This window comes from Rhizobacter sp. (assembly GCF_032229685.1).
Taxonomy (GTDB): Bacteria; Pseudomonadota; Gammaproteobacteria; order Burkholderiales; family Burkholderiaceae_C; genus LMDS01.
Genome location: NZ_JAVTWP010000041.1, coordinates 1 through 55,813 on the forward strand (window position 1 = coordinate 1; position 55,813 = coordinate 55,813).

Sequence of the window (55,813 nt, forward strand, 5' to 3'; positions counted from 1 at the left end):
AGCAGTTTCCGGAGATCGTCGACTTCTACCTGCCGCCCGAAGGCTGCAGCTACCGCATGGCGATCGTCAGCATCAAGAAGAGCTACCCGGGCCACGCCAAGCGCCTGATGTTCGGCATCTGGAGCTTTCTGCGCCAGTTCATGTACACCAAGTTCATCGTCGTGACCGACGACGACGTGAACATCCGCGACTGGAAGGAAGTGGTCTGGGCGATCACGACCCGCATGGACCCGGTGCGCGACACCGCGCTCGTGGAAAACACGCCGATCGACTACCTCGACTTCGCCTCGCCGGTCAGCGGCCTGGGCGGCAAGATGGGGCTCGACGCCACCAACAAGTGGCCCGGCGAAACGGCACGCGAGTGGGGCCGACCGATCCGCATGGAAGCGGCCGTCGAAGCGAGGGTGCAAGGACTGCTCGAAAGCATCATGAAAGCCGCGCCCTGACAAGAGGGCATGTGCGCAGACGATCGTTCTTGAAGAGGCGCCTTCGGTCACCTAAGTTTGAAGAGCCTGCATGCAGGCAAACCAACCGGCGCAGTCACTGCGCTATAGGAGCCCCGGACCTCATTCCTCTGGATCTCCAAACGGTGGCGCAAGCCACCCGCCCCTTCGGACCGCAAGGCCGAAGGGGTTTGTCATTCTGGGCCACAGCCATTACGGTAGCGCTGTCATCTGCCTAGAATGGCGCATGACGCTCGATGCCACCCAGCCCCGTCGCGCCCGCCGCAGCAGCGGCGCCGTGACGCTGCACGACGTGGCCAAGCTGGCCGGCGTGGCGCCCATCACCGCGTCGCGCGCATTGAACCGCCCCGACCAGGTTTCGGCCGATGTGCTGAAGAAGGTCAGCGACGCCGTCGCCCGCACCGGCTACGTGCCGAACCTGCTGGCCGGCGGGCTGGCCTCGACCCGCAGCCGGCTCGTCGCTGCGGTGGTGCCCACGATCGCCGGGCCGGTGTTTCTGGAAACCGTGCAGTCGCTCACCGAGGCGCTGGCCGAGCGCGGGTACCAGTTGATGCTGGGGCAGTCGGGCTACTCGGGCTCGCGTGAAGACGCACTGCTCGAAGCGATCATCGGCCGGCGGCCCGACGGCATCGTGCTGACCGGCATCATGCATTCGGCCGAAGGCCGAAGGCGGCTTTTGGCCTCGGGCATCCCGGTTGTCGAAACCTGGGACCTGACGCCCACGCCGATCGACATGCTGGTCGGTTTCTCCCATGTGGAAGTGGGTCGCGCGGTCGCGGCTTTCCTGCAAACCAAAGGCCGGCGCCGCTTCGCCGTGGTGGCCGGTGACGACGAGCGCGCGACGCGCCGGCTCGGTGCCTTCGAGGCCGCGGCGCTCGCACTCGGCCTGCCCGAAGTGCGCCGTGTCGTCGTGCCCGCGCCGACCACGCTGCGCAGCGGGCGGGGCGCCCTGCGCGAGTTGCTCGGTGGTGGTGGCGAGGTCGACGCGGTCTTCTGCAGTTCCGACCTGCTGGCGCTCGGCGTGATGACCGAAGCCCTGGCGCGGGGCATCAAGGTGCCTTCGCAACTCGCGGTCGTCGGCTTCGGTGACCTGAACTTCGCCGCCGACCTGCACCCGGCCCTGACCACGGTGCACATCAACGGCGCGGCCATCGGCCGCCAGGCGGCGCAGTTCATCGTCGACCGCGCCGAAGGCCGCGGCGTGGCTCAGCGGGTCATCGACATCGGCTTTTCGGTCGTCGACCGGCAAAGCGCGTAACACCCCGAATACGCAGTTCCCCGGGCTTGAGTTTCTGGAAAGGTAGCGCTACCATTCGGGCGTGCCTTTTCAGGCGCCGCCCGCTGCTTTTTCAACGCTCGCCGAGTTCGCCATGCCCAGCCCTTCCACACCGTCGATCACCGCGTTGCGCGTGGTCCCCGTCGCCGGACGCGACAGCATGCTGCTCAACCTGAGCGGCGCGCACGGCCCGTTCTTCACGCGCAACCTCCTGATCCTGACCGACAGCGCCGGCCGCACCGGCGTGGGTGAAGTGCCGGGCGGCGAGAAGATCCGCCAGACGCTGGAAGACGCCCGCGAGTTGATCGTTGGCCAGCCGCTCGGCTCGCAGCAGCGCCTGCTGCAGCAGGTGCAGCAGAAGTTCGCCGACCGCGACAGCGGCGGTCGCGGGCTGCAGACCTTCGACCTGCGCACCACGATCCACGCCGTCACCGCCATCGAGTCGGCCTTGCTCGACCTGCTGGGCCAGCACCTCGGCGTGCCGGTGGCGGCGCTGCTCGGCGAAGGCCAGCAGCGCGATTCGGTCGAGATGCTGGGTTACCTGTTCTACGTCGGCGACAAGGCGAAGACCGACCTGCCGTATGCGAGCGAGCCCGAGGCCGACAACGCATGGTCGCGTCTGCGCCATGAAAAGGCGATGACACCCGAAGCCATCGTGCGCCTGGCCGAAGCGGCCTACGAGCGCTACGGTTTCAACGACTTCAAGCTGAAGGGCGGGGCGCTGCGTGGCGACGAAGAAGTCGAAGCGATCGTGGCCTTGCACGAACGTTTCCCGAAAGCGCGCGTCACGCTCGACCCGAACGGCGGCTGGCTGCTGAAAGACGCGATCCGCCTGATGCGCGACATGCGCGGCGTCGTCGCCTATGCCGAAGACCCGTGCGGCGCCGAAGACGGTTTCTCGGGCCGCGAAGTGATGGCCGAGTTCCGCCGCGCCACCGGCCTGCCCACGGCCACCAACATGATCGCGACCGACTGGCGCCAGTTGAGCCACGCGCTCGCCTTGCAGTCGGTCGACATTCCGCTCGCCGACCCGCACTTCTGGACCATGGCCGGCTCGGTGCGCGTGGCCCAGACCTGCCGCGACTGGGGCCTGACCTGGGGCTCGCACTCGAACAACCACTTCGACGTGTCGCTGGCGATGTTCACGCACGTCGGTGCCGCGGCGCCCGGCAAGGTGACCGCGATCGACACGCACTGGATCTGGCAAGACGGCCAGCGCCTCACCAAAGAACCTTTCCAGATCGAGGGCGGCTTGGTGCAGGTGCCGAAGAAACCCGGCCTCGGCATCGAGCTCGACATGGCCGAGGTCGAAAAGGCCCACCAGCTCTACAAACAACACGGCCTCGGCTCGCGCGACGACGCGGTGGCGATGCAGTACCTCATTCCGGGCTGGGCCTTCAACCCCAAGCGCCCCGCGCTCGACCGCTGAGCGGCCCGCCGGCACCCACTTCTTTCACACCAGGGAACCCTCATGAAAATCGGATTCATCGGCCTCGGCATCATGGGCGCGCCCATGGCCCTGAACCTGCTCAACGCTGGCCACCAGCTCTTCGTCAACACGCGTGGCAAGGTGCCCGACAGCGTGAAAGCGTCAAGCGCCGTGGCTTGCGCCAGCGCCGCCGACGTGGCGCGCCAGGCCGAGGTGATCTTCACGATGGTGCCCGACACGCCCGACGTGGAAGCGGTGCTGTTCGGCGAAAACGGCGTGGCTGCCGGCCTGCAGGCTTCGGCCGCCGGTGCCCGCAGAACAGTCGTCGACATGAGCTCGATCTCGCCGATCGCGACCAAGGCTTTCGCCTTGAAGATCAACGCGCTCGGTGCCGACTACGTCGATGCGCCGGTCTCGGGTGGCGAGGTCGGTGCCAAGGCGGCGTCGCTGACCATCATGTGCGGCGGCGACGAAGCCGTGTTCGAGAAGGTGCGCCCGCTGCTTGAGAAGATGGGCAAGAACATCACGCTCGTCGGCGGCAACGGCGACGGCCAGACCACGAAGGTGGCCAACCAGATCATCGTGGCGCTGAACATCGCCGCCGTCAGCGAAGCGCTGCTGTTCGCCAGCAAGGCCGGTGCCGACCCGGCCAAGGTGCGCCAGGCGCTGATGGGCGGCTTTGCGGCCAGCCGCATTCTCGAAGTGCACGGCGAACGCATGATCAAGCGCACCTTCAACCCGGGCTTCCGCATCCGCCTGCACCAGAAAGACCTGGGCCTCGCGATGCAGGGCGCGCGCGAACTCGGCGTCGCCTTGCCGCAAACGGCGAGCGCCGCGCAGCTGATGCAGGTGTGCGCTGCCAACGGCATGGGCGATCTCGACCACTCGGCACTGGTGAAAGCGCTCGAGCTGATGGCGGGCCACGACGTGGCCAAGGCTTGAGGCCGCCGGTTCCCGTGTGACCGCGCGGCCGGCTGCCGCAGACAAACCAAAAAAGTACGGAGACGAACCCATGCAGGAAGAGACCACGAACCCGCGCCGCGGCTTTCTGAAGGCCGCGGCCGGCACCGGCCTGGCCGCGCTCGGCGGCGCCGCCGCAGCGCAGTCGTTCGAGTTCAAGCCGAACCAGCGCTACCCCGATCCGTCGGTGCAGATCCTCGACCCGAGCTTCACGAAGTACCGCATCTACAGCAGCACCATCGAGCAGGTGGGCAGCGGCATGCGCTGGGCCGAGGGGCCGGTGTACTTTCCGGAAGGCGGCTACCTGCTGGTGAGCGACATTCCGAACAACCGCATCATGAAGTACAGCGAGAAAGACGGCAGCTTCACCGTCTTCCGCGGCCCGGCGAACTACGCCAATGGCAACACGCGCGACCGCCAGGGCCGGCTCGTGACCTGCGAGCACTCGGTGACGCGCCGCATCACGCGCACCGAGAAGGACGGCAAGCTCACCGTGCTGGCCGACAGCTTCGAAGGCAAGCGCCTGAACGCGCCGAACGACATCGTCGTCAAGTCCGACGACAGCGTCTGGTTCACCGACCCGGTGTTCGGCATCAACGGCGAATGGGAAGGCACGCGCGCCAAACCCGAGCAGGCCACGACCAACGTGTACCGCATCGGCAGCGACGGCAAGATCACCGCCGTGATCACCGAACTCGTCAACCCGAACGGGCTGGCGTTCTCGCCCGACGAGAAGAAGCTCTACGTGGTCGAATGGAAAGGCACGCCGAACCGCAGCATCTGGAGCTACGACGTCTCGGCCGACGGCCTGAGCGTCTCGAACAAGACCAAGCTGATCGACGCCGCCGACCAGGGCGCGCTCGACGGCTTCCGTGTCGACCGCGACGGCAACCTGTGGTGCGGCTGGGGCAGCAACGGCGCTTTGCAGGCCGAGCCCAGCGACGTGGGCGGGCGCAAGGTGTACCAGCTGAAGGGCAAGTCTGAAGACCTGGACGGTGTGATGGTGTTCAACCCGCAGGGCAAGGCCATCGCGCATATTCGGCTGCCCGAGCGTTGCGCGAATCTCTGCTTCGGCGGGCCGAAGAACAACCGCCTCTACATGGCGAGCTGCCACTCGGTGTACGCGCTCTACGTCGAAGCCCACGGCGCGACCTGAAGGAGATGAACGTGGACAGGCCGGCTCACCAGCTGACGATGACGGTGTTGATGACACCCGACATGGCCAACTTCGCCGGCAACGTGCATGGCGGCACGATCCTGAAGTTTCTCGACCAGGTGGCCTACGCGTGCGCGAGCCGTTATGCCGCGCGCTACGTGGTCACGCTGTCGGTCGACCAGGTCATGTTCCGCCAGCCGATCCACGTGGGTGAGCTGGTCACCTTCCTGGCGGCGGTGAACCACACGGGCACCTCGTCGATGGAAGTCGGCATCAAGGTGATCACCGAGAACATCCGCACCCAGGAAACCCGCCACGCCAACAGCTGCTTCTTCACGATGGTGGCGGTCGACGACCAGCGCAAGCCGGTGGCGGTGCGCCCGCTCGTGCCGGCCACACCCGACGAAAAGCGGCGCCACTCGGCGGCCGAGGTGCGCAAGCAGTTGCGCCAGGAATTCGGCCAGCGTTTCGAAGCCATCAAAGGAACACCCGCGCCATGAACACCGCGCCCACGAGCTCTGGCGACAGCATTGCCTGGGTGCGCCTGTCGTCGTGCTACCTGCCGCTGGCCACGCCGATCAGCGACGCCAAGGTGTTGACCGGCCGGCAGAAGCCGATGACCGAGATCGCGATGCTGTTCGCCGAGATCAGAACGGCGCAAGGCCATGAAGGGCTGGGCTTCAGCTACTCGAAGCGTGCCGGCGGCCCGGGCCAGTTCGTGCATGCGAAAGAGATCGCGCCTGCGCTGATCGGCGAAGACCCGAGCGATATCGCCAAGCTCTGGAACAAGCTCTGCTGGGCCGGTGCGTCGGTCGGCCGCAGCGGGTTGAGCACGCAGGCGATCGGCGCGTTCGACGTGGCGCTCTACGACCTGAAAGCCAAACGTGCCGGCTTGTCGCTGGCCAAGCTGCTGGGCTCGTACCGTGACTCGGTGCGCTGCTACAACACCTCGGGCGGCTTCTTGCACACGCCGCTCGATCAGTTGAAGGTGAACGCCGCGGCCTCGATCGAACGGGGCATCGGCGGCATCAAGCTCAAGGTGGGCCAGCCGAACGGCGCGCTCGACATCCAGCGCGTCGAGGCGGTGCGCAAGCACCTGGGCGACGCGGTGCCGATCATGGTCGACGCCAACCAGCAATGGGACCGGCCGACCGCGCAGCGTTTGTGCCGCATCTTCGAGCAATACAACCTGGTGTGGATCGAAGAGCCGCTCGATGCCTACGACCACGAAGGCCACGCCGCGCTTGCCGCGCAGTTCGACACACCCATCGCCACCGGCGAGATGCTGACCAGCGCCGCCGAACACGGTGAGCTGATCCGCCACCGCGCCGCCGACTACCTGATGCCCGATGCACCGCGCGTCGGTGGCATCACCCCGTTCTTGAAGATCGCGGCGCAGGCCGAACACGCCAACCTGATGCTCGCCCCGCATTTCGCGATGGAACTGCACGTGCACCTGGGCGCCGCCTACCCCACCGAGCCCTGGGTCGAACATTTCGACTGGCTCGAACCGCTGTTCAACGAGCGGCTCGAGATCAAGGGCGGCCGCATGATCGTGCCCACGCGCCCGGGCCTGGGTGTCAGCCTGAGCGAGCAGGCCCGTGCCTGGACGCGCGAACACGCCGAAGTGGGCGTCCAGCCGTGACGCACCGATTTCTCTGCCCCGCCGTCGGCGAGCCCGCCTCGACCGCGCTTTTCAAACCCCGGTGCCGTAGCGCCTCATTCCTCAGGAGACAACCCATGAGAAAGATTCTGACCACCCTGGCCTTCGGCCTCGCCACGATGGCGAGCGCGCAAGCCGCCTGGCCCGACAAGCCCGTGACACTGCTGGTGCCGTTCCCGCCCGGTGGCTCGACCGACATGATCGCCCGCACCGTGGGCCCCAAGCTGCAGGAAAAGTTCGGCGCGAACTTCATCGTCGACAACAAGGCCGGGGCCACCGGCACCCTGGGCGCCGGCATCGTCAAGCGTGCGGCACCCGACGGCTACACGATCTTCGTCTCGTCGCTCGGGCCGTTCGTGATCGCGCCGCACCTGATCAAGGGTGCGCCGTACGACGCGCTGAAAGACTTCGACTACATCACCGTGGCGGTGCAGGCGCCGAACATCCTGACCGTGCCGGCCAACTCGCCGCACAAGACGCTGGCCGACGTGATCGCCTTCCACAAGGCCAACCCCGGCAAGATGAGTTTCGCTTCCGCCGGCAACGGCTCGAGCGACCACCTCACGGCCGAGCTGTTCTGGCAGCAGACCAAGACGACCGGCCTGCACATCCCGTACAAGGGCGGCGCGCCGGCCATGTCGGACCTGCTCGGCGGCCAGGTCGACGCCACCTTCATGAACATCAACACCGGCATCACCAACATCCGCGCCGGCAAGCTGCGCGCGCTGGCCATCACCAGCAGCAAGCGCTCGCCGCTGCTGCCCGACGTGCCGACGATGGAAGAGTCGGGCCTGAAAGGCGTGACCGTGTACTCGTGGCAAGCCGTCGCCGCGCCCAAGGGCCTGCCGGCCGACATCAAGGCCAAGCTGCACGACGGCATCGTGGCGGCGCTGAACGACCCGACGGTGAAGCCCAAGCTGCTCGAGCTCGGCTTCGAGATCGTCGGCAACACGCCCGAGCAGTTCACCGCGTTCCAGGCTTCGGAGTTCGCACGCTGGAAGCAGGTGATCGAGGTCGGCAAGATCACCGCCGACTGACGCGCCGAAGAGTCATCAGGAGCTTTCGATGCCCGAGACCACCTCCGCCGCGGCGCCGTTGACGATCCGCATGCACGAGCGCGACAACGTCGCGATCGTCGCCAACGACGGCGGCCTGCCGGCCGGCGCACCGCTGCCGTCGGGGCTGGTGCTGTGCGACCGCGTGCCGCAAGGCCACAAGGTGGCGCTGGTGGGCATCGAAGCCGGCGCGCCGGTATTGCGCTACGGCATCGCGATCGGCTATGCGCTGAAAGACATCGCAGCCGGCAGCTGGGTGCACGAGCGCCTGCTGCAGATGCCCGATGCGCGCGAGCTCGACGACCAACTGCCCATCGCCACCGTGAAGCCGGCCGCGCAGCCGCCCCTCGAGGGCTACACCTTCGAGGGTTACCGCAACGCCGACGGTTCGGTGGGCACACGCAACATCCTGGCCATTACCACCACCGTGCAATGCGTGGCCGGCGTGCTTGACTTCGCGGTGCAGCGCATCAAGGCCGAATTGCTGCCGCGCTTTCCGAACGTGGACGATGTGGTCGGGCTGGAGCACACCTACGGGTGCGGCGTGGCGATCGACGCGCCGGGCGCCGAGATACCGATCCGCACGCTGCGCAACATCAGCCTGAACCCGAACTTCGGCGGCGAGGTGATGGTGGTGAGCCTGGGCTGCGAGAAGCTGCAGCCCGAACGTTTGCTGCCGCCCGGCTCGTTCGCGATCGTCGACGAACGCAGCGTGGCCGACGTGGGCGCCAGCGCCGAAGCCGCGCTCGACGTGGTGTGCCTGCAAGACGACGCGCACGTGGGTTTCATGTCGATGGTCGATTCGATCATGTCGACCGCGCAGCTGCACCTCGAACGCCTGAACGCCCGCGTGCGCGAAACCGTGCCGGCGAGCGAGCTCGTGGTCGGCGTGCAGTGCGGCGGCAGCGACGCTTTTTCGGGCGTCACCGCCAACCCCGCTGTGGGCTACTGCACCGACCTGCTGGTGCGCGCCGGCGCGAGCGTGATGTTCTCTGAAACCACCGAAGTGCGCGACGGCATCGACCAGCTCACCTCGCGCGCCACCACGCCCGAAGTGGCACAACGCATGATCGAGGAAATGGCCTGGTACGACGCTTACCTGCAGCGTGGCAAGGTCGACCGCAGCGCCAACACCACGCCGGGCAACAAGAAGGGCGGCTTGTCCAACATCGTCGAGAAGGCGATGGGCTCGATCGTCAAGAGCGGCTCGGCGCCGATCTCGAACGTGCTCTCACCGGGTGAGAAGCTCAAGGCCAAGGGCCTGACCTACGCCGCCACGCCGGCCAGCGACTTCATTTGCGGCACGCTGCAGCTCGCGGCCGGCATGAACCTGCACGTCTTCACCACCGGCCGTGGCACACCCTACGGCCTGGCGGCGGTGCCGGTGATCAAGGTCGCCACACGCAGCGACCTGGCGCGGCGCTGGCACGACCTGATGGACATCAACGCCGGCAGCATCGCCGACGGCTCGAAGACCATCGAAGAAGTGGGCTGGGACATGTTCCGCCTGATGCTCGACGTGGCCAGCGGCCGCAAGAAAACCTGGGCCGAGCACTGGAAGCTGCACAACGCGCTGGTGCTGTTCAACCCGGCACCGGTGACCTGAGGCGCCGCGACATGAACAGCAGCGAGCGCGTCGAGCAGCGGCTGATGGAGCTCGAGATCAAGTCGAGCTTCACCGAAGACCTGGTCGAACGGCTCAACGAGGTGATCGTTCGCCAGCAGGCGCAGATCGATCGTCTGCAGCGCGAAGTGATCGAGATGCGTGAGCAGGCGCGTGCGGCCGACCCGGGGAGTTTTCGGTCTCTGCGAGACGAGTTGCCGCCACACTATTGAGGTGATCGGCGGCGCCTGCGGCCGACGCAGGCTACTTCGCCGTCTTCTCTGCCTCGGCCAGCGCGGTCTCGAACGCTGCCCTCATGTCATCCACCAGCGCCGGGAGCGCCGCCGGGTCGACGAAGGCGTCGGCTTGTCCGGCCTGGCGGCGCGCCTCGCGTTCGAGCACCTCGGCCATCTCGGGGTGGCTGGTGAGAAGAATGTCGGCCTTCGTGGCGGCGAGCTTGGCGAATGTTGCGCGGTAGTCCTGGGCGATGCCGGGGTAAACGCGGTTGCCGACCAGCTTGTTGCCGGCGACGGTGATGCTGCACAGGAACAGCACACGGCGCGGTGTGCCGCCATCGTCGACAACCGTCGTGCTCCAGCTCGTGCACCCGGGTGTGTGGCCGGGGGTGAGATGCGCGGTCAGCGCCATGTCGCCCAGACGGACAGTCTCGCCATCTTCAACGACCGCATCCACCTTCACCGGTGGAAACGGCCGCACGCCGTAGTTCGTTTCGCCGCGCGGCCGGCCGTGCTCGAGCGCCCAACGGTCTGCGCCGCTCGCCAGCAAGCGCGCACCCGTGTTGCGCTTGATTCGTGCCAGCGCCCCCACGTGGTCGTCGTGAGCGTGGTCGCTGATCAGTAGCCTGACATCGCGCAGCGGAACGCCGACACGCCGGATATTGCGTTCGACCTGGGCAGCGTTCCTGGCGAGGGTTCCGTCCAGAAGAATCGCACCGCGCTCCGAAACGATGAGGTACGCGGCCAGGCCTTTCGTTCCGACGTAGTGGATGTTGCCGGCGATGCGAAACGGCTTCACGGGCGCTGACCAGTCCGCCGGGTCGGCCGCCAGCGCTGGCCACGCGGCAGCCGCCGTGATGCTCGCAACGAGTGCAAGGCGAAGCAGGGCGTCGTGCTTGAGGTTCAGTGTCTTCAAGGCAGGTCTGCCCGCGGCCACGCTGTGCGCCCGCGGGATTCGTTCGATGTGCCGCGTAGCGTAGCAGCCGCGCGCTGACGCCGTGTCGAAAAGCGCCAGCCCCGTTGCTGCAGAATCGACCGATGAAAAGAACCTGCGCGTGGACCCTTGCTCTGGCGCTTGCCTTCGCGAGCCCGATGTTCATGCCTCACGAAGTGCGCGCGGCCGGGCCGGTCGACGCGGTGGTGACCACCCGCACCGGCCTCGTTCAGGGCCGCTCCGATGCGGGCCTGCTCGCGTTCAAGGGCGTGCCCTACGCCGCGCCGCCGGTCGGTGACCTGCGCTGGCGTGCGCCGCAGCCGGCTGTGCCTTGGCAAGGCACGCGCCCCGCACTCGAACGTGGCCTGTCGTGCTTCCAGAATCCCGCGCTGTCGATCGGCAGCGGCGCCGGTGACCCGCGGCCGATGGGCGAAGACTGCCTGAACCTGAATGTGTGGACGCCGCGTGCCGAGCCGGCCGCCAAACTGCCCGTGATGGTGTGGATCCACGGCGGCGCCTTGATCTTCGGTGCCGGCGGTTTGCCGATCTACGACGGCGCCCCGTTGGCGCAGCGTGGCGCGGTGGTCGTGACGATCAACTACCGGCTCGGTGCGCTCGGTTTCTTCGCGCACCCGTCGATTGCGGGCGCAAAGGCGGGTGCCGATGTCAACTTCGGCTTGCTCGACCAGATCGCTGCGCTGCGCTGGGTTCAGCAGAACATCGCGGCCTTTGGTGGTGACCCGGGCAACGTGACGATCTTCGGCCAGTCGGCCGGCGCCGAGAGCGTGCTCGCCTTGTTCAGCTCGCCGCTGGCCAGAGGCCTGTTCCACAAGGGCATCGCGCAGAGCCCGTACGGCATTCCGAGCCACACGCTGGCCAAGGCACGCGCCACGGCAGTGAAGGTCGCCACCGCGCTGCAGCTGAACGCGGCCCGGGCCACTTCGGCTGAACTGCGCGCCGTGCCTGCCGATGCTTTCGAGAAGCTCGAAGGCAACGAGCTCTCGCTGGCACCGGGTTTCATCGTGGGTGACGCTGCTCTGCCGCGACCGATCCTGTCCGCGTTTCAAAGTGGCAGCGAAGCGGCTCTGCCGCTCATCATCGGCAACACCAGCGACGACGGCAGCGTGGCGGTCGAGTTCGGCATGGACCCTGCTGCCCTCATCAAGCGCCTGGGCGCCGCACGCATCGCCGTGAGGTCGCTCTACCCGAAAGGCCTGAACGACGAGCAGCTCGGCCGCCAGACCGTGCGTGACCTGGCGTTCACCGCGTTTGCGCGGCGCATCGCCTACCTGCACAGCGCACGCGCGCCGACCTGGCGCTACTACTACGGTTATGTGCCCGCTGGCGTGCGCGGCAGCAAACCCGGCGTGGCGCACGGCGCCGAGATCGCGCTGACGATGGGCACGCTCGATGTGTGCCAGTGCCTCGGCGCGCCAGTGACCGAACAGGACCGCGAGGCCGCGCGCCGGGCCGTGACACACTGGTTCGACTTCGCCGCCACCGGCACACCGGTGCCACGCGACGCCCAGGCCTGGCCGCGCGACGCGCAGCGTGCGTCGAAGCTGCTCGAGTTCGGCGAGCCCGATGCGGTGCAGCCCGACTTCATGAAGCCGCGCCTCGATGCGTTCATCGGCACGCTGAAAGTCTTGGGCGCCTTCACGTCGGCGCGCTGAATCGAACCCCGGAGATTGTTCATGTTGCAAGGCACCGTCGGCTGGCCCGAAGCCAGCGCAGAGTCGTATCGCCGTGCAGGCCACTGGGACGGCACGCGGCTGTTCGACGTGTTGAGCCGCGCCGCCGCGGCGCAGCCGCACAAGACGGCGCTGGTCTGCAACGACCAGCGCTTCAGCTACGCCGATCTCGAGCGCGACGCGCTGCGGCTCGCCGCGCGCCTGCTTGCCCTCGGCATCGCGCCGCTCGACCGTGTGGTGGTGCAGTTGCCGAACGTTCCGGAGTTCGTGCTCGTCTACTTCGCGCTGGTGCGCATCGGCGCCATTCCGGTGATGGCCTTGCGCGCGCACCGGCATGCCGAAGTGCGGCACTTTCTCGTGGCTTCGGGTGCCAAGGCCTATGTGATTCCCGACCGTATCGGCGCTTTCGACTACCGCGAGATGGCCGACACATTGCGTGGCGACGCGCCGGCCCTGCAGCAGGTGATCGTGGTCGGCGAGGCGCTCAGCGGGCAGCAATCCTTTGCCGCGCTGATGCGCGAGGCGCCGGGTGCCGCAGAGCTTGAAGCACTCGCCGGCACCAGACCCGACCCGGCCGAGGTGGCGACCATGCTGCTCTCGGGCGGCACCACCTCGATGTCGAAGCTCATCCCGCGCACCCACCAGGACTACGTGCTCAACGCCCGCCTGTGCGCGCGTGCGGCGGGTTTCGACGAACACACCGTGTTCATGGCGATCCTGCCGCTCGGCCACAACTACAACCTCGCGTCGCCTGGCATGCTCGGCGCTTTCAGTGTGGGCGGCACGGTCGTGCTGTCGCCCTCGACCGACGCCGAGAGCGTGTTTGCACTGGTGCAGCGCGAGCGCGTGAGCGTGATCGCCGCGGTGGTGCCGCTGATCGTCAACTGGCTCGGCTCCGACGCGCACACGAGGTTCGACCTGTCGTCGTTGAAGGTGGTGCAGAACGGCGGCGCACGGCTCGCGCCCGAATTGCGCAGCCGGCTGCGCGAGCGCTTCGGCTGCACGCCGCAAGAGATCTACGGCACGGCCGAAGGCCTGATCAACATGACCCGCCTCGACGACCCCGACGCGCTGATGCTGCACAGCTCGGGCGCGCCGGTGAGCGAGGCCGACGAAATACGCGTCGTCGACGAAGAAGGCCATGAGCTGCCCGACGGCGAAGCGGGTGAGCTCGTCACGCGCGGGCCGTACACGATCTGCGGTTACTACAACGCGCCCGACAAGAACGCCGAAGCCTTCACCGCCGACGGCTTCTACCGCATGGGCGACATCGTGCGCAAACAGGGACGGCATGTGTTCGCCGAAGGCCGCAAGAAAGACATGATCAACCGCGGTGGCGAGAAGATCAGCTGCGAAGAAGTCGAGAACCTGATCTTCGCGCACCCCAAGGTGAAGGCGGTCACGCTGGTCGCGATGCCCGACCCGGTGTTCGGCGAGAAAGCCTGCGCCTTCGTGATCACGCAGCCGGGCGAACGGCTCGGCTTCGACGAGCTCATCGGGTTTCTGAAACAACAGCAGATCGCCAGCTTCAAGCTGCCCGAGCGGCTGGAGCTCGTGACCGAGTTTCCGATCAGCCCGGTCGGCAAGATCCTCAAGCGCCAGTTGCGAGAGCAGGTGGCGAGCACGCTGCAGCAAGAAGGTAGCGCATGAAGACGCTGATCCTCGGCGCCGGCCCGGCGGGCCTGTACCTGGCCTACCTGCTGAAGCGCCAGAACCGGGGCGACCAGGTTCGCATCGTCGAGCAGAACCCGGCCGATTCGACCTTCGGCTTCGGCGTGGTGTTTTCCGACCGTGCGCTTGACTTCCTGCGCGACGACGACGCCGAGACGCACGACCTGATCGTGCCCGGCATGCAGCGCTGGACCGACCTCACGCTCTTTCACCGCGGTGAGCGGGTCACGATCGACGGCGTCGGTTTCGCGGCGATCGGCCGCCTGCAACTGCTGCAGGCGATGCAGCAGCGCCTGCACAGCGTGGGCGTCGTTCCCGAGTACCAGCACAGTGTGAGCGACGAGCGCGAGCTCGAGGGCTTCGACCTGGTGGTCGCGGCCGACGGGGCCAACTCTTTCGTGCGGCGCGGCCGCGAGCGCGAGTTCGGCACGCGCATCGAGCCGCTCGCCAACAAGTTCGTGTGGTACGGCACCACGCAGCGTTTCGACACGCTGAGCCAGACCTTCGTGAGTTCGGAGGCCGGCACGTTCAACGCCCACCACTACCGCTACTCCGACACGATGAGCACCTTCATCGTCGAGTGCGACCCGCAGACCTGGGCGCGCGCCGGCTTCGAGCACATGAACGAAGCGCAGAGCCGTGCCTACAACGAGCGTGTGTTCGCACCAACGCTCGGTGGCCACGCGCTCGTCACCAACATGTCGATCTGGCGCAACTTTCCGAAGATCTCGAACGAGCGCTGGTCGGTGGGCAACCGCGTGCTGGTGGGCGATGCGCTGCGCACCGCGCACTTCTCGATCGGCTCGGGCACACGGCTCGCGTTCGAAGACACGATCGCGCTGGCACGTGCGCTGCGCGAGCAGCACAACGACGTGCCGTCGGCACTGGCCGCCTACGAAGCGGCCCGCCGGCCCATCGTCGACAAGCTGGTCGCCGGCGCGAACCGCAGCGCCGAGTGGTACGAGCATTTCCCGGCCCACATGCATATGGCGCCGTGGCCGCTGGCGTGGAGCTACATCCAGCGCAGCGGCCGGGTCGACGCCGCCAAGCTGCGCCAGGTGTCTCCGCAATTCGTGGCCGGCTGCGAAGCGCACGGCGTGGTGACAGGCTAGGGCGCGCGCATCTCCGTGCCGAGCGCCGCGTAGAGCCGCTGGAATTGCTGGTGGCGTTCGGCCAGCAGCGCGGCCCGGCTGGCGTTCGGCACGAATCGGTCGGTCACCGGCGGCTGGGTGCAGACCGAAGCCACGCTGTCGGTCGTGCGCGCCAGGCGGCCGAGCCGCGCGGCGCCGAGGGCGGCACCCACTTCGGCGCCGCTGCGGCGCTCAAGCGTGCGGCCGAGCGTGTCGGCAAGCACCTGCGCCCAGGGCGCGCTGCGCGAGCCGCCGCCGACCAGGGTGACGCTGTCGATCTGCGCGCCGCCTTGCAGCAGCGCCTGCTGCCCGTCGAGAAAAGCGAAGGCCACGCCTTCGAGCACGGCGCGCGCGAGGTCGGCACGCCCGTGTTCGTGTGTCAGGCCGAAGAACACGCCGCAGGCGTGCGGGTTGTTGTGCGGCGTGCGTTCGCCCGACAGGTAGGGCAGGAACAGCGGCAGCGGTGTGCCGGCGGGCAAGGTCTCCGATTCGGCCACGAGCTGCGCTTCGCTCTCGGCGTGCGTGAGCGTGCGCAGCCAGCGCAGCGCACTCGCGGCCGACAGCATCACGCTCATCTGGTGCCAGCTGTTCGGAAACGCGTGGCAGAAGGCGTGCACCGCACGACCCGGGTTGGGTGAATATGCCGCGTTGGCGACGAAGTACACGCCCGAGGTGCCGAGCGACAGAAAGGCCGTGCCCGGCGCGGCGACACCGATGCCGGCGGCGCTCGCCGCGTTGTCGCCGGCACCGCCGGCCACGACCACGCCGGCCGGCAAGCCGAGCTCGGCCGCGACGGCGGGCAGCACCGTGCCGCTGGCTTCGCTGCCTTCGACCAGGCGGGGCATGTGCGAACGCTTCAGGTGCGTGGCGTCGAGCATCGTGCCGGACCACGCGCGCTTGGCCACGTCGAGCCACAGTGTGCCGGCAGAGTCCGACATGTCGGAGACCGCTTCGCCGGTGAGCTGCAAGCGCACGAAGTCTTTCGGCAGCAGCACGCGCGTGGTGCGGCGAAAGACCTCGGGTTCGTGCTGCTCGACCCACATCAGCTTGGGTGCGGTGAAGCCTGGCATCGCGATGTTGCCGGTGATCTCGCGGCTGCGCGGCGCGCGGCGTTCGAGCTCGGCGCACTGCGCGTGGCTGCGGCCGTCGTTCCACAGGATCGCGGGGCGCAGCACCCGGTCTTGTGCGTCGAGCAGGGTGGCGCCGTGCATGTGGCCCGACAGGCCCAAGCCGCGCACCGCGGCAAACGCTTTCGGGTGCGCTGCGCGCAGTTGCGCGAGCGCGGCGACGGTGGCCGCCCACCAGTCTTGCGGGTCCTGCTCACACCAGAGCGGCTGGGGCCGCGAAATGGGCACCGCGCTGTGGGCTTGCCCGACCACGACCTGTGCGTCGTCGAGCAGCACCACCTTCACTTCGGACGTGCCGATGTCGATTCCGAGATCCATCGATCTTTCCATGGCGGGAGAACAGGTCGAACACGACGCGGGCGCCGCGGCCCGCGAACGCGCTCAGTTCACGAAGGTCGTGTCTTTCGGGTCCTGCGGCGGGATCTTGATCGCCAGCGCCTTGAAGCGGCCGCTGGTCGCTTCGGTGCCGGCATGGTGCGTGCCGCGCGGAATGATGATCAGCATGCCGGGGCGGATCTCGCGCTTGGTGTCGCCGAGCCAGGCCGTGCCGCTGCCTTCGACGATGTACTGAATCTCGTCGGCGTTGGCGTGGAAATGTTTGCCCACGTTGCCCATCTGCACCGCGATCGTCGCGTTGGGCGTGGTCACCAGGCCCTTGTTGCGCAGGTCGGGGTTGGGCGTGGCGTTCAGGTCGGCGTCTTTCAGTGCGGCGATGTCGATGATCATCGGCGCGAGCGCAGCCGGGGCGGGCGCGGGGGCGGCGGCCTGGGCCTGTGCGCTGGGCAGCAGGCGCTGCGCGACGGGTGACACGGCGAGCCCGGCCACGAAGGCCAGGCCGAGCGGAAGGGCGTGAACAAGGCGCATGGAAACCTCCAGTAAAAAAGCCGCGCCCGAAGGGGCGCGGCTGGGGATGGTAAGTGGGATCGGGGACGGGAGCGTTACTTCTTCTTCGCGGCCGATTTGGCGGCCGGCGTGGCGCCGCCCTGCAGGCCTTCCGACATGCCGATCAAGACGCCGCTCACGAGCGCGGCATAACTGTCGAGCATCGCCTGCATCGTCTTGGCGCTCGCGGCGCGGCCGTCGCGCAGCGCGGTCTGGGCCTGCGCCATCAGTTGTTCGACGGTCTGCGTGGCCTGCGCGCCGGTGCCGGTGCCCTTGATCTTCATCGCGCTCAGCACCTGCTCCCAGGGGCCTTGCGCCGGGCCCGTCACGCCCTGTGCGGCCTTGGTCACCGTGGCGAAGAACATGTCTTCCATCTGCTCGATGTTGGCCAGTGCGCCCTTGAGCTGCTTGTCTTGCAGGCCCGCGCCCTGCGCCACGAACTGCTGCAGCGCCTTGTGGTTGGCTTCGACGGCCTGCAAGAGTGCGCCGTCCATGCCGGCAAAGGCCTTGGCGAGCATCGCTTCCACGTCGACCGGGCTGGCCACGTTCTGCGCGGCACCGGTGGACGCGGCCTGCGTCACCGTCTTGAGCACCTTCTTGATGTTCTCCATCGTGAGCTCGCGGCCCTGCAGCGCCTTGAGCGTGGCCTCGGCCACGCCCTTGCGCAGCGCTTCACCCTGTTTGGTGCTGGCTTCCGAAAACATCTTGACGATGGCGTCGGTGTCGATCCCTGCTTTCATCATGCTTGTTCCTTCGAGTTGTCGTGAATGCCGGGGCCGCTCACTGCATGTGCTGGCCGCCGTTGATGGCGATGTTCGCGCCGGTGAGGAACGCCGCTTCTTCGGAGGCGAGGTAGATCACGAGGCCCGCCACTTCTTCGGGCTTGCCGAGGCGACCGACCGGGATCTGCGGCAGGATCTTGGTGTCGAGCACGTCTTTCGGGATCGCCGTGACCATCTTGGTGCCGATGTAACCCGGCGAGATGGTGTTCACGGTCACACCCTTCTTCGCCACCTCGAGCGCCAGGGCCTTGGTGAAGCCGTGCACGCCGGCCTTGGCGGCCGAGTAGTTGGTCTGGCCGAAGGCACCCTTGCTGCCGTTGACCGACGAGATGTTGAGAATGCGGCCCCAGCCCCGCTCGACCATGCCGTCGGCCACCTGCTTGGTCATGTTGAACAGGCTGTCGAGGTTGGTGCGCAGCACGGCGTCCCAGTTGACCTTGTCCATCTTCTTGAAGGTGGTGTCGCGCGTGATGCCGGCGTTGTTGACGAGCACGTCGACTGCGCCGGCCTTGGCCTGCACTTCGGCCACGGCCTTGGTGCACGAGTCGTAGTCGGCCACGTCGCAGGGCACGGCCATGATGTCGTAGCCGCGCGTCTTCATGTCGGCCACCCACTCGGCGTGTTTGCTGTTGCCGGGCGAATAGGTCACCACGACCTTGTAGCCGGCGTCGGCCATCTTGGTGGAGATCGTCTCGCCCAGGCCACCCATGCCGCCGGTCACCAGAACCACTCTTTGTGCTGCCATTTTTTCAGTCTCCTATGGGTCGACGATGTTGTCGATGTGAATGATGGAATGCCGCACTGCCACCGCGGGGGTGTCAGTGCGCCGGGGCGCCGGGCATGTGCGCTTCGGTCTTGTCGAGCACCGCTTCCGGATCGTCGGCTTCGGCGTCACCCTCGTTGTTCAGCTGGCGGTTCAGCTGCGCTTCGTCGAGATCTTTGGTCCACTTGGCGACGACGAGCGTGGCCACGCCGTTGCCGATGAGGTTGGTGAGTGCCCGGGCTTCCGACATGAAACGGTCGATGCCCAGAATGAGTGCCAGGCCGGCCACCGGCACGTGGCCCACCGCCGAGAGCGTGGCTGCGAGCACGATGAAACCACTGCCGGTCACGCCGGCTGCACCCTTGGAAGTGAGCAACAGCACCAGCAGCAGCGTGATCTGCTGCGTGACCGTCATCGGCGTGTTGGTGGCCTGCGCGATGAACACCGCGGCCATCGTCAGGTAGATGGAAGTGCCGTCGAGGTTGAAGGAATAACCGGTCGGGATCACGAGGCCGACGACCGACTTCTTCGCGCCCAGATTTTCCATCTTCACCATCATGCGCGGCAGCGCCGCTTCGCTCGACGAGGTGCCGAGCACGATCAGCAGTTCTTCCTTGATGTACTTGATGAACTTCCAGATCGAGAAACCGTGCGCGCGCGCGATGCCGCCGAGCACGACGAAGATGAAGAACAGGCACGTGGCGTAGAAGGTGGCCATCAGCGCGCCGAGCGAGACCAGCGAGCCCACGCCGTACTTGCCGATCGTGAACGCCATGGCGCCGAACGCGCCGATCGGGGCCACTTTCATGATGTATCCGACGATACTGAACAGCACGTGCGAGAACTTCTCGATGAAGTCGAACACCAGCGTGCCGCGCCCGCCGAACTTGTGCAGCGCGAAGCCGAACATCACCGCGAACAGCAGCACCTGCAGGATCTCGCCCTTGGCGAACGCATCGACCACGGTGCTCGGGATCACGTTGAGCAGGAAGTCGGTGGTCGAGACCATCTTGCCCGGGCCGGTGTAGGCCGCGATGCTCTTGGTGTCGAGCGTGCTGGGGTCGATGTTCATGCCCACGCCGGGCTTCACGAGGTTGATGATGATCAGCCCGACGACGAGCGCCACGCTGCTGACGATCTCGAAATACAGCAGCGCCAGGCCGCCGGTCTTGCCGACCTTCTTCATGTCTTCCATGCCGGCGATGCCCACCACCACGGTGCAGAAGATGATCGGCGCGATGATCATCTTGATGAGCTTGATGAAGCCGTCGCCGAGCGGTTTCATGGCCTCGCCGGTGGCGGGAAAGAAGTGCCCGAGCAACACCCCGATCACGATCGCCGTGATCACCTGGAAGTACAGCGACCGGTAGATCGGCTTCTTGACGGGGTCGTGGTCCATGGCGGGGCTCCGGGGCGCTGTCGAGTCTCGAATTCAGGTCGAAGGGGGCAAACAGGGCCTCAGGATGCCGGGACGGGAGCGGGTCCGCAATACGTAGTGTTACGCCGCCCCGGCGCGATGCGCAAGGGTGTCTGCCCTGCGTGATGTTTCCGGGTGTCGCGGCGGTGCGAGCCGGTGTGGCGGGCGCGCCCGCTGACCGATCCTTGATCTGCGTCATGCCGCTGCGGCACCGGCAGGCGTAGCCTGCCGGCATGCACCCGGTTCTTGCGCCATGGCCCGGCCACCCCGGGCCGCTGATCGACGACCCGGTCGAGCAGGCGGGCTTTACCTCGTGGCAGCAGGACGCGGGCGGCCAGCGCATCGCTGAGTCGCACTTCGCGCTTTCCGGCCTGGTCTGCGCTGCGTGCGCCGACGTGATCGAGAGCGCCTTGCGTGCCGAACCGGGTGTGCTCGGCGCCAGCGTGCACTACGCCAGCTGCCGGGCCAGCGTGCGCTGGCACGGCACGCTCACGAGACCTTCGCAGATCGTGGCCGCAGTGGCCCGCGCCGGTTACGCCGCCGTGCCCGACCTGGCCGAGCCGGCGCGCGCACTGCGCCAGCGAGCCTGGCGCGACGCACTCTGGCGCCTGTTCGTCGCGGCCTTCTGCATGATGCAGGTGATGATGTACGCGGCGCCGGCCTACGTGGCCGAGCCCGGCACGCTGGCGCCCGACCTGCTGCGCCTGCTGCAGTGGGCGTCGTGGCTGCTGAGCCTGCCGGTGGTGCTGTTCTCGGCTGCACCGATCTTTCGCGACGCCTGGCGAGGCGTGCTGCTGCGCCAGGTGCGCATGGACCTGCCCGTGGCGATCGGCATCGCCGTCACTTTCGTCGCCAGCTCGGTCGCCACCTTCGCGCCCGACGCCGGGTTGGGCCACGAGGTGTACTTCGATTCGCTGACGATGTTCGTTTTCTTCCTGCTCGGCGGGCGCACGCTCGCACTGCGCGCGCAGGGCCGGGTGGCGGCGTCGCTTGAAGCGGCGCTGGCACGCCAGCCGCAGGCGGTGCGGCGCCTCGAGCCCGATGGCAGCGTCACGCTGGTGGCTTTGCGCGCACTGACCGTGGGCGACCGGGTGCGCGTGCTCGTCGGCGAAGCCTTCCCGGCCGACGGCTGCCTCACCGAGGGCGAGACCCGCGCCGACGAGGCGCTCTTGACCGGCGAGTCGCGGCCGGTGCTCAAACAGCCGGGCGACACGGCGATCGCGGGCAGCCTGAACCTGGGCGCGCCGGTCACGCTGCGGGTCGAACGCCTGGGCGCCGACACCCGCTTCGAAGGGGTGGTCGCGTTGATGCGCAGCGCGCTGACGCAGCGGCCCGCGTTGGTGCGTGCGGCCGACCGCGTGGCCGTGCCCTTTCTGTGGGGCGTGCTGCTGCTCGCGGCGGCAGCCGGGGCCGTGTGGTCGTTCATCGACCCGGCGCGTGCGGTCTGGGTCACGGTGTCGGTGCTGATCGTCACCTGCCCTTGCGCGCTCTCGCTCGCGGCGCCCTCGGCCCTGCTCGCCGCGGCCGGCGCGCTGGCGCGGCGTGGCGTGCTGGTGCAAAGGCTCGATGCGCTCGAGGCCCTGGCAGGCCTGCAATGCCTGTACTTCGACAAGACCGGAACCTTGACCGAGGACCGGCTCGAACTGCGCGAAGTGCGCCTGCTGCCGGCGGCGCAAGCTGCCGGCCTCGATGCCGACACCTTGCTGGCACAAGCCGCGTCGCTCGCCGCGTTCTCGTCACACCCTTTGTCGCGCGCGCTGGCCGCGCAGGCCACCGGTGCGCCGCCGCCGTGGAGCGGGGTGACCGAGACGGCCGGGTCGGGCTTGCAAGGCGTGGCGGCGGCGGGGCACGTGGCCCGGCTCGGCTCGCGCGCGTGGGTCGACGAATCCCTGGAAGCCTGGCCCGACGCGGGCGGTTCACAGGTCTGGTTCGGCGATGCGCGCGGCGCGCTCGCCTGCTTCGAGTTCGACGAAGCGCTGCGCTCCGACGCGGCCGAGACCATAGGCGCCTTGCGCGCCGACGGCCTCGAGCTGGCCTTGCTCTCCGGTGACGCACCGGTGCGCGTGCAGCGCGTGGCAGAGCGTGTCGGCGTGAGCGTCGCCGAAGGCCAGGCCACGCCCGAGCGCAAGCTGGCACGCGTCGCTGCCGCGCAGCAAGGCGGGCAACGTGTGGGAATGGTCGGCGACGGCCTCAACGACGCGCCGGTGATCGCACGCGCCGACGTGTCTTTCGCGATGGGTGAGGGCGTGGCCATCACCCGCTCGAAGGCCGACTTCATCCTGATGTCGGGGCGCCTGTCCGATGTGCTGTTCGCACGCAGAACCGCACGCCGCGCGATGCGTGTGCTGCGCCAGAACCTCGGCTGGGCGCTGGCCTACAACCTGGTCTGCGTGCCGCTCGCGCTGTTCGGCCTGTTCCCGCCCTGGGCCGCCGGGCTGGGCATGGCGGCGAGCTCGCTCGCCGTGGTGCTGAACGCGATGCGCCTCGCGCGAACGGGCTGAGCGCCGATGGACATCCTGTACCTGCTCGTGCCGCTGTCGGTGCTGCTCGTGTTCGGGCTGATGGCGCTGTTCCGCTGGGCCCTCGGTGCGGGCCAGTTCGACGATCTCGAGCGCGAAGGTGAACGCATCCTGCTCGAAGACTCACCCGAGCTTGACGCCGATCAAACCCCGAAACGAAGCACTGCTTGAAACTTCTTCCGGCCACTCGAATGGCCCTGAAGGAGTTTCGACATGCCCCACCCGACCCCGCCCGCACACGCCGTCTACGACGATGGCCCGGTGCGCCTGTTCACGCTCGCCGCCGTGCTGTGGGGCGTGGTCGGCATGCTGGTGGGCGTGCTGATCGCGGCGCAACTCACCTGGCCCGAACTCAACTTCGGCATCGCCTGGCTCAGCTATGGCCGGCTGCGGCCGCTGCACACCAATGCGGTGATCTTCGCCTTCGGCGGCTGCGCGCTGATGGCCAGCAGCCTCTACGTGGTGCAACGCACCTCGCAGGTCGCGCTGTTCCTGCCGCGCCTGGCGAGCTTCGTGTTCTGGGGCTGGCAACTGGTGATCGTGGCCGCCGCCATCACGCTGCCGATGGGCTACACGCAGGCCAAGGAATACGCCGAGCTCGAGTGGCCGATCGACATCCTGATCGCTGTCGTGTGGGTCGCCTACGCAGTCGTGTTCTTCGGCACCATCGGCATTCGCCGGGTGCGACACATCTACGTGGCGAACTGGTTCTTCGGCAGCTTCATCATCGCGGTTGCGCTGCTGCACATCGTCAACAGCGCGTCGATTCCGGTGAGCCTCACGAAGAGCTATTCGGCCTACGCAGGCGTGCAGGACGCGATGGTGCAGTGGTGGTACGGCCACAACGCGGTCGGCTTCTTCCTCACGGCGGGCTTCCTCGGGATGATGTACTACTTCATCCCCAAGCAGGCCGAGCGGCCGGTGTATTCGTACCGGCTGTCGATCGTGCACTTCTGGGCACTGATCTTCACCTACATGTGGGCCGGCCCGCACCACCTGCACTACACCGCGCTGCCCGACTGGGCGCAGAGCGTGGGCATGATCTTCTCGCTGGTGCTGCTCGCGCCGAGTTGGGGCGGCATGATCAACGGCATCATGACCTTGAGCGGCGCGTGGCACAAACTGCGCGAAGACCCGATCCTCAAGTTCCTGATCGTCGCGCTCTCGTTCTACGGCATGGCCACCTTCGAGGGGCCGATGATGTCGATCAAGACGGTGAACGCCCTCAGCCACTACACCGACTGGACCGTCGGCCACGTGCACGCCGGTGCGCTCGGCTGGGTGGGCCTGATCACCATCGGCTCGCTGTACTACCTTGTCCCGCGCATGTTCGGGCAATTGAAGATGTACAGCGTGCGCGCGATCGAGCTGCACTTCTGGATCAGCACGCTCGGCATCGTGCTCTACATCGCCGCGATGTGGATGGCCGGCGTGATGCAAGGCCTGATGTGGCGTGCGGTGAACGCCGACGGCACGCTCGTCTACAGCTTTGTCGAAAGCGTGAAGGCCACCTACCCGTTCTACCTGATCCGCCTCATCGGTGGCCTGCTCTACCTGAGCGGCATGGGCGTGATGGTCTGGAACGTGGTCAAGACGGCGCAGGCCGGAAAGTACGTGCCGCTGCGCATCCCGGTGGTGCACGCCGGCGTGCCGAGCGCAGCCTGAACCCCGGAGCACCACCATGTCCCAAACCACAGACAAGTCGACCGGCTTCTCGCACGAGAAGATCGAGACCAACAACTTCCTGATGATCGCGCTGATCCTGCTCGTGGTGGCGGTCGGAGGCATCGTCGAGATCGTGCCGCTGTTCTTTCAGCGCTCGACCACCGAGCCGGTGCCGGGTCTCAAGCCCTACACCGCGTTGCAGCTCGCCGGCCGTGACATCTACGTGCGCGAGGGTTGCTACAACTGCCACTCGCAGATGATCCGCCCGCTGCGCGCCGAGACACTTCGCTACGGCCACTACTCGATGGCTGGCGAGTTCGTCTACGACCACCCGTTTCAATGGGGCAGCAAGCGCACCGGCCCCGACCTGCACCGCGTGGGTGGCAAGTACAGCGACGAGTGGCACCGCATCCACATGAACAACCCGCGCGACCTGGTGCCCGAGTCGAACATGCCGGCCTACCCGTGGCTGGCGAAGGCTGCGCTGAACCCGGCCGAATCCGAACCGCGCATGCGCGCCATGCGCCTGCTCGGCGCGCCGTACAGCGACGCCGAGGTCCAGGCGGGTGCCGCCGCGCTCGCCGGCAAGAGCGAGCTCGACGCGCTGATCGACTACCTGCAGGTGCTCGGCACCGCCGTCAAGTGAGGGCCTTGGTGTGGACGTGAACATTCTCCGGATCGTGGTGACGCTGGTGTCATTCGCCGTCTTTCTCGGCATCGTGCGCTGGGCCTTGTCGCGCCAGAACGCAGCGTCGTTCGACGAGGCCGCGCAGTTGCCCTTCCTCGATGGTGAAGCGGGCAGCCCACAGGAGCGTCAGCCATGAGCGACTTCTTCAACAGCGGCTGGGCCATCTTCGTCGGCACCGCGACCGTGCTCGGGCTGCTGTGGTGCCTGTGGTTGCTGAAGGTGGCCAGCACGCGCGAAGTCATGGCCGGTGACAACACCACCGGCCACGTGTACGACGAAACCCTGGTCGAGATGAACAACCCGCTGCCGCGCTGGTGGGCGGTGCTGTTCGTGCTGACCGTGGTGTTCGCCTTCGGCTACGTGATCGTCTACCCCGGGCTCGGCAGCCTGCCCGGGCAGTTCGGCTGGACCAGTGCCAACCAGTACCAGGCCGAGCAGCAGAAGGCGGCCGAGCAGATGGAAAAGGTCTACGCCAGGTTCAAGGACATGCCCGCCGCCGAGTTGCGCAAGAGCCCGGAAGCCATGGCGATCGGCGAGCGCCTGTTCATCAACAACTGCGCAGCCTGCCATGGCTCCGACGCGCGCGGCAGCAAAGGCTTTCCGAACCTGACCGACAACGACTGGATCCACGGCGGCACGCCCGAGAAGATCGAAGAGAGCATCACGCTCGGCCGCCAGGGCAACATGCCGCCGATGGCCGCCGCGGTGGGCACGCCGGAAGACGTGCGCAACCTGGCGCATTACGTGCTCAGCCTGTCGGGCAGCGCCCACGACGGCATCAAGGCCGCGGCCGGGCAGTCGAAGTTTGCCGCCTGCGCCGCCTGCCACGGGCCGGGGGGCCAGGGCACGCAGGCCCTCGGCGCGCCGAACCTGTCCGACAGGATCTGGCTGCACGGCTGGGGCGAAGAGGCCATCGTCAACATCGTCAACAACGGCAAGCTCAACGTGATGCCGGCGCAGGGCGGCCGCATGTTGCCGGAGCAGATCCACGTGCTGGCGGCTTACGTGTGGGGCCTGTCGCAAAGTGCGCTGCCGCCGTAAGCCGTTGCGGGCCTGAGGCCAATGTCGACACGCAAGATCATCCCCATCGCCGCGGCCGAGGCGTCGTCGTCGTCGTCGGAGATCGTCTCGCTCTACCAGAGCGAGGGCAAGATCCAGATGCGCTCGGTCACCGGCTGGTTCGCCAGCTGGCGCTGGGCCCTGGTGTGGCTCACGCAGATCCTGTACTACGGCCTGCCGTGGTTGCAGTGGAACGGGCGCCAGGCGGTCTTGCTCGACCTCGGCGCGCGCCGCTTCTACATCTTCGGCATGGTGCTGCACCCGCAGGACGTGATCTACCTCACCGGGCTGCTGATCCTCAGCGCCTACGCCCTGTTCCTGTTCACCGCGGTGGCCGGGCGCCTGTGGTGCGGCTTCGCCTGCCCGCAGACCGTGTACACCGAGATCTTCATGTGGGTGGAGCGGCGCTTCGAAGGCGACCGCCAGGCCCGCATCAAGCTCGACGCCGCGCCCTGGAGCCTGAACAAGGTCTGGCGCAAGGGTGGCAAGCAGCTCGCCTGGCTCGCCATCGGCCTGTGGACCGGCTTCACCTTCGTCGGCTACTTCACGCCGATCCAGTCGCTCGCGGGCGAGGTGTTCCGTTCGAGCGGTTTCGGGCTCGGCCCCTGGGAAACCTTCTGGATCCTGTTCTACGGTTTCGCCACCTACGGCAACGCCGGCTACATGCGCGAGCAGGTCTGCAAGTACATGTGCCCCTACGCGCGCTTCCAGAGTGCGATGTTCGACCGCGACACGATGATCATCAGCTACGACACGGCCCGGGGCGAGCCGCGCGGTTCGCGCGCGCGTGGCGTGGCGCCGGCTTCGGTGGGCAAGGGCGACTGCATCAACTGCACGCTGTGCGTGCAGGTCTGCCCGACCGGCATCGACATCCGCGACGGTCTGCAGTACGAGTGCATCGGCTGCGCGGCGTGCATCGATGTCTGCGACAGCGTGATGGACAAGATGAACTACCCGCGCGGCCTGATCCGCTACGCCACGCAGAACGGCATGCAGGGAGGCTGGCCGGCGGCGAAGATGTGGCGCCGCGTCGCGCGGCCGCGGGTGCTGATCTACAGCGCCGTGCTGCTCGTGATTGCCACCGCGTTCGTGGCCAGCCTGGCCTCGCGCTCGCCGTTCAAGGCCGACGTGGTGCGAGACCGCGCCTCGCTCGCGCGCCTGGTCGAAGACGGCCGGGTCGAGAACGTCTACCGCGTGCAGCTGATGAATTCGACCGAGACCGCGCAGCGTTTTCACATCGAGGTGACGGGCCTGCCCGACGCCGTGGTCACGTCGCAGCCCGACGTGGACGTGGGCGCCACTCAGGCGCGCTGGGTCGCGCTCTCGGTGCAGATGCCTCCGCAGGCGGCCAGCGCGCTCGGGCCCGGCGCGCACCCGATGCAGGTCCGCATCACGCTCAGCTCGGAAGCGTCGCGGGGCGTGTCGCTGAATGAAAAGTCGACCTTCGTGGTCCCGCGCTGAAGGCTTCCGTCGATGAAAGGTGCTTCGATGACATCACCACTCCCAACTGCTGCACTGGTGCCCTGGTGGCGCGTCGGCGTGATGTGGCTCGTGCTCGGCGGCCTCGGCGTCGTGGTGGCCGGCAGCTTCGCGCTGGCGTTCACGGCCGTGAAGGGCGCCGACATCGTGGTCACCGAGAGCCTGCCCACCGGGCGGCCGGGCGGCACGCAGGCGAACACGCCTGCGATCCAGGGCCGCAACCACGCGGCCACACCGCCGCTCGCCAGCCGATAGGGTGGCGCGATGATGAAACAGCGTGCACTGCGCATCCTGTGGCCGGCCTTCCTGATGGCCGGTGTGCTCGAGACCATGGTTTTCGCCGTGGTCGACCCGGGCGACCTGCACTGGTTCGGCGGGCCGGCGATCGGCTGGTCGTCGCAGGCGATCTACACCGTCACGTTCCTGATCTTCTGGGGTGCGGTGGCGACGGCCGGCGCCATCACGGCGCTGTTGACGCTGGAACCCGAAGAACTCAACCGCCGCGGCGTCACCGGGCCGCGAGCCTGATGCGGGCTGGGCGAATCAGCAGCTGCTGCTGCCGTTGACGAGCTGGCGCAGCGCTGCTTCGTCGAGCACACGCACCTGGCGCTGCTTGACCTCGAGCACGCCATCTTCCTGGAACTTTGAAAACGCGCGGCTCACGGTTTCGAGCTTGAGCCCGAGGTAGCTGCCGATCTCTTCGCGGGTCATGCGCAGCACCAGCGCGGTCGACGAAAAGCCGCGCGCCTGGAGCCGCTGCGTCAGGTTGAGCAGGAAGGCGGCCACGCGCTCTTCGGCACGCATGCTGCCGAGCAGCAGCATCACGCCGTGTTCACGCACGATCTCGCGGCTCATCACCTTGTGCAACTGGCGCTGCAGTTCGCTGAACTCACGCGACAGGCTCTCCAGCTGGTGAAACGGGATCACGCAGACCTGCGAGTCTTCGAGTGCCACCGAGTCGCAGGTGTGGTGGTCGGTGCCGATGCCGTCGAAACCGAGCAGCTCGCCCGCCATCTGAAAGCCCGTGACCTGGTCGCGCCCGTCTTCGGCAGCCACCCGGGTCTTGAAGAAGCCGGTGCGCACCGCAAACAGCGAGCGGAACGGGTCACCGCTGCGGTACAGCGTTTCACCGCGCGACACCGAGGCTCGATTCGCCACCAGCGAGTCGAGCCGCTCGATCTCGGGCTTGCTCAGGCCCAGCGGCAGGCACAGCTCGCGCAGGTTGCAGCTCGAGCAGGCCACCTTCAGGGCGTGGGCATGGGACGGCGAAGCCGGCTGCGGGTGGATGACGACGGTCTCGTGCGCTGCGGGGTTTGACATGCGTCACATTCTGCGCTCATCGGAGTGAACCGAGTTTGACTTTCATCAAGGGCTTTCGGTCTGGTTGCAAGCACAGTGGTGGCAGATGAACACCACCTCGCCCCCGCGCGAGCCCCTTGTCTCGCCCGAGCTGCTGCGCCGACTCGACGTGCCGGGCCCGCGTTACACCTCGTACCCCACGGCCGACCGTTTCGTCGAGGCCTTCGGCGCTGCCCAGTACCGGCAGGCGCTGCACACGCGGGTCCAGGGCGCGGCGCGCAATGCCGGCCTGGCGCCGCTGTCGCTCTACGTGCACCTGCCGTTCTGCGAGTCGGTCTGCTACTTCTGCGCCTGCAACAAGGTCATCACGCGCCACCACGAACGCGTGGCGCCCTACCTCGACGCGCTCGAGCGCGAGGTGGCCCTGCACGTGGCCGAGATCGGGCCGCGCCAGCCGGTGAGCCAGCTGCACCTGGGCGGTGGCACGCCCACCTTCCTGAGCGACACCGAGCTCGAGCGCCTGATGTCGATGCTGCGTCAGGCCTTCAGCGTCGCCACGAACGCAGAGGTCTCGATCGAAGTCGACCCGCGCACCGCCGATCCGGCACGCCTGGCGCACCTGGCCGGCCTGGGCTTCAACCGCCTGAGTTTCGGTGTGCAGGACTTCGACGAACAGGTGCAACGTTCCGTGCACCGCGTGCAAAGCCAGGCCAGCGTGCAAAGCCTGCTCGAAGCGGCGCGCGCGCTCGGTTTTCGGTCCACCAACGTCGACCTGATCTACGGCCTGCCGATGCAGACGGCGGCCTCGTTCGCCCGCACGGTCGAACAGGTTTGCGCGCTGCGGCCCGAGCGGATCGCGCTCTACGCCTACGCCCACCTGCCGCAGCGCTTCAAGCCGCAGCGCCGTATCGACGCCGCGCTGCTGCCGCTGCCGCAGCAGAAGATCACCATGCTGGCGCAGGCGATCGCCGGCTTCACCGAGGCGGGTTACCACTACATCGGCATGGACCACTTCGCGCTGCCCGACGACACGCTGGCCGTGGCGCGGCGCCAGGGCCGGCTGCACCGTAACTTCCAGGGTTACAGCACGCAGCCCGACTGCGACCTGATCGGCCTGGGCGTCTCGGCCATCGGCCGCGTGGGTGCCACCTACAGCCAGAACGCGAAGACCCTGACCGAATACACCGATGCGCTCGGCCAGGGGCAGTTCCCGGTCACGCGCGGGCTGGCGCTGTCGCGCGACGACCTGCTGCGCCGCGCTGTCATCATGGCGCTGATGTGCCAGGGCCGGGTCGAGTTCGAGTCGATCGCGCTCGCCCACCTGGTCGACTTCTCGAAGGTGTTCGCGGCCGAGCTCGAAGCCATGCGCTCACTCGAAGCCAGCGGGCTGGTGCTGCTCGACGGCAGCTCGATCGAAGTCACCGAGCTCGGGCGCTACTTCGTGCGCACCGTGGCCATGCTGTTCGACCGCCACCTGCAGGTCGACCGCAGCCGCGAGCAGTTCTCGCGCGTGATCTGAGCAGGCCCCCGCGTGGATGCCGCGCTCATCGTCTCGGCCCTGTTGATGGGCCTGGCCGGCGGCCCGCACTGCGCCGCGATGTGCGGCGCCGCGCACGGGGCCATCGCCCAGCGTGGTGGCGCGGCACACGCACCGCACGCGCTGCTGGCCTTGCAGATCGGGCGGCTGGTCAGCTACACGCTCGCCGGTGCGCTGGTGGCGGTGAGCGTGTCGTGGGTGCGCAGTTTCGAGGCCGCCGCGCCGCTGTTGCGCCCGGTGTGGACGATGCTGCACGTGGCCGCCATTGCGCTCGGCCTGTGGCTGCTGTGGGCCGGCCGCGCGCCGGCCTGGCTGGCGCAGATGTCGCGGCCGGCCAGCCCGCTGGCGGCCGGCACGCAACCGCTGCGCTTCTTTGCGCGTGTGCCGGCCGCGAGCCGCGCCGGCCTGCTCGGGCTGTGCTGGGCCGCCATGCCTTGCGGCCTGCTGCAGTCGGCCCTGATCGTGGCCGCGCTGGCGTCGGGCCCGCTGCAAGGGGCGGGTGTGATGGCAGGCTTTGCCGCAGCGTCGTCGATCAGCCTGTGGCTGGCGCCGCGCCTGTGGCTGCGCTTCGGCGGGGTGGCCGGGCGCGCGGGCGACACGGCCTTGCCGGTGCGGCTCGCCGGTGGCCTGCTGGCCGGGGCTTCGGTGTTCGCGCTGGTGCACGGCCTGGGTTCGGCGATCGCGCAGGCGCTGTGCCTGCCGGGCGCCTGAAGGCCGCCCCTCAGCCGGCGCGCGGCGGCCGCGACAGCTGCAAGCCGATCGCCGAGCGGATGCGTGCGAACGCCGGCAGCAGTGGCTCGCAGGCCGCCGTGCCGAGGCCGGCGCGGCGTGCGAGCGCGGTCGCCGCCAGCGGGGCGGCGAGCTCGCCCTTCCAGGCAAACACCACGCGGTTGCTGCCCTCGCTGTCGTCGACCAGCAGCACCGAGCCGCCGAAGCTGCGCCGAATGCGCTCGACCCAGGTGTCGCAGTGCACGCGGTCGTTGTGCAGGTTCGCGACCAGCAGCCCGGCGGGCTGCAGCACGTCGGCGCAGTTGTCGTAGAAGCGCTGCGAGCGCAGCGCTTTGGGCAGCCCTTCGGCGTCGAAACCGTCGACCAGCAGCACGTCGAAGCGCGCCGACGAGTCGCGCACCAGGTGCGCGCCGTCGCAGGTGAGCACCTGCAGGCGTGCGTCGTCGGGCGGCACGGCGAAGCTGTCGCGCAGCGCCACCACGTGTGGGTTGATCTCGGCCACCGTCAGCGCCGACCGCTGCAGGTGGCGGTGGCAATACTTGACGAGCGAGCCGCCGCCCAACCCGATCAGGCCGATCTGCGCCGGCGCGGGGCAGAACAGCAGAAAGCCCATCATCAGGCGGGTGTATTCGAGGTCGAGCGCATCGGCGTGCTGCAGCCGCATGCGGCTCTGGATGGCGCTCACGCTGAAGTAGAGCGTGCGGGCGTCGAGCGTCTCGCTGACGAACGGGCGTACGTGGTCGTCGGGCTCGTCGGGCGCGGGCGTGTTCATGCCGGGCGTGCCGCCGCGGCGAGCGCGCCGGGCAGGTCGGCCACGAGCTGCGCATCGCCCACCAGCGCGGCGAAACCGGTGCGCTGCAGCGCACCCAGCAGCTCGGGCCCGGCCTCGCACAGCCAGAGCGAGATGCCGCTGCGCTGCAGGCGGCGCAGCAACTGCGTCAGTGCGTCGACGCCCGAAGCGTCGACCCAGAGCACATGGCCGAGCCGCAGCACCAAAGCGTGCGTGCCGGCGGGCAGCGAGTCGGCCAGCGCTTCGACCTTGCCGACGGCGCCGAAGAACAGGGCGCCACGCAGGTCGACCACGAGCACGCCGGGCGGCGTGCCGGCCGCGGCTTCGGCGTCGGCCCGGAACAGCGAGCCCATGCGCCAGATGAAGAACACGCAGGCCGTGACCATGCCGAGCTGCACCGCGACCATCAGGTCGAAGACCACGGTGAGAAAGAAGGTGCCGAGCAGGATCACGCGGTAGCCGAGCGTGAAGCGGCGCAACTGCGAGCGCGAGAACTGGTGCCACTCGCCCATGTTCCAGGCCACGAACAGCAGGATGCCGGCGAGCGCCGCGAGCGGTACGCTCGACGCGAGCGGCGCGGCCACCAGCACGATCAAGAGCAGCGTGAGCGCGTGCACCATGCCCGAGACCGGGCTGGTGGCGCCCGAGCGCACGTTGGTCACGGTGCGGGCGATGGTGCCGGTGGCCGGGATGCCGCCGAACACCGGCACCACCATGTTGGCCACGCCCTGGGCCATGAGCTCCTGGTTCGGATCGTGCCTCGGCAGCGTGGTGATCTGGTCGGCCACGCGTGCACAGAGCAGCGATTCGACGGCGCCCAGCAGCGCCAGCGTGAGCGTGGGGATCAGCAGCTGCTTGGCGCTTTCCCAGCTGAAGGGGGGCAGCTCGAGCGAAGGCAGCGCCTGCGGAATGCCGCCGAAGCGCGTGCCGATGGTCTCGACCGGCAGGTGCAGCAGCGCCGTGGCCGCCGTCATCGTGACCAGCGCCACCACCGGGCCGGGCAGGTGCGAGGCGGCTCGGCCGAAGCGCCCCGCCGCCAGGCGCGAGGGCAGCAGCGCGCTGTCTTTCACGAACAGGCGTGGCCACAGGAACAAGCCGCCGAAACACGTGATGCCGATCGCGAACGCGAACGGGTTGAAGGAATGCAGGTTCGACCACAGCGCGCCGAGCTGGGCGAAGAAGTCGGCCGAGACCTTGCCGGTGCTCAGGCCGAACAGGTCTTTCAGCTGCGAGAGCGCCACCAGCACCGCAATGCCGTTGGTGAAGCCGATGATGATCTGCACCGGCACATAACGCACCAGCGTGCCGAGCCTGAGCGCGCCCATCACGAACATGAGCACGCCCGAGAGCGCGGTGGCGATCAGCAGGTTGGTCAGGCCGTAACGCTCGACGATGCCGAACACGATCACGATGAAGGCGCCGGCCGGCCCGCCGATTTGCACCGAAGAACCCCCGAGCGCCGAAACCAGAAAGCCGGCCACGATGGCGCTGACGATGCCCTGCTCGGGCTTCACCCCGCTGGCGATCGCGAACGCCATCGCCAGCGGCAGGGCCACCACGCCCACCGTGACCCCGGCGCCCAGATCGGCCAGCGCACGCCGCCGGTCGTAACCGTGCAGCGCATCGAGCAGGCGCGGGCGGAAGGGGTGGAGTTGCACGGGGGCCTTCGGGTGGAGCTGGGCCGAGCGGGTTTTGGCAACCTGCAAGCCCAGCACGCCATTGTCTCAGCAGGGAAGGCGGTCGTGGCCGAAAATTCAGCCAATTGCTTTACAACTAAACTATTCTGGACTAACCTTCCTGCCATGCCGGTGCGAGCTGCCGGCGACCATCGGCCTCGGAGCGTTCATGAACATCGTCTGCATCGGCGGTGGCCCGTCGGGCCTGTATTTCGCGCTGCTGATGAAGCAGCAAGACGCTTCGCACCAGATCACCGTGGTCGAGCGCAACCGCCCCTACGACACCTTCGGCTGGGGCGTGGTGTTCTCCGACCAGACGCTGGGCAACCTGCAGGCGGCCGACCCGGTGTCGGCAGCGCAGATCCTCGATGCCTTCAACCACTGGGACGACATCGAGGTCAACATCCGCGGCCACCGGGTGCGCTCGGGCGGGCACGGCTTCTGCGGCATCGGCCGCAAGCGCCTGCTCAACATCCTGCAGCAGCGCTGCGAAGACCTCGGCGTGAAGCTGGTGTTCGAAACCGATGTGCAAGGCGACGAGCAATACCCCGAGGCCGACCTGATCATCGCCTGCGACGGGCTCAACAGCCGCATCCGCAGCAAGTACGCCGCCACCTACCGGCCCGATGTCGACATGCGCCTGTGCCGCTTTGTCTGGCTCGGCACGCACAAGCTGTTCGAGGCTTTCACCTTCGCGTTCGAAGAAACCGAACACGGCTGGTTCCAGGCCCATGCCTACCGCTTCGACGACACCACCTCGACCTTCATCATCGAAGCGCCCGAGAGCGTCTGGCTGAAGGCCGGGCTCGACAAGATGGAGAAAGAAGAGTGCATCGCCTGGTGCGAGCGCCTGTTTGCCAAGCACCTGGGCGGCCATGCACTGATCTCGAATGCCAGCCACCTGCGTGGCTCTGCGCAGTGGATCCGCTTCCCGCGCGTGGTGTGCCAGCGCTGGGTGCACCACAACGGCCGCGCGCCGGTGGTGCTGATGGGCGACGCGGCGCACACGGCGCACTTCTCGATCGGCTCGGGCACCAAGCTCGCGCTCGAAGACGCGATCGAGCTGGCGCGGTGCATCGAGAAGACGCCGCATGACCTGACCGCCGCTCTGCAGCACTACGAAGACGTGCGCAGCATCGAGGTGCTGCGCATCCAGAACGCGGCCCGCAACTCGACCGAGTGGTTCGAGAACGTCGAGCGCTACGTGAACCTGCCGCCCGAGCAGTTCGCGTACTCGCTGCTCACGCGCAGCCAGCGCATCAGCCACGAGAACCTGCGGCTGCGCGACAAGGCCTATGTCGAAGATTACGAAGACTGGATCGCCGAGCACGCTGGCGCGAAGCGCGGGCCCGGGCATGGGCCGGTGCCCCCGATGTTCACGCCGTTCACGGCACGCAGCGTCACGCTGAAGAACCGCATCGTCGTCTCGCCGATGGCGCAGTACTCGTGTGAGGGCGGCCTGCCGGCCGACTACCACCTGGTGCACCTGGGGGCGAGGGCGATGGGCGGCGCGGGCCTGGTGGTGGCCGAGATGACCTGCACCTCGCCCGACGCGCGCATCACGCCCGGCTGCCCGGGGCTGTGGACGCCAAAGCAACGCGACGGCTGGAAGCGCATCGTCGATTTCGTGCACGCCAACTCCGACGCGAAGATCGCGGTGCAGCTCGGCCACGCCGGCGCCAAGGGCTCGACGCGTGTGGCCTGGGAAGGCACCGACCAGCCGCTGGACGCCGGCAACTGGCCGCTGCTCTCGGCTTCACCGCAGCAATACCTCGACGGCGTGAGCGACTGGTCGCGCGCGATGACCCGCGCCGACATGGACCGTGTGCTTGCCGACTTCGTGCGCGCCACCCGCTTTGCCGCCGAAGCCGGCTTCGACTGGCTGGAACTGCACTGCGCTCACGGCTACCTGCTGTCGTCGTTCATCTCGCCGCTCACCAACCAGCGCAGCGACGAATTCGGCGGCTCGCTCGAGAACCGCCTGCGTTACCCGCTCGAAGTGTTTGCCGCGGTGCGCGCGGCGTGGCCCGAACATCTGCCGATGTCGGTGCGCATCTCGGCCCACGACTGGGTCGAAGGTGGCATCACGCCCGACGACGCGGTGCAGATCGCGCGCGCCTTCAAGGCCGCCGGCGCCGACTTGATCGACTGTTCGTCGGGCCAGGTGAGCAAGCAGGAAAAGCCGGTCTACGGCCGAATGTTCCAGACCCCGTTCTCCGACCGCGTGCGCAACGAAGCGGGCATCGCGACCATCGCGGTCGGCGCCATCTCGGAGGCCGACCACGTCAACAGCATCATCGCCGCAGGCCGTGCCGACCTGTGTGCGATCGCGCGGCCGCACTTGGCCAACCCGGCCTGGACGCTGATGGAATCGGCGCGCATCGGCTACACCGAAGTGGCCTGGCCGAAGCAATACCGCGCCGCCAAGTCGCAGCTCGAACGCAACCTCGAACGCGAGCGCGCGGCCGCGGCCGGCGCCACCGGTTCCGCGATCGAGCAAGCCAACCGGGCCTTGGGGGTCTAGAAAGCATGAAACGCGACGACGCCTCCCACGCCCTGCTCACCGAAGCGCAAGAGCTGGGCCACGAAAACCGCGCCGGCAGCGCCGACCACGCCACGCTGAAGCTCTGGCTGCGCATGCTCGCCAGCACCACGCAGATCGAAGCGCAGATCCGCAAGCGCCTGCGCGAGCGCTTCGGCATCTCGCTCGCCCGCTTCGACTACATGGCGCAGCTGTTCCGCTACAAGGACGGGTTGAAGATGCGCGTGCTGTCGCGTTACCTGATGGTCACCGGCGGCAACGTGACCGGCCTCACCGACGAACTCGAACGCGAAGGCCTGGTGTTGCGCGAAGCGAGCCCCGAAGACCGCCGCGCCTGGATCGTGCGGCTCACACCCAAGGGCCGGCGCAGCTTCGAGGCCATGGCGCAAGAGCACGAGCAGTGGGTGCTCGAACTGTTCGCCGGGCTCGACGCCAAGGCCGTGCAGCAGGTCTACGCCCACCTGGGCGCGCTGCGCGTGCAACTGGTGCAACAACACGATCTCACCGCCGAGGACAAAGCATGAACACGACTGTCGAAACGCGCGTCGACCCGGCGCTCGCCGCAGGCAACCGCCAGCTGCTCGCGGGGTATGCCGCCACGCACTTTGAATGGGCTGTGAGCGAAGGCGTGGCCACGGTCACGCTGAACCGCCCCGAGCGCAAGAACCCGCTGACTTTCGACTCCTACGCAGAGTTGCGCGACCTGTTCGGCCAGCTCAAGTACGCGAGCGACGTGCACGCGGTGGTGCTCGTGGGCGCCGGAGGCAACTTCTGCTCGGGCGGCGACGTGCACGAGATCATCGGCCCGCTGGTGCGGCTCAAGGCGCCCGAGCTGCTGATGTTCACGCGCATGACCGGTGACCTGGTGAAGGCGATGCGCGCCTGCCCGCAACCGATCGTGGCCGCCATCGACGGCGTGTGTGCCGGCGCCGGCGCGATCATGGCGATGGCCTCTGACCTGCGCCTGGGCACCGCGCGCAGCAAGACCGCCTTCCTGTTCAACCGCGTAGGCCTGGCCGGCTGCGACATGGGCGCTTGCGCGATGCTGCCGCGCATCATCGGCCAGGGCCGGGCGAGCGAGCTGCTCTACACCGGGCGCTCGATGGGCGGCGAAGAAGGCGAGCGCTGGGGCTTCTTCAACCGCTTGTGCACCACCGAAACCTTGCTCGGCGATGCGCTCGCGCTGGCGCGCGACATCGCCACGGGGCCGACCTTCGCCAACGGCATCACCAAGACCATGCTCCACCAGGAGTGGGCCATGACGATCGAGCAGGCCATCGAGGCCGAAGCGCAGGCGCAAGCCATTTGCATGCTGACCGAAGACTTCTCGCGGGCCTACCACGCGTTCGTGGCGAAGGCCAAACCGCGCTTCGAAGGCAACTGAGCATGAGCGACACCCGCTACCTCGACTGGCCGTTCTTCGAAGAGCGCCACCGTGTGCTCGCGCGCGAGCTCGATGCCTGGGCGAGCGAACACATCGCGCACGCGCATGGCGCAGACGTCGACGCCGAGTGCCGGGCGCTCGTGCGGGCGCTGGGGCAGGGCGGCTGGCTGCGTCATGCGGTCGGCGGCACGGCTTTCGGTGCCGCGGCCGACACGATCGACACACGCGCCATCTGCCTGATCCGCGAAACGCTGGCGCGGCATTCCGGGCTGGCCGACTTCGCGTTCGCGATGCAGGGCCTGGGCACGGGTGCGATCAGCCTCGACGGCACGCCGGCGCAGAAACAGCGCTACCTCACGCGCGTGGCCCGCGGCGAAGCGATCAGCGCCTTCGCTCTATCCGAGCCCGACGCTGGCTCCGACGTGGCGGCCATGGCCTGCGCCGCGCACGTCGACGGCGACCACGCCGTGCTGAACGGCGAAAAGACCTGGATCTCGAACGGCGGCATCGCCGACTTCTACGTCGTGTTCGCGCGCAGCGGCGAAGCGCCGGGCGAAGGTCCACCAGGCGCCCCGGTTCGTGGCGCGAAGGGCATCTCGGCCTTCATCGTCGACGCCGGCACGCCGGGCTTCGAGATCGCAGAGCGCATCGAGGTGATCGCGCCGCACCCGCTGGCACGCCTGCGTTTCACGAACTGCCGCGTGCCGCTCGCCAACCGCATCGGCGCCGGTGGCGAAGGGTTCAAGGTCGCGATGCGCACGCTCGACGTGTTCCGCACCTCGGTGGCCGCCGCGTCGCTTGGCTTCGCGCGGCGTGCGCTCGACGAAGCCTTGCAGCGCGCCACCACGCGCAAGATGTTCGGTGGCGTGTTGGCCGACTTCCAGCTCACGCAGGCCAAGCTCGCGCAAATGGCGACCACGATCGACAGCGCTGCGCTGCTCACGTACCGCGCCGCCTGGCAGCGTGACCAGGGCCGCGGCGTCACCAAAGAAGCGGCGATGGCCAAGCTCGCCGCCACCGAAGGCGCGCAGCAGGTCATCGACGCGGCGGTGCAGATGTGGGGCGGCCTGGGTGTCGTGAGCGGACAGCCGGTCGAAAGCCTGTACCGCGAGATCCGCGCGCTGCGCATCTACGAAGGTGCGACCGAAGTGCAACAACTGATCATCGGCCGCGAGCTGCTCAAGGAAACGCGCGCCTGAGACCGGCCATCCAACGAGAGACCACACCATGACCCAAGTCCTGCTCCCCGAAGGCTGGCCGCGCCCCAAGGGCTATTCGAACGGCGTGGCCGCCACCGGCCGCCAGGTGTTCATCGCCGGCATGATCGGCTGGGACGCGCAAGGCGTGTTCCACAGCGACGACTTTGCGGCGCAGACGCGCCAGGCGCTGCAGAACATCGTCGACGTCTTGCGTGAAGCCGGCGGCCGCCCCGAGCACATCGTGCGCATGACCTGGTACGTGACCGACAAGCGCGAATACCTGGCCGCCGGGCGCGAAGTGGGCGCGGCGTTCCGCGAGATCATCGGTTCCTACAATGCAGCGATGACGGCGGTGCAGGTGACCGCGCTGATCGAAGACCGTGCCAAGGTCGAGATCGAAGCCACCGCCGTGATCCCGATCCACTGACCTCTACCGAACGGAGCCCCCGCCATGGCCAAGACCAAAGCATCCTTCAAGTGGGACGACCCGCTGCTGCTCGACCAGCAGCTCAGCGACGAAGAACGCGCCGTGCGCGACGCCGCAGCCGCCTACAGCCAGGACCGCCTCGCACCACGTGTGCTCGAAGGCTTTCGCAGCGGCACCACCGACCCGAAGATCTTCCGTGAGATGGGCGAGCTGGGCCTGCTCGGCTCGACCATTCCAGAGCAGTACGGCGGCGCCGGCCTGAACTACGTGTGTTACGGCCTGGTGGCACGCGAAGTCGAGCGTGTCGACTCCGGCTACCGCTCGATGATGAGCGTGCAGAGCTCGCTGGTGATGGTGCCGATCAATGAGTTCGGCAGCGAAGCGCAGAAGCAGAAATACTTGCCGAAGCTGGCCACCGGCGAGTGGATCGGCTGCTTCGGCCTGACCGAGCCCGACCACGGCTCCGACCCCGGCAGCATGGTCACGCGCGCGAAGAAGGTGGCCGGCGGCTACGCGCTGAGCGGCGCCAAGATGTGGATCAGCAACTCGCCGTTCGCCGACGTGTTCGTGGTCTGGGCCAAGGACGACGAAGGCGCGATCCGCGGCTTCATCCTGAACAAGGGCGCGAAGGGTTTGAGCGCCCCTGCCATCCACGGAAAGGTCGGCCTGCGCGCCAGCCTGACCGGCGAGATCGTGATGGACAACGTGTTCTGCCCCGAAGAAGACGCGTTCCCTGAAGTGCGTGGCCTGAAGGGCCCGTTCACCTGCCTGAACAGCGCCCGCTACGGCATTGCGTGGGGCGCGCTCGGCGCGGCCGAAGACTGCTGGTTCCGCGCCCGCCAGTACACGCTCGACCGCAAGCAGTTCGGCAAGCCGCTCGCCGCCAACCAGCTGATCCAGAAGAAGCTGGCCGACATGCAGAGCGAGATCACGCTCGGCCTGCAAGGTTGCCTGCGGCTGGGCCGCATGAAGGACGAAGGCACGGCCGCAGTCGAGATCACCTCGATCATGAAGCGCAACAGCTGCGGCAAGGCGCTCGACATCGCCCGCCTGGCGCGCGACATGATGGGTGGCAACGGCATTTCAGATGAATTCGGCGTGGCGCGCCACCTCGTCAACCTCGAGGTCGTAAACACCTACGAAGGCACGCACGACGTGCACGCGTTGATCCTCGGGCGCGCGCAGACCGGCATCTCGGCTTTCTGATCGACCAACGGGCAAGGAGTCTTTCGTCGTGGCCAGCGCACACATCGACACCTTCGCGCGCGACCACCTGCCGCCGCCCGAGCAGCAGCCCGAGTTCATCTTCGAGCTGCCCGAGCTGCAGTTCCCCGACACGCTGAATTGCGCGACGGAACTGCTCGACCGGCACATCGCGGCCGGCCACGGTGACCGGCCGTGCGTGAGTGCACCGGGCGGTCCGAGCTGGTCGTATGCCGAGCTGCAGCAGCAGGCGAACCGCATCGCGAACGTGCTCGTGCATCACATGGGCCTGGTGCCCGGCAACCGTGTGTTGCTGCGTTCGGCCAACAAGCCGATGCTGGTGGCGTGCTGGTTCGCGGTGATGAAAACCGGCGGCATCGCGGTGGCCACGATGCCCATGCTGCGCGCGAAAGAGCTGGTGCAGATCATCGACAAGGGCGAGGTCACGCACGCACTCTGCGACCACGCCTTGCGCGCCGAGCTCGAAGCGGCGCAAGGGCAGGCGCCGCGGCTCACGCGGGCCGTGTACTTCGGCGACCCGTCGGCCGCCGGGCTCGAAGCGCTGATGGCCACGCAGCCCGCTCGATTCGACAACGTGGCCACGGCCGCCGACGACACCTGTTTGCTCGCGTTCACCTCGGGCACGACCGGCCAGCCGAAGGCGACGATGCACTTCCACCGCGACGTGATGGCGAGCTGCGTGTGCTTCCCGCCGCACGTGCTGCGCGCGAACGGCGACGACGTGTTCATCGGCAGCCCGCCGCTCGCGTTCACCTTCGGCCTGGGCGGCCTCACGCTGTTCCCGACGAGCGTGGGTGCGTCGACGGTACTGATCGAAAAGGCCTCGCCGCCCGACCTGCTCGACGCGGTGGCGCGCTTCGGCGCCACGGTGCTCGTGACGGCGCCGACCTCGTACCGCGCCATGGCCGCCGCAGCGCGTGAACGCAAGATCTCTGCCGCCCACGGCGGCACGCTGCGCAAGTGCGTGTCGGCCGGCGAGGCCTTGCCTGCGGCCACCCGCGCGTTGTGGCGTGAGGCCACCGGCATCGAGCTGATCGACGGCATCGGCGCCACCGAGATGCTGCACATCTTCATTTCTGCCGACGAAGCCGAAGCCCGCCCCGGCGCCACCGGCCGCGCCATTCCGGGCTACCGCGCCTGCGTGATGGACGACGCCGGCCGGCCCGTGCCCGCAGGCACCGTGGGCCGCCTGGCGGTGAAAGGCCCGACCGGCTGCCGCTACCTCGACGACGCGCGTCAGGCCAACTACGTGAGCGGCGGCTGGAACTTCACCGGTGACGCTTATCTGATGGACGTCGACGGCTATTTCGTCTACCAGTCGCGCACCGACGACATGATCGTCTCGGCCGGCTACAACATCGGCGCGCCCGAAGTCGAAGAAGCCTTGCTCGCACACCCCGCCGTGGCCGAGTGCGCGGTGATCGGCGTGCCCGACGAAGAACGTGGCCGGATCGTCAAGGCCTTCGTGGTGCTGCGCCCGCCGCACGTGGGCGACGACCCGATGAAGCGCACGCTGCAGGACTTCGTCAAAGCCGCCATCGCGCCCTACAAGTACCCGCGTGCGATCGAGTTCCGCGCCGCCCTGCCGCGCACCGAGACGGGCAAGCTGCAGCGGTTCAGGCTGCGTGATTGACCGATCGGCGCTCACACCGCGAAGTCAGGAGCCATCACCCGTGAAACACGCCGATGATCCGCACGCGAGGAAAACGATGACAACACGCGCCACGGGGCTGTTCGAAGTGAAGATGTCGCCGGCACCGCTCGCCGACGCAGGCGCTGACGCCATGCTGGGCCGCATGCTGCTCGACAAGAGCTTCAGCGGTGACCTGGTCGGCACGGGCAAGGGCGAGATGCTGATGGCCGGCACGGCGGTCAAGGGTTCGGCCGGCTACGTGGCCATCGAGCGGGTGACGGGCACGCTTGCCGGGCGCAGCGGCAGCTTCGTGCTGCAGCACTCCGGCACCATGAACCGTGGCGCGCCGCAACTCTCGGTGACGGTCGTGCCCGACTCTGGCACGGGTGAGTTGACTGGCCTGTCCGGCCAGTTGGCCATCATCGTGGCCGACGGCCGGCACCGCTACGAGTTCGACTACACGCTGACGGCGCCACAGCCACAATGACCGGATGAACTCACCCACCTCTTTCGCCGAAGGCGGCTGCAGCTGCCGCCAGGTGCGCTATCGTTTGGCGACGAAGCCGATGTTCGTCAACTGCTGCCATTGCAGCTGGTGCCAGCGCGAGAGCGGCGCGGCGTTCGCGCTGAACGCGATGATCGAAAGCGACCGGGTGCAGGTGCTGCAGGGCGTGGTCGACCTCGTCGACACGCCGTCCAGCAGCGGCCAGGGCCAGTTGATCGCGCGCTGCCCGCGCTGCCGCGTGGCGCTCTGGAGCCACTACGCCGGCGCCGGCAAGGCGGTCTCGTTCGTTCGTGTCGGCACGCTCGACGAACCGGCCTTGCTGCCGCCCGACGTGCACATCTTCACCACGACGAAGCAACCCTGGGTCGTGCTGCCGCCGGGCAAGCCGGCCATGGCCGAGTACTACAAGGCCAGCGAGCTGTGGCCGGCAGAGAGCCTGGCCCGCCGCGCCGAGCTGGCGAAACAAGGAGACGCCCGATGATTCTGGTGCACGGCAGTGTGGTCGCCCGCGAGGGCTCGTTCGCCGAAGCGCTGGCGCTGAGCCAGGAACACGTGGCACGTTCGCGCGCCGAGCCCGGCTGCATCGCGCACGCCGTGCACCGCGACACCGAGAACCCGCTGCGGCTGGTGTTCGTGGAGCAGTGGGCGAGCCAGGCGGCGCTGTGGGAGCACTTCAAGGTGCCCGCCTCGCGCGCGTTTGCGAAGTCGCTCGCCGGCCTGGCGGCCGCAGCGCCCGAGATGACGCTGTACGAAGCCTCGCCGATCGAGCTGCCGGGCCGCGGCGCGGCCTGATCGCACGGCCGCGAAGCGCCAGACGATGATGCCTGCCCACCGTTGGCTCTGCGTCACGTTCTTCGTGCTTGCGTGGGTCGCCGCGCCCGGCGCTCGGGCGGCCGACGAAGCGAGTGCTTTCGACGGCCTCTGGAACGTCACGCTCACCTGCCCGCCGCACAACGAAAACGAGGACGCGAAGGGTTATGTGCACCGCTTCCCGGCAGAAGTGAAGGGCGGTGTGTTCCGTGGCACACACGGCACCGAAGGCGAGCCGAGCTGGCATCTGCTGACCGGCAACATCGCTGCAGACGGCCGGGCAGCGCTGCAGCTCGACGGCATCGTCAACAACCCGGACTACGCGGTCGGCAAGGCGTATCGGGGGAAGCCTTACAGCTACCGCGTGCGGGCACGGTTCGAGGCTGGCAGCGGCACCGGCCAGCGCATCGGCAAGCGCCAATGCGACTTCAAGTTTCAGCGCCAGTAGGCTCGTCGCGAGCGCTCAGGGCCGCGTCTGGTCGATCTGCAGCTTCAGGTCGCGTGCGCCGGGCTTGACGACCGCGCCGGTGCCGATCAGGTCGCCCGGGCCCGGCGTGGCGCTGCCGCTGCGCGAGATGCGCGCTTCGATGCGCACTTCGGTGAAGCCCGAGATCTTGAAGTCGGGGCTGACCGCGAGCGAGTCGTCGAGCTTGAAGTTGAGCGGCAGGTCGGACACCTTGGCGCGTTGCACGGCCAGCGGCATGCGCGGGCCTTGCACGGCGCGCGCGAAGACGAACACGGTGTCGGTCGGCAGGGCCTGCGCCTTGAGCGCGGGGGCCAGGCTCACCTGGCCCCGGATGGCCGTGTCGCCAGTCGCCGCGGCAGCCTGTGTCGTGGGTGCCTGCGCGCCGGCCGAGGCTGGCGGGCTGATGAGCTGCGTCGCGTCGGGTTGCGGTATGGCGCTGGTGCTGGTGCTGGCCACGGCGCCGCGGATCTGCTCCAGTTGGCCCTGCACCCACTTCGCGTCTTCAGAGTCTGGTGGCAACTGCTTGAGCAAGCGCTCCCACTGCGCCACGGCCGAAGGCATGTCCTGGCGGTTGAAGGCGGCGGTGGCCGAGAGCGCCAGCGCCATCGGGTTGTCGGGGTCGAGCTTCAGCGCCCGACCCACCGCTTCCATCGGCTTGCCTTCGAGGTTGCCGTTGTTGTTGGCAGCCAGCACGTCGGCGTATTCGGCCAGCAGCACCGGGTCGCGGTCGAGCTCGGCACCGATGCGCTCGAAGGCTTTCTGCGCGTCGGGCATGCGGCCCATCACGCGGTAAGAGCGGCCGAGCACGGCCCAGCCCTTGGGGTCGTCGGGCTTGGCTTCGAGCCGGGCGGCGAGCGTGGCGACCATCTTCTCGACGTCGGGCTGCGTGCTGGCCTGGCGCGCGGCCGGGTCGAGCGCGGCCGGCTGGCCGAGCTGCGTGTACAAGGCCGCGGCGAGCAGCGGCACGGCGAGCGCGATCACGAGCGTGGTGGTACGTGCGCTCGCCGGCGCGGTGGCGGCGGCCTCGGTCACGCTCGTGTCGTCGAGCAGGCGCCGTTGCAGTTCGCCGCGGGCCTGCGCGTGGTCGGTTTCGGCCAGCGTGCCGGCAGCGAGATCACGGTCGAGTTCGGCCAGCTGGTCGCGGTAGATGCCGGCGTTGATCTCGCGGGTGCTGGCCACCACATCGGCCGCACGGCGGCGCCACGGGCGCAGCAGCAACAGCAGGGTGACGGCAACGAGCAGGGCGGACGCGAGGACGAATGCAGTGAGGGCGGTCATCAGGTTTTTTCACCGAGCAAGGCGGCGGCCTCGCGTTGTTCTTCGGGCGTCAACGCCTCGCTCGTGCTGCGGCGCCGGCGCACGAACATCACCAGCGCGGCCAGGCCCGCGGCGAGCAGCACGAAGGGCCCGCCCCACAGCAGCCAGGTGGTCGGTTTGACCGGCGGGCGGTAGCGCACGTAGTCGCCATAGCGGCTGACGAGGAAGTCCATCACTTCCTTGTCGGTCTTGCCCTGTTTGATCAGGCTGCGGATCTCGCGGCGCAGGTCTTGCGCCAGGTCGGCGCGCGAGCCGGCGAGCGACTCGTTCTGGCACACGAGGCAACGCACTTCTTCGGCGATCACGAGCAGGCGCTGCTCGACGACCGGGTCGTCGGCCAGTGGCGCAGCTTCGTTGGCGAAGGCGGGTGATGAGAGCAACTGCAGCAGGAGCGCGAGAACCAGCCCGGCGCGGATCATTTCTGCAGTTCCTTGATCAGCGGCAGGATCTTCTTCTGCAGCACCTCGGGCGTGACCGGGCCGATCTGCTTGAAGCGGATCGTGCCGGCCTTGTCGATCACGTAGGTTTCGGGCACGCCGTAGACGCCGTAGTCGATGCCGACGCGGCCGTCGGCGTCGACCACCGAGAGCGTGTACGGGTCGCCGAATTTCGCGAGCCAGCCTTTGGCGTCGGCGCGCTGGTCTTTGTAGTCGAGGCCGATCAGTGGGGCGATGTTGGCCTTCGCGAAGTCGACGAGCACCGGGTGCTCCTGGCGGCACGACACGCACCACGAGGCCCACACGTTGAGCAGCCAGACCTTGCCTGCCATGTCTTTGGGCCCGAAGCTCGCGTTGGGCGTGCCCGCGGGCGCCTGCGGGTCGGCGTCGAGGCGCGGCAGCGAGAACATCGGTGCGGGTTTGCCGACCAGCGGCGAAGGCACTTCGTGCGGGTCGCGGTTCAGGCCGATGCCGAGGAACACCGCCAGCACCAGAAACAGCGCCAGCGGGATCAGGAAACGTTTCATGCCGGCGCCCCTTGCAGCGCGGACCGCTTGGCCTTCAGGCGGTAGCGCCGGTCGCTCGCGGCGAGCGCGCCGCCGAGCGCCATGAACAGGCAGCCGCCCCAGATCCAGACGATGAAGGGCTTGAAGTAGACGCGCACGCTCCACACCGGCGCAGCGCCCGGGGCATTGAGCGGCTCGCCGAGAGAGACGTAGAGGTCGCGCGTGAAACCCGAGTCGATCGCGGTTTCGGTCATCGGCATCTGCGACGAGAAGTAGTTGCGCTTCTCGGGGTGCAGCACCGTTCTCACCTGGCCGCCTTTCGAGAGCTCGACGTCGCCGCGCTGGGCCACGTAGTTGGGGCCCGGCACCTGGTTCACGCCGAGCAGCTTGACGGTGTAGCCGCCGATCTCGACGGTTTCACCCACTGCCATGCGCACGTCCTTCTCGACCTCGTAGCCTTTCACGAGCGTCACGCCGATCACGAACACGCCGATGCCGAAGTGCGCCGCGTGCATGCCCCAGAAAGAGCGCGGCGGCCAGCCGGACTTCAGGCGCTCGCGGATCTGGAACGCGGTGCTGGCGAAGATCCACACCGCTAGCAGCAGGCCGAGCGCGACCAGCGGCGACCAGGTGCCGACGAGGAAGGGCAGGCCGATGCCCGCAGCGAGCGCGAGCCCGGCCGCCAGGCGCAGGCGCTGCGCCATGTCGCGGGCATCGGCCTGTTTCCAGCGCGCCAGCGGGCCGACCGCCATCAGGAACAGCAGCGGCAACATCAGCGGCATGAACACGGCGTTGAAGTAGGGCGGCCCGACCGAGAGCTTGCCGAGGCCGAGCGCGTCGATCAGCAGCGGGTACAGCGTGCCCAGCAAGACCGAGGCGGCGGCCACCATCAGCAGCACGTTGTTGATCAGCAGCAGCGTTTCGCGCGAGACCACCGCGAAAGCGCCGCCCATGCTGACTTTGGGCGCACGCCAGGCGAACAGCGCCAGCGAGCCACCGATCACGACGGTGAGGAAGAGCAGGATGAACACGCCGCGTTTCGGGTCGGCCGCGAACGCGTGCACCGAGGTCAACACGCCCGAGCGCACGAGGAAGGTGCCGAGCAGCGAGAGCGAAAAAGCGCAGATCGCGAGCAGCACGGTCCAGTTCTTGAAGCTGCCGCGTTTTTCGGTGACGGCCAGCGAATGGATCAGCGCGGTGCCGACGAGCCAGGGTGTGAACGAGGCGTTTTCGACCGGGTCCCAGAACCACCAGCCGCCCCAGCCCAGCTCGTAGTAGGCCCAGTACGAACCGAGCGCGATGCCGAGCGTGAGAAAGACCCACGCGACGGTCGTCCAAGGGCGTGACCAGCGCGCCCAGGCCGCGTCGAGCCGGCCGGCGAGCAAAGCGGCAATGGCGAAGGCGAAGGCGACCGAGAAGCCCACGTAGCCCATGTAGAGCATCGGCGGGTGGAACACGAGGCCGGGGTCCTGCAGCAGCGGGTTCAGGTCTTGCCCGTCGGGCGCTGCGGGCAGCAGCCGGTCGAACGGATCGGAGGTGAACAGCATGAACATCAGGAAGCCTGCCGACACCAGGCCGAGCACACCGATCACACGCGCCACCATCGCCTGCGGCAGCTGGCGCGAAAACAGGCTGACGGCGAGCGTCCAGCCGTTGAGCATCAGCACCCACAGCAGCAGCGAACCTTCGTGGCCGCCCCACACGGCCGAGGCGCGGTACATGGTCGGCAGCTTCGAGTTGGAATGCCCGGCCACGTAGGCGACCGAAAAGTCGTTCGCAACAAAAGCCTGCATCAGGCAAGCAAACGAAAAAAGTATCAGGGCGAACTGGGTCTGCGCTGCCGGCCGCGCCAGCGCGATCCAGCCGGCGTGGCCGCGGTGCGCGCCGACGATCGGCAGCACCCCCTGGATCAGGGCGATCAGAAAGGCGAGGATCAGGGCGAGGTGGCCGAGTTCGGGCGTCATGGGGTGGCTCTCATGGATTCTGGGCAGCGCTCACTTGAGCGTCTTGGCCGTCTTGTTGGCCTGGTCGACCGCGTGCTGCGCTTCGGGCGGCATGTAGTTCTCGTCGTGCTTGGCCAGCACCTCGGTCGCGACGAAGTGGCCGTCGCTGCGCAGCTTGCCTTGCACGACCGCGCCTTTGCCTTCCTTGAACAGGTCGGGCAGGATGCCGGTGTAGCTCACCGCCACGTCTTTGGCGGTGTCGGTGATGACGAAGTTGACCGTCATCTGGTCACGCTTCAGGCTGCCTTCGCGCACCATGCCGCCCACACGGAAGGCGCGGTCTTTCGGCGCTTCGCCGACCACCACCTGCGACGGCGTGAAGAAGAACGCGACGTTGCTCTGCAAGGCGCTGAGCACCAGCGCCCCGGCGATGCCGATGCTGGCGACGCCGCCGACGATGATGGCGATACGTTTGTGACGCGGTTTCATGCGGTGCTTTCGTTACCAGCCGGTGGCGGCGTTGATGTTGCGCTGTTCGAGCAGGCGCCGCAGCACCAGCCGGCGCCTTTGCCGGACCAGCAGCGGCTCGGCCACCATGCACACCACGCACGCGCCGAAGCTGCCCCACACGTAGAAGGCATAACCGCCCATCGCGAAAAATTCAGCCGCGTTATTCCAGTGCATCTTTGACCCAGTCGGCGCCCGATTCGCGCTCGAGAATGATGGTGCGCACGCGAGCGAGCGCCACGGCGATCGCGTACATCCAGAACGCCAGGGCCATCAGCAGCATGCCCCAGAGCATGGTCTGCGCCATCGAAGGCGAGCGCGTCAATGACACTGACGCGCCCTGATGCAAAGTGTTCCACCACTTGACGGAAAAATAAATGATCGGCACGTTGACGACGCCGACGATGGCCAAGACCGCGCCGGCCTTGTCGGCGCGCCGCGGGTCGTCGATGGCGGCCTGCAGCGCCATGAAACCGAGGTAGAGGAAGAGCAGGATCAGCTCCGACGTGAGGCGTGCGTCCCAGACCCACCAGGTGCCCCACATCGGCTTGCCCCACAACGAGCCGGTGGCCAGCGACAAGAACGCGAACAGCGCGCCGGTGGGGGCGAGCGCCGTGGCCATCATGGCCGACAGGCGGGTGTTGAAGGCCAGCCCGATCGCGGCCCAGAAGGCCATGGCGCAGTAGATCACCATCGACATCCAGCTCGCCGGCACGTGCACGAAGATGATCCGGTAGCCCTCGCCCTGCTGCGCGTCGGTGGGCGCGACGAAGAAACCGATCCACAGCCCGGCCGCGCCGAGCAGCGCGGCAGCCCACGCGAAGAGCGGCACCAGGCGCCCGGCGAGCGGGTAGAACGTGGCGGGCGAGGCGTAGCGCCACCAGAGCGAGTTCGTGTTGTTCATCTATTCGAGTGCAATGCGAAGGGCGACGGTCGCCGCCCACGGCGCGAAGAATACGGCGATCACGAGCAAGGCGCCGAGGATCGACAACTGCGGCCCGGCGCCCAGGCCGGCGGCATGCGCCTCGACGGCGCCGGCGCCGAACACCAGCGTCGGGATGAACAGCGGCAGCACCAGCAGCGCGAGCAGCGCGCCGCCGCCTCGCACGCCGAGCGTGAGCGCCGCGCCCACCGCGCCGATCAGGCTCAACACCGGTGTGCCGATCAGCAGGGCGATCACCAGCACCTGCAGCGTGCCGGTGTCGAGGTCGAATTGCAGGCCGAGCAAGGGCGCGATCAGCACCAGCGGCAAGCCGCACAGCAGCCAGTGCGCCGCGATCTTGCCGGCCACCAGCAGCACGAAAGACTGCGGCGACAGCGCCATCTGCTCGAGCGTGCCGTCGGCGTGGTCGGCCGCGAACAGGCGCGGCAGGCCGAGCAGCGTGGCCAGCAGCGCCGCGACCCAGAGCACGCCGGGCGCGATGCGCCGCAGCATCTCGGGCTCGGGGCCGATGCCGAGCGGGAACAGCGTGACGACGACCACGAAGAAGAACAGCGCCGTCACGACTTCGCTGCGGCGGCGGGCGGCGAGCAGCAGGTCGCGGCGGGCGGCGTTCCACAACGCGCTCACAACAGCACCTCGGCACCACCGGCCAGCGGCACCGGCTGATGGCTCGTCAACACGACCATGCCGCCTGCGGCGAGGTGGGCCGCGAGCACGTCGCCGATCAGGCCGACCGCATTCGTGTCGAGCGCCGCGAAAGGTTCGTCGAGCACCCACAGCTTGGCCGGGCGCACCAGCAGCCGCGCCAGCAGAACGCGGCGTTTCTGGCCAGCCGAGAGCCAGCGTGTCGGCAGCTTGCCGCGGCCGTGCAGGCCCAGGCGCTGCAACGCTGCCAGGGCGTCGGCCTCGGCCAGCGGCAGGCCGTCGAGCTCGTTGGCGAGGGTGAGGTTCTCGAGCGGCGTGAGTTCTTCTTTCACCGCCGCCTGGTGGCCCAGATACAACAGCGCGCGTTTGAATTCGTCACCGCACTCGGCGATGGGCACACCGCCCCAACGCACCTCGCCGTGGTCGGGCGCGCTGATGCCGACGAGGGTGCGCAACAAGGTCGTCTTGCCGGCGCCGTTGGTACCGCTGACCTGCAACCAGCCACCGGCGGCGAGCGCCAGGCTCAGGTCCTTGAACAACAGGCGCTCGCCCCGTGAACAGGCAAGTTGGGTGGCGCTGAGCATGGAGGCGGGTGGGGTGTGGGTGCGTGGGCTGCCGGGCGCGGTCTGGTGGCGCGCGAGGCTCCGCATTATCTGTGCAAGCCGGAGCCGCCCTTGCGCGGCCGAAACCTGCTCTTCCGAGCGACCAATCTGGTCGCTCGAGAACACATTTGAAGCGTCTGCTTGCAGACCCGACAAATGCTGACGGATTGTTCTGCGACCGGATGTAAGGTGCTCGCCAGTTGCCAACTATTGACGCCTTTTAAGGCGCGACATGGCTCGATGATGCGGTCCCGAAGCAGGCACACGGTTTGCCTCTTTCGGGCGGGCAGCAAGAGCTCGACGAGCAACAACCACAGGGAAGCAGAGTGAAAACACCACCGGTTCGGTTCATGCCACACGGCGCGCGCTTGCAGCGCGCCGGGGTGCCGGGCCGGGCGCTTTCCGGGGGTCGGCCATGAAGTTCGGCTCGTCGGGTTCGGGCAGCCGTTCGATGGATTTCGGGCGCGGTGGCGCCGTGGCCCAGGGCGACTGGCATGCCCGTGAAGAAGCGATCATGGGCACCGCGATCCGGGTCGAGCTGTGGAGCGAAGACCGCGCCGACGGTGAAGCCGCGATCAACGCGGTCATGTCGGAGATGCACCGCATCGACCACGCGATGAGCCCGCACAAACCCGAGTCGGAGCTGTCGCGCATCAACCGCCACGCCGCGGCGGCGCCGGTCAAGCTGAGCGAAGAGATGGCCCGGCTGGTGAGCCGCGCGATCGATTTCTCGAAATTGTCGGGCGGCGCCTTCGACATCACCTACGCCAGCGTCGGCCACCTCTACGACTACCGCGAAAAGATCAGACCCAGCGACGCCGCGATTGCCCAGGCACGCGAAGCGGTCGGCTACCAGAACCTGATTCTCGACACCGCGGCGCGCACGCTGCGTTTCGCCCGCGAAGGCGTGCGCATCGACCTGGGCGGTTTCGCCAAGGGCCACGCTGTCGACAACGCCACGGCGATCCTGGCGCGGCGCGGCATCCGGCATGCGATCGTGTCCGCCGGCGGCGACAGCCGCGTGATGGGCGACCACCGCGGCCGGCCCTGGACGATCGCGATCCGCGACCCGCGCCGGCCCGGCGAGGTGGTGGCGGTGCTGCCGCTCGAAGACACGGCCATTTCCACATCGGGCGACTACGAACGGTTCTTCGAGCAAGACGGGGTGCGTTGCCACCACGTGCTCGACCCGAAAACCGGCAAGTCGCCGAGCAGCGTGCACAGCGTGACCATCCTCGCCGCCGATGGGCTCACGACCGAAGGCCTCTCCAAGAGCGTCTTCGTGCTGGGGGTGGAGAAGGGCATGCGGCTGATCGAATCGCAGGAGGGCGTCGACGCGGTCGTGATCGACGCCGCCGGTCAATTGCACTACTCGTCGGGCTTGCTCGACGGCGGGGCGCAGGCCGGCACACAAGCTCGTCAATGAACGAACCGATCTACAGGGGGAAAACGATGAACACGATTACCAGAAGCAACGCGCAGTGGATGGCCTTGTCAGCCGTTCTGCTCGCGGCCGGCCTCGCCGGTTGTGGCAGCAGCGGCAGCGACTCGACCTCGGTCACGGTGAACGGCGACGTGCCGATCGCTTATGCGAAGCGCTCGAACACGATCACGATCAACCCGACCAACGGCAGCTCGTTCGCCGCCGGCGGCGACTTGATGGTGCGCGAAAAATCTTCGGCGAGCGCACCGGAACACAACCTGACCGCGCGCTTCACGCAGGGCAAGGGCGATGCCTCTGACCCGGAAGTGTCTTACGACGGCAAGAAGATCGTGTTCTCGATGAAGTGCCCGACGTCGAACACCTCGACGATCGGCGACCTGCCAGCATGCACCGGCGCCTGGAACATCTGGGAATACGACATGACCGTCGGCGGCCTGACCGGCGGCACCTTCCGCCGGCTGACCAGTGCCAGCGATTCCGACGACGTCGACCCGGCCTACCTGCCGGCGGGTCGCGGCTTCGTGTTCTCGTCGAACCGCCAGACCCGCTCGAAGTTGCTCGGCGCGATTCCGGGCCAGACCTACTTCGCCCTCGACGAATACGAGCGCGAGCGGGTGCTGAACCTGCACACGATGGACGACACCGGCGGCGCGATCACGCAGATATCGGTCAACCAGAGCCACGATCGCAACCCCGTCGTGCGCCCCAACGGCGACATCATGTTCTCGCGCTGGGAACACGTCGGCCCGCGCAACCGCTTCGCGATCTTCCGCACCAAGCCCGACGGCACCGACATGTTCGTGCTGTACGGCGCACAGAGCCCGGGCAACAGCTTCCTGCACCCGCGTGACATGGACCCCAGCGGCAAGTACAAGGGCTTCGTCTCGTCCGACCTGATGTCGCTGTCGCGCACGCAGGAAGGCGGTGCGCTGATGTTCATCGACGCGGCGCGGTACTCCGAGAACAACACGCCGGCCAACAGCACGGTGCCCACCCAGGGGGGGCAAACCGAAGTCACCGACAAGACGCTGAACCAGGGTCGAGGCCTGTCGATGTTCGGCCGCATCACCACGCCTTACCCCCTGTGGGACGGTTCCAACCGCGTGCTGCTCGGTTATCGCCCGTGTGAAGTCACGCGCAATGGCGTGGTCGTGGCCTGCGCAACGCTGACCCCCGAAGAAATCGCGATGCTCAACGACGATGAGCGAACCGACGCCCAGATCGCAGCGAGCCCGATCCAGGACAACGTTCGTGCGTCTTATGCCATCTACATGTACGACCCGGGCCCGCAGACCTGGCTGATCGTCGCGGCGCCGCCGGTCGGCTTCATGTACACCGACCCGGTGGCGATCCAGGCGCGCACGGAGCCCAACGCCATCGACCCGACAGCCATCGATTCGACGCTGGCCGCGCAAGGCATGGCATTGATCGAAGTGCGCAGCATCTACGACACCGACGGCCTGGAGCGCATGGGTGAAACCATGCTGGCACCGGTCGACCTTCCGACGAACTGCACGGTCGGTATCGCCAAGACCGCACCCACCGACACGATGGACACCCGGGCGCGCGTCGCCGACCTGGCACGCATGAAAGACCCGGCCGATCCAGCCTACGGTTGTTCGCCGGCGCGCTTCGTGCGGGCGACGCGGGCGGTTGCGCCGCCGTCGAGCACCATGGGCCTGCGTTCGGCGATCGGCGAGACCGATTTCGAGCAGGTGCAGATCCTCGGCTACGCGCCGGTCGAACCCGACGGTTCGTTCAAGCTGAAAGTGCCGGCCGACGTGCCGCTCGCGTTCTCGATCGTCGACGCCAAAGGGCGCGGCATCCAGACCCACCTGAACTGGATCCAGGTTCGCCCCGGCGAGCGCCGCACGTGCGACGGCTGCCACAGCCCGCGCCGCGGCGGTGCGCTCAACTCCGGCGCGATCGTCAACAACATGCCGGCGGGCTTGCTGCCCAGCATGTCGGCCGCCCACCAGTCGGGCGAAACGCTGGCGGCGCTTCGCACCCGCCTCGATGCCACCGCGCTGAACCTCAAGCCCGACATGGCCTACACCGACGTGTGGGCCGACACGAGCAAGAGTGGCGTGACCGCGATCGCTTCGATCTCGGTCAAGTACACCGGCAACACCAACCCGGCCGACGACCTGGCCACCGCTGCGCCGACCAACGGCCTGATCAACTACCCCGACCACATTCAGCCGATCTGGTCGCGGGCCCGCGGCACGGCCGGCGCCAACACCTGCACCACCTGCCACGCCGACGCCGTGAAGCTCGACCTGCGGGGCGTCACCTCGGGCACGGGGCGCCTCACCTCGTACGAAGAGCTGCTGCTCGGCGACCCGGTGATCGACACGGCCACCGGCCTGCCGGTGACCCGCATCCGCGAGGGCGTGCCCGAGATCGTGCGCGGCGCTGCGCTGGTCGAGACGATGGCCGGCAACGCGGCCGGCATGGCCCGCAGCAGCCGACTGGCCGAGATCATGTTCGGTGAAACACTCAAGGCCGGCGCTGAAGCCACGACCGCTCACCCGAACCCGCCCGGCGGCGCACCGAACCATGCGCTGATGCTGAATGCGGCCGAGAAGCGACTCATCACCGAGTGGATGGATCTGGGCGGCCAGTACTACAACAACCCGTTCGCTGGCGGCGTGCAACCCGCTCGCCTGAGCGAGAGCGTGTTCGCGGCGCAGGTGTACCCGATCCTGAGTTCGACCTGCGCGGCCAGTTGCCACCAGGCCATCGGCAGCGAGACAACGCCGGCCGGCGCCAGCTTCCGCCAGAACCGGTTCGTGCTGACCGGCAGCCCCGAAGGTGACTACAACGTCAGCCTGTCGATGATTTCCGACACCTGCCGCGCGGCGTCGAACTACCTGCTGAGCCGGCCTTCGACCGTGCCGCACCCGGCCGGGGCAGTGGGCCAGACCACGGCAGTGTTGCCGGTGGGCAGTGCCAACTACAACACCATCGCCAACTGGATCAGCGGGGGTTGCCCGTAACCATGACGACCGCGCAACGAAAAGAACGGCGGTTGAGGGCGCGACGCAGCAGCACCGCGGCCTGCCTGCTCGCACTCGGCTTGGCCGGGTGCGGCGGCGGTGGCAGCAACCCCATCGGCAACCCGCCCGAGGTGAGCAACCCGGTCGGCGTGACGGGCCAGAAGCTGTCGTTCGCGTACTTCCAGAAGTGCATCAACCCGATCTTCGTTGCGCGGCTGCAGATCAACATCGGTGGAGCCATCTCCACCAACACCTGTGCCGGTTCGGGTTGCCATGACAACACCACCGGCACCGGTGGTGCATTGCGCGTGGTGGCCAACGCGCAGCCGGTCGACCTGACCGACCCGGCCAACACGCCGGACGTGATCCGCACGACCGACATGTACAAGAACTTCTACTCGGCGCAGGGCTCGGTCGTGATCGGTGCCGTCACGCAGAGCCGCCTGCTCACCAAACCGCTGGTGCTCAACGTGTTGCACGGCGGCGGCCTGATCTTCGAAGACCTGAACGACCCGAACGCGCGGCTCATGCAGTACTGGATGACCCACCCCGCGCCCAACGGGCAAGACGAGTTCAGCACCGCCACCTACAGCATGTTTA

The 55,813-nt window shown here is 68.0% G+C and carries 55 protein-coding genes and 1 pseudogene (1 of these 56 cut by a window edge); 38 read left to right on the forward strand and 18 right to left on the reverse strand.

Annotated features, from left to right (window positions below; genetic code table 11):
* The 10 genes and pseudogenes from AC30PD_RS20590 to AC30PD_RS20635 form a co-directional block, all read left to right on the forward strand.
* Window positions 1–446 (forward strand): annotated as a pseudogene (locus AC30PD_RS20590) (3-octaprenyl-4-hydroxybenzoate decarboxylase); the annotation flags it as partial.
* A gap of 244 nt (window positions 447–690) precedes the next feature.
* Entirely contained in the window at window positions 691–1,722 is a 1,032-nt protein-coding gene (locus AC30PD_RS20595; protein WP_489537562.1) for a LacI family DNA-binding transcriptional regulator, read from the forward strand.
* A gap of 112 nt (window positions 1,723–1,834) precedes the next feature.
* On the forward strand, window positions 1,835–3,169 hold the full coding sequence (gene gudD / locus AC30PD_RS20600; RefSeq protein WP_489537563.1) for a glucarate dehydratase: 1,335 nt from the start codon (window positions 1,835–1,837) through the stop codon (window positions 3,167–3,169).
* A 42-nt stretch (window positions 3,170–3,211) separates the two neighbouring features.
* Window positions 3,212–4,111 (forward strand): 2-hydroxy-3-oxopropionate reductase, encoded by a 900-nt coding sequence (locus AC30PD_RS20605; protein ID WP_489537564.1) that lies wholly within the window; start codon window positions 3,212–3,214, stop codon window positions 4,109–4,111.
* Between the two features lie 70 nt (window positions 4,112–4,181).
* Window positions 4,182–5,285 (forward strand): SMP-30/gluconolactonase/LRE family protein, encoded by a 1,104-nt coding sequence (locus tag AC30PD_RS20610; RefSeq protein WP_489537565.1) that lies wholly within the window; start codon window positions 4,182–4,184, stop codon window positions 5,283–5,285.
* A gap of 11 nt (window positions 5,286–5,296) precedes the next feature.
* On the forward strand, window positions 5,297–5,785 hold the full coding sequence (locus AC30PD_RS20615) for an acyl-CoA thioesterase (protein ID WP_489537566.1): 489 nt from the start codon (window positions 5,297–5,299) through the stop codon (window positions 5,783–5,785).
* On the forward strand, window positions 5,782–6,930 hold the full coding sequence (locus tag AC30PD_RS20620; protein ID WP_489537567.1) for an L-talarate/galactarate dehydratase: 1,149 nt from the start codon (window positions 5,782–5,784) through the stop codon (window positions 6,928–6,930). Before AC30PD_RS20615 ends, AC30PD_RS20620 begins: the two co-directional genes overlap by 4 nt.
* 95 nt (window positions 6,931–7,025) lie before the next feature.
* Window positions 7,026–7,985: a Bug family tripartite tricarboxylate transporter substrate binding protein gene (locus tag AC30PD_RS20625; RefSeq protein WP_489537568.1), complete on the forward strand. Its 960-nt coding sequence runs from the start codon at window positions 7,026–7,028 to the stop codon at window positions 7,983–7,985.
* Between the two features lie 28 nt (window positions 7,986–8,013).
* Window positions 8,014–9,609, forward strand: a complete 1,596-nt coding sequence (gene garD, locus AC30PD_RS20630; protein WP_489537569.1) for a galactarate dehydratase — start codon at window positions 8,014–8,016, stop codon at window positions 9,607–9,609.
* 11 nt (window positions 9,610–9,620) lie between these two features.
* Window positions 9,621–9,839 carry a SlyX family protein gene (locus AC30PD_RS20635; protein ID WP_489537570.1) on the forward strand — a complete coding sequence of 73 codons (219 nt, stop codon included), beginning with the start codon at window positions 9,621–9,623 and terminating at the stop codon, window positions 9,837–9,839.
* Window positions 9,840–9,870: 31 nt separating this feature from the next.
* On the opposite strand, the gene bla is transcribed toward AC30PD_RS20635, so the two are convergent.
* Window positions 9,871–10,779 (reverse strand): subclass B3 metallo-beta-lactamase, encoded by a 909-nt coding sequence (gene bla / locus AC30PD_RS20640; RefSeq protein ID WP_489537571.1) that lies wholly within the window; start codon window positions 10,777–10,779, stop codon window positions 9,871–9,873.
* 101 nt (window positions 10,780–10,880) lie between these two features.
* Here bla and AC30PD_RS20645 point away from each other — a divergent pair, with 101 nt between their 5' ends.
* Genes AC30PD_RS20645 through AC30PD_RS20655 form a run of 3 tightly spaced genes read left to right on the forward strand, consistent with a single transcriptional unit; the run spans window position 10,881 to window position 15,250 of the window.
* A complete protein-coding gene (locus AC30PD_RS20645) occupies window positions 10,881–12,449 on the forward strand; it encodes a carboxylesterase/lipase family protein (protein ID WP_489537572.1) in 1,569 nt (522 codons plus the stop codon).
* Between the two features lie 21 nt (window positions 12,450–12,470).
* Complete coding sequence (locus tag AC30PD_RS20650) at window positions 12,471–14,117, forward strand: (2,3-dihydroxybenzoyl)adenylate synthase (protein ID WP_489537573.1); 1,647 nt, start codon at window positions 12,471–12,473, stop codon at window positions 14,115–14,117.
* Window positions 14,114–15,250, forward strand: coding sequence for an FAD-dependent monooxygenase (locus tag AC30PD_RS20655; protein WP_489537574.1), 1,137 nt, complete (start codon window positions 14,114–14,116; stop codon window positions 15,248–15,250). Before AC30PD_RS20650 ends, AC30PD_RS20655 begins: the two co-directional genes overlap by 4 nt.
* Here the strand turns inward: AC30PD_RS20655 and xylB are convergent.
* From xylB to AC30PD_RS20680, 5 genes are all read right to left on the reverse strand, one after another.
* Window positions 15,247–16,713: a xylulokinase gene (xylB, locus tag AC30PD_RS20660; RefSeq protein ID WP_489537575.1), complete on the reverse strand. Its 1,467-nt coding sequence runs from the start codon at window positions 16,711–16,713 to the stop codon at window positions 15,247–15,249. The two genes, AC30PD_RS20655 and xylB, sit on opposite strands and share 4 nt — an antisense overlap.
* A gap of 63 nt (window positions 16,714–16,776) precedes the next feature.
* Complete coding sequence (locus AC30PD_RS20665) at window positions 16,777–17,259, reverse strand: cupin domain-containing protein (RefSeq protein ID WP_489537576.1); 483 nt, start codon at window positions 17,257–17,259, stop codon at window positions 16,777–16,779.
* A gap of 74 nt (window positions 17,260–17,333) precedes the next feature.
* The gene (locus tag AC30PD_RS20670; RefSeq protein WP_489537577.1) at window positions 17,334–18,020 is read right to left on the reverse strand and encodes a DUF6781 family protein; all 687 of its coding nucleotides are present in this window, start codon (window positions 18,018–18,020) and stop codon (window positions 17,334–17,336) included.
* A gap of 37 nt (window positions 18,021–18,057) precedes the next feature.
* Entirely contained in the window at window positions 18,058–18,804 is a 747-nt protein-coding gene (phbB, locus tag AC30PD_RS20675; protein ID WP_489537578.1) for an acetoacetyl-CoA reductase, read from the reverse strand.
* A 73-nt stretch (window positions 18,805–18,877) separates the two neighbouring features.
* On the reverse strand, window positions 18,878–20,221 hold the full coding sequence (locus tag AC30PD_RS20680) for a dicarboxylate/amino acid:cation symporter (RefSeq protein ID WP_489537579.1): 1,344 nt from the start codon (window positions 20,219–20,221) through the stop codon (window positions 18,878–18,880).
* 251 nt (window positions 20,222–20,472) lie between these two features.
* Between AC30PD_RS20680 and AC30PD_RS20685 the strand changes: the two genes are divergently transcribed.
* Genes AC30PD_RS20685 through AC30PD_RS20725 form a run of 9 tightly spaced genes read left to right on the forward strand, consistent with a single transcriptional unit; the run spans window position 20,473 to window position 28,177 of the window.
* Window positions 20,473–22,740: a heavy metal translocating P-type ATPase gene (locus tag AC30PD_RS20685; RefSeq protein WP_489537580.1), complete on the forward strand. Its 2,268-nt coding sequence runs from the start codon at window positions 20,473–20,475 to the stop codon at window positions 22,738–22,740.
* Window positions 22,741–22,746: 6 nt separating this feature from the next.
* Window positions 22,747–22,929 carry a cbb3-type cytochrome oxidase assembly protein CcoS gene (gene ccoS / locus AC30PD_RS20690; RefSeq protein WP_489537581.1) on the forward strand — a complete coding sequence of 61 codons (183 nt, stop codon included), beginning with the start codon at window positions 22,747–22,749 and terminating at the stop codon, window positions 22,927–22,929.
* A 42-nt stretch (window positions 22,930–22,971) separates the two neighbouring features.
* Window positions 22,972–24,423, forward strand: coding sequence for a cytochrome-c oxidase, cbb3-type subunit I (ccoN, locus tag AC30PD_RS20695; RefSeq protein WP_489537582.1), 1,452 nt, complete (start codon window positions 22,972–22,974; stop codon window positions 24,421–24,423).
* Between the two features lie 16 nt (window positions 24,424–24,439).
* Complete coding sequence (ccoO, locus tag AC30PD_RS20700; RefSeq protein ID WP_489537583.1) at window positions 24,440–25,069, forward strand: cytochrome-c oxidase, cbb3-type subunit II; 630 nt, start codon at window positions 24,440–24,442, stop codon at window positions 25,067–25,069.
* A gap of 10 nt (window positions 25,070–25,079) precedes the next feature.
* On the forward strand, window positions 25,080–25,247 hold the full coding sequence (locus AC30PD_RS20705; protein ID WP_489537584.1) for a cbb3-type cytochrome oxidase subunit 3: 168 nt from the start codon (window positions 25,080–25,082) through the stop codon (window positions 25,245–25,247).
* Entirely contained in the window at window positions 25,244–26,152 is a 909-nt protein-coding gene (ccoP, locus tag AC30PD_RS20710; RefSeq protein WP_489537585.1) for a cytochrome-c oxidase, cbb3-type subunit III, read from the forward strand. The genes AC30PD_RS20705 and ccoP overlap by 4 nt, the downstream gene beginning before the upstream one ends.
* A 21-nt stretch (window positions 26,153–26,173) precedes the next feature.
* A complete protein-coding gene (ccoG, locus tag AC30PD_RS20715; RefSeq protein ID WP_489537586.1) occupies window positions 26,174–27,631 on the forward strand; it encodes a cytochrome c oxidase accessory protein CcoG in 1,458 nt (485 codons plus the stop codon).
* 27 nt (window positions 27,632–27,658) lie between these two features.
* Entirely contained in the window at window positions 27,659–27,904 is a 246-nt protein-coding gene (locus AC30PD_RS20720) for a nitrogen fixation protein FixH (protein ID WP_489537587.1), read from the forward strand.
* A 9-nt stretch (window positions 27,905–27,913) separates the two neighbouring features.
* The gene (locus tag AC30PD_RS20725) at window positions 27,914–28,177 is read left to right on the forward strand and encodes a hypothetical protein (protein WP_489537588.1); all 264 of its coding nucleotides are present in this window, start codon (window positions 27,914–27,916) and stop codon (window positions 28,175–28,177) included.
* A gap of 15 nt (window positions 28,178–28,192) precedes the next feature.
* Here the strand turns inward: AC30PD_RS20725 and fnr are convergent, their stop codons facing one another.
* Window positions 28,193–28,969, reverse strand: a complete 777-nt coding sequence (fnr, locus tag AC30PD_RS20730; RefSeq protein ID WP_489537589.1) for a fumarate/nitrate reduction transcriptional regulator Fnr — start codon at window positions 28,967–28,969, stop codon at window positions 28,193–28,195.
* Between the two features lie 85 nt (window positions 28,970–29,054).
* On the opposite strand from fnr, the gene hemN reads away from it, so the two are divergent.
* Window positions 29,055–30,467, forward strand: coding sequence for an oxygen-independent coproporphyrinogen III oxidase (gene hemN / locus AC30PD_RS20735; protein WP_489537590.1), 1,413 nt, complete (start codon window positions 29,055–29,057; stop codon window positions 30,465–30,467).
* 12 nt (window positions 30,468–30,479) lie between these two features.
* Window positions 30,480–31,196 (forward strand): sulfite exporter TauE/SafE family protein, encoded by a 717-nt coding sequence (locus AC30PD_RS20740; RefSeq protein WP_489537591.1) that lies wholly within the window; start codon window positions 30,480–30,482, stop codon window positions 31,194–31,196.
* Window positions 31,197–31,206: 10 nt separating this feature from the next.
* Here AC30PD_RS20740 and AC30PD_RS20745 read toward each other — a convergent pair whose 3' ends face one another.
* Together AC30PD_RS20745 and AC30PD_RS20750 are read right to left on the reverse strand one after the other, a co-directional pair.
* Window positions 31,207–31,986: a fused MFS/spermidine synthase gene (locus AC30PD_RS20745; RefSeq protein ID WP_489537592.1), complete on the reverse strand. Its 780-nt coding sequence runs from the start codon at window positions 31,984–31,986 to the stop codon at window positions 31,207–31,209.
* Window positions 31,983–33,662 (reverse strand): SulP family inorganic anion transporter, encoded by a 1,680-nt coding sequence (locus AC30PD_RS20750; protein WP_489537593.1) that lies wholly within the window; start codon window positions 33,660–33,662, stop codon window positions 31,983–31,985. Before AC30PD_RS20750 ends, AC30PD_RS20745 begins: the two co-directional genes overlap by 4 nt.
* A 187-nt stretch (window positions 33,663–33,849) precedes the next feature.
* Here AC30PD_RS20750 and AC30PD_RS20755 point away from each other — a divergent pair, with 187 nt between their 5' ends.
* From AC30PD_RS20755 to AC30PD_RS20805, 11 genes are all read left to right on the forward strand, one after another.
* The gene (locus tag AC30PD_RS20755; RefSeq protein WP_489537594.1) at window positions 33,850–36,204 is read left to right on the forward strand and encodes a bifunctional salicylyl-CoA 5-hydroxylase/oxidoreductase; all 2,355 of its coding nucleotides are present in this window, start codon (window positions 33,850–33,852) and stop codon (window positions 36,202–36,204) included.
* Window positions 36,205–36,209: 5 nt separating this feature from the next.
* A complete protein-coding gene (locus tag AC30PD_RS20760; RefSeq protein ID WP_489537595.1) occupies window positions 36,210–36,746 on the forward strand; it encodes a MarR family winged helix-turn-helix transcriptional regulator in 537 nt (178 codons plus the stop codon).
* On the forward strand, window positions 36,743–37,606 hold the full coding sequence (locus AC30PD_RS20765; RefSeq protein ID WP_489537596.1) for an enoyl-CoA hydratase family protein: 864 nt from the start codon (window positions 36,743–36,745) through the stop codon (window positions 37,604–37,606). Before AC30PD_RS20760 ends, AC30PD_RS20765 begins: the two co-directional genes overlap by 4 nt.
* A 2-nt stretch (window positions 37,607–37,608) precedes the next feature.
* Complete coding sequence (locus AC30PD_RS20770; RefSeq protein WP_489537597.1) at window positions 37,609–38,805, forward strand: acyl-CoA dehydrogenase family protein; 1,197 nt, start codon at window positions 37,609–37,611, stop codon at window positions 38,803–38,805.
* Window positions 38,806–38,833: 28 nt separating this feature from the next.
* The gene (locus tag AC30PD_RS20775; RefSeq protein WP_489537598.1) at window positions 38,834–39,232 is read left to right on the forward strand and encodes a RidA family protein; all 399 of its coding nucleotides are present in this window, start codon (window positions 38,834–38,836) and stop codon (window positions 39,230–39,232) included.
* Window positions 39,233–39,256: 24 nt separating this feature from the next.
* On the forward strand, window positions 39,257–40,438 hold the full coding sequence (locus AC30PD_RS20780) for an acyl-CoA dehydrogenase (RefSeq protein ID WP_489537599.1): 1,182 nt from the start codon (window positions 39,257–39,259) through the stop codon (window positions 40,436–40,438).
* A gap of 28 nt (window positions 40,439–40,466) precedes the next feature.
* The gene (locus tag AC30PD_RS20785; protein WP_489537600.1) at window positions 40,467–42,089 is read left to right on the forward strand and encodes an AMP-binding protein; all 1,623 of its coding nucleotides are present in this window, start codon (window positions 40,467–40,469) and stop codon (window positions 42,087–42,089) included.
* A gap of 76 nt (window positions 42,090–42,165) precedes the next feature.
* On the forward strand, window positions 42,166–42,576 hold the full coding sequence (locus AC30PD_RS20790; protein ID WP_489537601.1) for a DUF3224 domain-containing protein: 411 nt from the start codon (window positions 42,166–42,168) through the stop codon (window positions 42,574–42,576).
* 4 nt (window positions 42,577–42,580) lie between these two features.
* A complete protein-coding gene (locus tag AC30PD_RS20795; protein ID WP_489537602.1) occupies window positions 42,581–43,075 on the forward strand; it encodes a GFA family protein in 495 nt (164 codons plus the stop codon).
* On the forward strand, window positions 43,072–43,386 hold the full coding sequence (locus tag AC30PD_RS20800; protein WP_489537603.1) for a putative quinol monooxygenase: 315 nt from the start codon (window positions 43,072–43,074) through the stop codon (window positions 43,384–43,386). Before AC30PD_RS20795 ends, AC30PD_RS20800 begins: the two co-directional genes overlap by 4 nt.
* Before the next feature lie 25 nt (window positions 43,387–43,411).
* A complete protein-coding gene (locus tag AC30PD_RS20805; RefSeq protein ID WP_489537604.1) occupies window positions 43,412–43,852 on the forward strand; it encodes a hypothetical protein in 441 nt (146 codons plus the stop codon).
* A 15-nt stretch (window positions 43,853–43,867) separates the two neighbouring features.
* Here AC30PD_RS20805 and ccmI read toward each other — a convergent pair whose 3' ends face one another.
* The 9 genes from ccmI to ccmA are packed head-to-tail and all read right to left on the reverse strand — an operon-like array spanning window position 43,868 to window position 50,752.
* The gene (gene ccmI, locus AC30PD_RS20810; RefSeq protein WP_489537605.1) at window positions 43,868–45,148 is read right to left on the reverse strand and encodes a c-type cytochrome biogenesis protein CcmI; all 1,281 of its coding nucleotides are present in this window, start codon (window positions 45,146–45,148) and stop codon (window positions 43,868–43,870) included.
* Window positions 45,148–45,606 carry a cytochrome c-type biogenesis protein gene (locus AC30PD_RS20815; RefSeq protein ID WP_489537606.1) on the reverse strand — a complete coding sequence of 153 codons (459 nt, stop codon included), beginning with the start codon at window positions 45,604–45,606 and terminating at the stop codon, window positions 45,148–45,150. The genes ccmI and AC30PD_RS20815 overlap by 1 nt, the downstream gene beginning before the upstream one ends.
* The gene (locus AC30PD_RS20820; protein ID WP_489537607.1) at window positions 45,603–46,151 is read right to left on the reverse strand and encodes a DsbE family thiol:disulfide interchange protein; all 549 of its coding nucleotides are present in this window, start codon (window positions 46,149–46,151) and stop codon (window positions 45,603–45,605) included. Before AC30PD_RS20820 ends, AC30PD_RS20815 begins: the two co-directional genes overlap by 4 nt.
* Window positions 46,148–48,094, reverse strand: a complete 1,947-nt coding sequence (locus AC30PD_RS20825) for a heme lyase CcmF/NrfE family subunit (protein ID WP_489537608.1) — start codon at window positions 48,092–48,094, stop codon at window positions 46,148–46,150. Before AC30PD_RS20825 ends, AC30PD_RS20820 begins: the two co-directional genes overlap by 4 nt.
* Before the next feature lie 30 nt (window positions 48,095–48,124).
* Complete coding sequence (gene ccmE / locus AC30PD_RS20830; RefSeq protein WP_489537609.1) at window positions 48,125–48,562, reverse strand: cytochrome c maturation protein CcmE; 438 nt, start codon at window positions 48,560–48,562, stop codon at window positions 48,125–48,127.
* Between the two features lie 12 nt (window positions 48,563–48,574).
* Entirely contained in the window at window positions 48,575–48,757 is a 183-nt protein-coding gene (gene ccmD / locus AC30PD_RS20835; protein WP_489537610.1) for a heme exporter protein CcmD, read from the reverse strand.
* Window positions 48,744–49,484, reverse strand: coding sequence for a heme ABC transporter permease (locus AC30PD_RS20840; RefSeq protein ID WP_489537611.1), 741 nt, complete (start codon window positions 49,482–49,484; stop codon window positions 48,744–48,746). Before AC30PD_RS20840 ends, ccmD begins: the two co-directional genes overlap by 14 nt.
* Window positions 49,485–50,150: a heme exporter protein CcmB gene (ccmB, locus tag AC30PD_RS20845; RefSeq protein WP_489537612.1), complete on the reverse strand. Its 666-nt coding sequence runs from the start codon at window positions 50,148–50,150 to the stop codon at window positions 49,485–49,487.
* Complete coding sequence (gene ccmA, locus AC30PD_RS20850) at window positions 50,147–50,752, reverse strand: cytochrome c biogenesis heme-transporting ATPase CcmA (protein ID WP_489537613.1); 606 nt, start codon at window positions 50,750–50,752, stop codon at window positions 50,147–50,149. Before ccmA ends, ccmB begins: the two co-directional genes overlap by 4 nt.
* Window positions 50,753–51,185: 433 nt before the next feature.
* On the opposite strand from ccmA, the gene AC30PD_RS20855 reads away from it, so the two are divergent.
* The 3 genes in view from AC30PD_RS20855 to AC30PD_RS20865 are tightly spaced (at most 32 nt apart) and all read left to right on the forward strand, a layout consistent with a single transcriptional unit that may run on beyond the window.
* The gene (locus AC30PD_RS20855; RefSeq protein ID WP_489537614.1) at window positions 51,186–52,196 is read left to right on the forward strand and encodes an FAD:protein FMN transferase; all 1,011 of its coding nucleotides are present in this window, start codon (window positions 51,186–51,188) and stop codon (window positions 52,194–52,196) included.
* Between the two features lie 26 nt (window positions 52,197–52,222).
* A complete protein-coding gene (locus AC30PD_RS20860; protein WP_489537615.1) occupies window positions 52,223–55,213 on the forward strand; it encodes an HzsA-related protein in 2,991 nt (996 codons plus the stop codon).
* A 32-nt stretch (window positions 55,214–55,245) separates the two neighbouring features.
* Window positions 55,246–55,813, forward strand: partial view of a hypothetical protein gene (locus AC30PD_RS20865; RefSeq protein ID WP_489537616.1) — the 5' portion only. The gene runs 38 nt beyond the window's last position; the window shows 568 of its 606 coding nt (coding positions 1–568); it begins with the start codon at window positions 55,246–55,248; the stop codon falls past the right edge of the window.

Coding starts and splice junctions, on each gene's coding strand:
- AC30PD_RS20595 (WP_489537562.1), top strand. CDS start 691: ATGACGCTCGATGCCACCCAGCCCCGTCGCGCCCGCCGCAGCAGCGGC.
- gudD (WP_489537563.1), top strand. CDS start 1,835: ATGCCCAGCCCTTCCACACCGTCGATCACCGCGTTGCGCGTGGTCCCC.
- AC30PD_RS20605 (WP_489537564.1), top strand. CDS start 3,212: ATGAAAATCGGATTCATCGGCCTCGGCATCATGGGCGCGCCCATGGCC.
- AC30PD_RS20610 (WP_489537565.1), top strand. CDS start 4,182: ATGCAGGAAGAGACCACGAACCCGCGCCGCGGCTTTCTGAAGGCCGCG.
- AC30PD_RS20620 (WP_489537567.1), top strand. CDS start 5,782: ATGAACACCGCGCCCACGAGCTCTGGCGACAGCATTGCCTGGGTGCGC.
- AC30PD_RS20625 (WP_489537568.1), top strand. CDS start 7,026: ATGAGAAAGATTCTGACCACCCTGGCCTTCGGCCTCGCCACGATGGCG.
- garD (WP_489537569.1), top strand. CDS start 8,014: ATGCCCGAGACCACCTCCGCCGCGGCGCCGTTGACGATCCGCATGCAC.
- AC30PD_RS20635 (WP_489537570.1), top strand. CDS start 9,621: ATGAACAGCAGCGAGCGCGTCGAGCAGCGGCTGATGGAGCTCGAGATC.
- AC30PD_RS20645 (WP_489537572.1), top strand. CDS start 10,881: ATGAAAAGAACCTGCGCGTGGACCCTTGCTCTGGCGCTTGCCTTCGCG.
- AC30PD_RS20650 (WP_489537573.1), top strand. CDS start 12,471: ATGTTGCAAGGCACCGTCGGCTGGCCCGAAGCCAGCGCAGAGTCGTAT.
- AC30PD_RS20655 (WP_489537574.1), top strand. CDS start 14,114: ATGAAGACGCTGATCCTCGGCGCCGGCCCGGCGGGCCTGTACCTGGCC.
- xylB (WP_489537575.1), bottom strand. CDS start 16,713: ATGGATCTCGGAATCGACATCGGCACGTCCGAAGTGAAGGTGGTGCTG.
- AC30PD_RS20665 (WP_489537576.1), bottom strand. CDS start 17,259: ATGCGCCTTGTTCACGCCCTTCCGCTCGGCCTGGCCTTCGTGGCCGGG.
- AC30PD_RS20670 (WP_489537577.1), bottom strand. CDS start 18,020: ATGATGAAAGCAGGGATCGACACCGACGCCATCGTCAAGATGTTTTCG.
- phbB (WP_489537578.1), bottom strand. CDS start 18,804: ATGGCAGCACAAAGAGTGGTTCTGGTGACCGGCGGCATGGGTGGCCTG.
- AC30PD_RS20680 (WP_489537579.1), bottom strand. CDS start 20,221: ATGGACCACGACCCCGTCAAGAAGCCGATCTACCGGTCGCTGTACTTC.
- AC30PD_RS20685 (WP_489537580.1), top strand. CDS start 20,473: ATGCACCCGGTTCTTGCGCCATGGCCCGGCCACCCCGGGCCGCTGATC.
- ccoS (WP_489537581.1), top strand. CDS start 22,747: ATGGACATCCTGTACCTGCTCGTGCCGCTGTCGGTGCTGCTCGTGTTC.
- ccoN (WP_489537582.1), top strand. CDS start 22,972: ATGCCCCACCCGACCCCGCCCGCACACGCCGTCTACGACGATGGCCCG.
- ccoO (WP_489537583.1), top strand. CDS start 24,440: ATGTCCCAAACCACAGACAAGTCGACCGGCTTCTCGCACGAGAAGATC.
- ccoP (WP_489537585.1), top strand. CDS start 25,244: ATGAGCGACTTCTTCAACAGCGGCTGGGCCATCTTCGTCGGCACCGCG.
- ccoG (WP_489537586.1), top strand. CDS start 26,174: ATGTCGACACGCAAGATCATCCCCATCGCCGCGGCCGAGGCGTCGTCG.
- AC30PD_RS20720 (WP_489537587.1), top strand. CDS start 27,659: ATGACATCACCACTCCCAACTGCTGCACTGGTGCCCTGGTGGCGCGTC.
- AC30PD_RS20725 (WP_489537588.1), top strand. CDS start 27,914: ATGATGAAACAGCGTGCACTGCGCATCCTGTGGCCGGCCTTCCTGATG.
- fnr (WP_489537589.1), bottom strand. CDS start 28,969: ATGTCAAACCCCGCAGCGCACGAGACCGTCGTCATCCACCCGCAGCCG.
- hemN (WP_489537590.1), top strand. CDS start 29,055: ATGAACACCACCTCGCCCCCGCGCGAGCCCCTTGTCTCGCCCGAGCTG.
- AC30PD_RS20745 (WP_489537592.1), bottom strand. CDS start 31,986: ATGAACACGCCCGCGCCCGACGAGCCCGACGACCACGTACGCCCGTTC.
- AC30PD_RS20755 (WP_489537594.1), top strand. CDS start 33,850: ATGAACATCGTCTGCATCGGCGGTGGCCCGTCGGGCCTGTATTTCGCG.
- AC30PD_RS20760 (WP_489537595.1), top strand. CDS start 36,210: ATGAAACGCGACGACGCCTCCCACGCCCTGCTCACCGAAGCGCAAGAG.
- AC30PD_RS20765 (WP_489537596.1), top strand. CDS start 36,743: ATGAACACGACTGTCGAAACGCGCGTCGACCCGGCGCTCGCCGCAGGC.
- AC30PD_RS20770 (WP_489537597.1), top strand. CDS start 37,609: ATGAGCGACACCCGCTACCTCGACTGGCCGTTCTTCGAAGAGCGCCAC.
- AC30PD_RS20775 (WP_489537598.1), top strand. CDS start 38,834: ATGACCCAAGTCCTGCTCCCCGAAGGCTGGCCGCGCCCCAAGGGCTAT.
- AC30PD_RS20780 (WP_489537599.1), top strand. CDS start 39,257: ATGGCCAAGACCAAAGCATCCTTCAAGTGGGACGACCCGCTGCTGCTC.
- AC30PD_RS20790 (WP_489537601.1), top strand. CDS start 42,166: ATGACAACACGCGCCACGGGGCTGTTCGAAGTGAAGATGTCGCCGGCA.
- AC30PD_RS20795 (WP_489537602.1), top strand. CDS start 42,581: ATGAACTCACCCACCTCTTTCGCCGAAGGCGGCTGCAGCTGCCGCCAG.
- AC30PD_RS20800 (WP_489537603.1), top strand. CDS start 43,072: ATGATTCTGGTGCACGGCAGTGTGGTCGCCCGCGAGGGCTCGTTCGCC.
- AC30PD_RS20805 (WP_489537604.1), top strand. CDS start 43,412: ATGATGCCTGCCCACCGTTGGCTCTGCGTCACGTTCTTCGTGCTTGCG.
- ccmI (WP_489537605.1), bottom strand. CDS start 45,148: ATGACCGCCCTCACTGCATTCGTCCTCGCGTCCGCCCTGCTCGTTGCC.
- AC30PD_RS20815 (WP_489537606.1), bottom strand. CDS start 45,606: ATGATCCGCGCCGGGCTGGTTCTCGCGCTCCTGCTGCAGTTGCTCTCA.
- AC30PD_RS20820 (WP_489537607.1), bottom strand. CDS start 46,151: ATGAAACGTTTCCTGATCCCGCTGGCGCTGTTTCTGGTGCTGGCGGTG.
- AC30PD_RS20825 (WP_489537608.1), bottom strand. CDS start 48,094: ATGACGCCCGAACTCGGCCACCTCGCCCTGATCCTCGCCTTTCTGATC.
- ccmE (WP_489537609.1), bottom strand. CDS start 48,562: ATGAAACCGCGTCACAAACGTATCGCCATCATCGTCGGCGGCGTCGCC.
- ccmD (WP_489537610.1), bottom strand. CDS start 48,757: ATGCACTGGAATAACGCGGCTGAATTTTTCGCGATGGGCGGTTATGCC.
- AC30PD_RS20840 (WP_489537611.1), bottom strand. CDS start 49,484: ATGAACAACACGAACTCGCTCTGGTGGCGCTACGCCTCGCCCGCCACG.
- ccmA (WP_489537613.1), bottom strand. CDS start 50,752: ATGCTCAGCGCCACCCAACTTGCCTGTTCACGGGGCGAGCGCCTGTTG.
- AC30PD_RS20855 (WP_489537614.1), top strand. CDS start 51,186: ATGAAGTTCGGCTCGTCGGGTTCGGGCAGCCGTTCGATGGATTTCGGG.
- AC30PD_RS20860 (WP_489537615.1), top strand. CDS start 52,223: ATGAACACGATTACCAGAAGCAACGCGCAGTGGATGGCCTTGTCAGCC.